Here is a 57,671-nt window from a genome sequence, read left to right as displayed (position 1 = left end):
GGGGCAATTACTAATCTAGATGGTGCAGGGACGGCTCGTGCATTGGCAAGTATCAAAGCAGAACTGAACAAAAGACAAAGAGAGTTTGCTAAATATGGAGTAAACAATATCAATGGATACATGAGTTTATATAAACAACGTCTAAACCCTAATCCAGCTATCACTTATCCTAGTAAACCATTACCACATTTGATTTTAGTTTCAGATGAATTTGCTGAATTAAAAGCAAATGTTCCTGAATTCTTAGAAGAATTGACCTCAGTAGCACGAATCGGCCGATCGCTAGGAGTCCATTTGATTCTAGCCACACAAAAGCCATCTGGTGTGGTAAATGACCAGATTGAAGCAAATAGTACAAGTAAAATCGCACTTAAAATGGCTAGTGTCCAAGATTCGAATGAATTACTAAAAACCCCAGATGCTGCTCAAATCATAAATCCTGGTCGTGGTTATCTTAAAGTTGGCGAAAATGAAGTATATGAATTATTCCAAAGCGGTTATGCCGGTGTTTCATATGATCCAGATAAAATAATCGAAGAGAATGTGGACGAACGGATTTTTATGATCAATGATTTAGGGCAATCAGAGGTGCTCTATGATCCTGGTGAGGAAGTGATTCAAGGAAAAGATACTAGCGAATTACCAACGCAACTAGAGGCAGTGATTGACAAGATCGATCAAATTTTTCAACAGTCGGATTATATCCTCCCCGAGAAGCCTTGGTTACCCAATCTGGAAGACCAGATCGTGACGCCGTCTGTGAAAGAAACGAAAGAAAGAAAAATGGATATCCCGCTTGGAGTAGTAGACATACCGTCCAAACAAACACAAGAAATCTATAATTATGATTTGGTAAAAGCTAGCCACACTGCTATATTTGCAAGTCCGGGGTACGGAAAATCAACAATATTGCAAACGATTACGATGAATCTTTCACGTCAGAACACGCCGGAACAGATTCACTTTCATTTATTGGACTTTGGGAATAATGGTCTATTGCCATTAAAAAATTTGCCTCACACAGCAGACATTGTCACTTTGGAGGAAGACGAAAAGCTGCAAAAAATGTTGGATAGGATTTCTCTTGTATTAACAGAAAGAAAACAGTTATTCAAAGAATGCGGCGTAGCAAATCTTGAACAATATGAAATGAAAAGGCAAATAACATTACCAATCGTTGTTACAGTCCTTGATAGTTATGATGGTCTAAGCACGGATGATACGCGTAAGGAAAAAATCGATGGACTACTCCTGCAGCTACTTCGTGATGGTGCGAGTTTAGGATGCTATCTTATTTTTACTGCTAATCGAGTAGGTAGCGTTCGTATGAATATGCTGAGTAATATTTCTACCAAAATAGCTCTATATTTGAATGATGAAACGGAAATCACCAGCTTAGTAGGTCGTGCAAGCCTTGTTCCTCAAGCAATTAATGGGCGTGGCCAAGTTGTACTCGATGAACCCGCAGCTATCCAAATTTATTTACCAGTGGCAGGAGAAAATAATGCAGCAATTCTTGAACATTTAGAAAAAGAAGTATCTTCGATGGAACAAGCATGGAATGGCGTAAGACCAGAAAAAATTCCGATGGTTCCAAGTGAATTGACGTATGAAACATTTAATGGATTTGTACCGAAAAAAGAAAGAGATGCGTTTTATTTAGGATTGAATAAGTTATCATCAATACCTGAGTCTTTCCATTTATTTCAAGGAAAAACATTGGGGATTTTCACAGAATCCAATAGACAATTCCAACTATTGACTCCTTGGTTTATCCAACAAGTCACAGGGTTTCAATCAGAAGCAGATATTGTCATCATTGATGTTTCAGGTACTTTAGAGAAAATAGCTGACAAGGTAGCAGTTTACATTGATCGAACACAAATCAGTCATCAAAATGTCGAATTGAAAGAAGCGATAGACGCTATGTTAGAAAGTAACGTGAAGAAGCGCTTGGTGGTTGTGAATGGGTTAGTGAATTTTACAGATAAATTATCTTTGGACGCTGAAGAAGTTGCGCAGGTATTAGCCAACGGGAAAGAGCAGTTACAAGTAATCGTTTTTGATAATTTAACAAAAATCGATGCAACTTATGGTAGTTTTGTCACCTTACTCAAAGAAAATATATCTCAAATACTTTTTGGAGGTATTTTGCAAAAGCAGTCTTTTGTGGGAAACATCCCGTATAACCAACAAAATTTACCTGTACCAATAAATGTTTTACATCGTTTAGAAGAAGATAGTTTAGCACAAATTGTGATTCCAACGGAGGTAAAAGATTGATGGAACAATTAAGTACAGCATTTTTACCATTAGGGAGTATGGTACGTTTAGACAACGAAGAAATATACGGCACAAGGCTTTATCTAGTTGTGGCACGAGCTATTGCTAAAAATGAACAGGGAAAGATCATCTCAAGATACAAAGTAGCACCACATCCTTTTGGAGATATACCCAGTGAGGAGATCTTTTCTATTGAATTTGGAGATATTTTAGACGTTGTTTTTGAAGGCTATTCAAATGAAACAGATTCTCAGTTTTTAGAAGAGTTGATTAGGCGAATGACTAACGCAATGGCAAATCAAGCTTCTTCTGTAGAGAAGATGACTCCAGAACCTCAAGAAACAGAAGAAATCCAAGATGAGTATGAAGATGAGAAGCTAAAAGAAGATCCGTTCTATAAATTTAGAAAGCAAGAGGGATAGTTTATGGTAAAAATCGCTTCAAACCAAGGAGCAGCTCAAGCAGCAGCTTCGGGGATAAATAAAGTATCTGTTAGCAGTGGGTACCAATGCACATTAGAAAAAAGTAATCTTTCTGGAATGAAAAAAGGAGCGCAAGTGAGCAACCAGATGCTAACGAATTTATCGAAACTTGTCGACTGTATCAATATACAAGCAAATAAATTTCCGAAATTAGCAGCTGCTATTGCATCACGAGATAGCCAGACAAAATTTAAATAAGAGGTTATTAATATGGAACAAACAAATAATTCTAAGTTAAGAACCGAATATAATCAAAAAATTATAGAAACAGAACAACAAATAGACGTATTGACCCATACAAAAAGACAATTACAAGATTTATCTGAGTTGCTAGAAGGTGACTTAGTGCGAGACTTGCGTAACTTACAAAACTTGAATCAAGAACTAGTTAGCGGTGGCAATAGAGAAGCTAGCTGGTTTCAAGAAGAGTTGACTGATAGGCAAAGGAAATTGAAACAATATTTACAACAAAAGAATCAAGAGTTCAACCAAGAATGCTTTAATATGATAGAACAGTTAAACGAAGAACGAATACAATTTCAAGAGGAAAGGAATAAGCTTCCATGGGATTAATCTACTCCAGCAAAGACGCTTCAACTTTAAAAAGTTCGCTGTCTGCCAATCTATCCATCGCCCGAACGACTATCAGTCAACTGAATGCAGGGAGCCAGCAACTGATCGCTGCCATTGATGGTCATATCTTGTCCGGGGCTGCTTACAATGCAGGAAAAGGGCTGTTTTCAGACTTGATCCTGCCAACCATCAAACGTGTGTCTAGCGCCATCGACACGATCCAACAAGAGCTGAACCAATTTTCAGCGGCCAACAGTTTTATTGCTAGTGAAGGCTATTTAGATGAAGAGAATCTGAAACAACAATTGACCATCTTACAACGCTCGAAAGCTTCATTGGAAAACGCAGCTCACACAGCAGGAGCCTTGGCCAATATCCCGCTCCCGACAATCGCGGAAATGTTAAGAAACCAGCAACAAGATTTCTTGAGAAGAGCCGAAAGCTATCAGCGAGATATCATACGGATACAAAAGAAATTGAACCAGTTAAAAGAATTCGATGCAAAAACGAAGCACTTGTTTACAAGCAGCTTAGAAGAATTTGAACTTGCGATGCAAGCGGTGATGGTGTTGAACAACACTACAGTCAATCGTGATGGTACGTATGTATTGCCGAAAGGGTTTGATAGAAGTTGGTTTGAGCAAATAAAACCAAATGCAAAAGAACAGATCGATGCATACAGCAGTAATGCTTTCCTGGAATTATATCAGCAAGTAGAAGAACTAATGAATCCATTGAAAAGTGGAAAAACAGAAAATATGAAACGATTAGATCAATTATTAGCACTATATCCAAAGGCATTGGTAGATAAGTTAATGAAAAATGACGAATTTTGGATGCTTGCGGATAAGTTGCCTTCGAAAGCACAAACCAAGTTAATCAATGGATTAGCTAAATATGAATCATTTGGACAAGCTATAACCCAAGGAAAATGGATTCCTAAAATAGATACCCTTGGTAAAGGGTATCAATGGTTCAACAAAATGACGAATCCTATAAAAACTTATGTCAATGAAAGTTTGAAAAATTCTCAATTTATACAAGGAGCTAAGAATTGGGGAGTGGCGAAAGGATTAGGTACAGCTGCGCAAGTGGCGACCTATGCACAACTTGGGGTGACATTTGTCTCGAGTGGTGTCAATGAATATGGAAAAACAGGTAGTATCGGCAAAGGAGTGATTGGCGGGGCGATTGATACCGTGAAAAGTATCGGACCGCTGGAGGGGATGACGATAGGAGCCCAGATAGGTGGAGTTATTGGTAGCGCTATACCTATTCCTTTAGTAGGTACAGTTTCAGGTGCTGTAGGAGGCGCTATAGTAGGTGGAGTTATAGGAGGTTCCAATAAACTTGTCCAATTTTTTAAACCATATTTATATGGCAATATAAAAGATGGGGCTTATAAGTTATATGATGAAACAACGGAAACTATAGGGAATATATCAAAAAAAATAGGAAAAGCTGTTGGACAAAACACTGATACGGTAAAAAATGTATATGAAAATGTGCAACAGACAGGTAAAGCAATTGGAAAGGCGCTATCTTTGGTAGAAATACTAAAGATTAATTTTGAATGGTAAAAATATGAAAAAATTATTTGCTGCATCATTTGAACAAAGTTTGAATTTATTAGATGATCCTTTTGTTACTTTTATGAATAAAGATGTCAATAGATTACCTGATCCTCAAGGCGGAAGAAAGATATTTGCTAGAGGGATAGGTACTCTACTCATTTTATTTTTAGTAGGAATTAATTTTTTAATCGCATTTATATCTACAAAAGGTAGCGAAGGAGAATTAGGGGAGAGTACAGTCCCAAAGCCAGATATTAATTTTTTACCAATAGAACTATTCTATGTATTATTTCTTCTATGGATTATTTTAGTAATAATTTTTAGAGATAAAGGAGAATATTATCTTTCAAGAATAAAAGGACAGTTTAATATAAACTTATATATAGTTTGGCTACTGTTAGAAGTGAACTTGTTATTCATAACATTCTTCTTAAAACCATTGACGTTAATAGGCATGAGCTTGTTAATAAGTATATTAGTATTAGTAGGTTATATAGTATTTAGGACTAAAAAAAGATCATTAGAAAATGTGCTATACGAAACAGAAAAAGAGAAAGATAAAATAGATAAATTGGTAGAAAAAGTATTAAAACTAGTGATGAAATATGGCTGGTTAGTTGTAATTATAGTTGCGCTATGGAAGCTGCTTTTCCCAAGCAGTAATGAAGTTCGAACAGATCTTGTAGGATTTATAGGTATTTTAGGAATGTGGCTAGCGATGGATATTGCAGTGATTATCGTAGAAGCTTATTTATTCTTCCCATATCTTTTACACGGTTATTACAAATATAAATATCCTGAAGAATATCGTGAATGGGAAGGCAAAACACAATTGGAATGGTACGGAGAGAAGTATTTTAATAAGCATATAAAAGGTACGGAGAAAGAAGTGAATGAAGAACAGTAAAATATTCAGTGCAACTTTTGAACAAAGTTTGAACTTACAAGATGATAAGTTAATCAAGTATATGAAAAAAGACGTAGAACAACCTGGAAAAAAAGAAAAGCCAATATTAGTAAAGATATTAGCAATCTTGCTAGTATCTTTACAGTACGGATTTGTAAAATTTACTGAATATGGAATAAAACATCCTGATAAAAATAGCTTCTTACCAACGCCTACATTTAATTTTTTACCAATATCTGTATTTATAATTATGTTGAGCATGTATTTAGTAATATGGACAGTTACTTTGTTAAAAAGGTATAAAGAACTCAAGCTATATTTTTCATATATAAACACGGTAAATATGCTCATTATGTTATTGATAACATTGAATCTTATGTTTATAACTTTTTTCTTAAAATCACTCACAGTAATAGGGATAGGGGTGTTGATAGGAATTTTAATGTTCACAGGGTATGTAGTATTTGGAACTAAAAAACGATCATTAGAAAACGTCTTATACGAAACAAAGACTAAGAAAGATAAAATAGATGAATTGGTAGAAAGAATACTAAAACTAGTGATGAAATATGGCTGGATAGTTGTAACTATAGTGATGTTATGGAAGCTGATTTTCCCAAACAGTAATGAGGTACGAACAGATATTATTGGATTTATAAGCTTATTAGGTATGTGGATAGTCGCAGATATAGGATTCATTGTAGCAGAAGCCTACTTATTCTTCCCATATCTTTTACACGGTTATTACAAATATAAATATCCTGAAGAATATCGCGAGTGGGAAGGCAAAACACAATTGGAATGGTATGGAGAGAAGTACTTTAACAAGCATATCAAAGGCACAGAAAAAGAGGAGAGAGAAGATGACTAAAAAACAAGAATTATTACCATTAGGAAGCATCGTGTTATTGGAAGAAGGATTACAGAAATTAGTAGTAGTAGGGCGAGGTGTGGTATACACAGATCAAGTGACTGGAAAAGATACGTTTGCAGATTATATGGCTGTCTTATATCCAACGGGCTTGAATCCAGAAACGACTATTTTCTTTAATCATGAAAACATCGATAAAGTAGTATTCAAAGGATATTCGGATGAAGAAGAGACTCGCTTCTTAGATGTTTACCAAGAATGGAAAAAGAAACTTGATTCTTCCGAAAAAAAAGAAAGCCAAGCGACTGAAACATTTGGCTTCTAATTGTTTTGCAAAATGTTTTAAAGAAAACAGTACTGCAATTCTTTCTAAAAAGAGGAAGATTTCCTCTTTTTAGAAGTACATAGTAGGACTTCAATCATTAGAACAAATTACTAGCTGTTCAAATGAAAAACGATTATACCGAGAGAACATCCATTATGATCATTTGGCACGTAAAGGAATTCCATTCGATGAGGAATTAGGAGATAGCTAATTGGTTAATAGAAAAATAACATTCAATCAAAAAAAGGTCAGTCCTCATTAAAGCAAGACTGCCCTTTTTTTGATTTTAGAAAAGTTATTTTTCTTTTCCCAACTTCAACTTCCGTATATTCAAGAAGTGCTGAGCAGTGACTGCCAAGGCACCGTATAAAATCGCATTGCCTTTCAAACGGGTGTTGCGTACCAAAATGTCTTTCGTAAACTGGCTTGTCAAGTTCGCATGGATTTGTTCGATCATTTGCGGATTTTTTTCGTAAAGCTTACTGTTGATGACGATCACATCTGGATCATACATCATGATGATATTATTGATCCCGATGCCTAACAGGGTAGCGTTTTTCTTGAGTAGAGCTGTGGCATCTGTGTCTCCCTTTTTGACATAATCAGTCAAGATATCTGAGTTGACATAGTCTAACCCTTTTAACTGGGCGAATTCTTCATAAACAGCTTTGCTGGAAGCATATTGTTCCAAGCATCCTGAATTCCCACAAGGACAAGGCCGACCATTAGGGTATAAAATCGAGTGACCAAGTTCCCCAGCCTTTCCATGTTTGCCGACTTGCAATTTCCCAGATACCACGATCCCGCAGCCAATACCACTGTGTATACTAATACTTACAAGGTTTTGATAATGGGAAGAGAAGGTGTATTCTCCCAAAGCAGCCAAGTTTGCTTCGTTATGTAAGTAAACAGGAAAGTCATAATGATCAGCTAATTCTTTTTGTAAATCGATTTTGTGCAGATCATAATAGGGCGTAAAAATTGGATGGTCTTCGAAAACTACGCCGTGGATACCGATCGTCATCCCGACAATTCCATGTGGCGTTTCTGGCAAGTCTCTTATCAATTGATGGATTGACTCTTGAATGTGATCAAACACGTTTGTAGCATCAATCGTGATCCGACGCTTAGAGATCGAAGAGAGGACAGTGCCGTCGATATAAGAAAGCATTCCTTCTAAATAATTATAGCCAATATCAAAAGAAAGAGCTGTGGCAGATTGGGGATTGAAAGTCAACATGATCGGCTTTCTTCCTCCTGCAGTGGAGGCATCTCCGACACGGGTTTCAACAATCAGCTGATCATCTAGAAGTTTTTTAGTGATATCTGACACAGAGGCTTTGTTCAACCCTGTTGCAGCAGCTAATTCTGCGCGAAATACTTCTTTTTTTTCAATAATCGTTTTTAAAAGCGTTGCTTGGTTCAATTCGCGAATCGTGTATTTACTTGAGATCATAGAAGTTCCTTTCTTGGTCCTCTGCTAGTAAAACCAACGTTATATGTTAAAGTATAGCGTGTCTTATTCCATTCGACAATGAAACATTTGTTATAAAAAAAGAATCAATTAAATGACAAATGAATTTTTTGAAAGCGCTTGACAAAGATGAAGAAAGTCGCTTATGATGCAATTATAAATTAGTTTAGTGTACTAATCAACTAAAAACAAGGAGGAACAAGATGAGTTATTTTCCGATGATCAAAGAAGTAAAGTATGAAGGGCCAAGAACAGAAAATCCATTTGCTTATCGTCATTATGATCCTGAACAAGAAATCTTGGGGAAACCAATGAAAGAACATTTACGATTTGCAGCTGCTTACTGGCACACGATGACGCAAGACGGATCTGATCCATTCGGCGACCCTGTGAATATTCGCTCTTGGGAAGGCAAAAATCCATTAGAAACAGCGAAGAACCGAGTAGAAGCATTTTTTGAACTTCTTGAAAAATTGCATATCGAATATTTTTGTTTCCATGATGTAGACATTGCTCCAGCTGGGGATTCTTTAGAAGAATTTTTCCAAAACATAGATACCATCACAGATTTGATCAAAGAAAAAATGGAACAGACTGGGATCAAGTTGCTTTGGAATACCGCCAATTTATTTTCACATCCGCGTTTTGTCCATGGAGCAGCTTCGTCAAGCAACGCAGAAGTTTTTGCTTATGCTGCAGCTCAAGTAAAGAAAGGATTAGATGTCAGTAAAAAGTTAAATGGAAAAAACTACGTCTTCTGGGGCGGACGAGAAGGTTATGAGTCTTTGCTGAACACAGATATGAAATTCGAACAGGACAATATTGCACGGTTATTCAAAATGGCGGTGGCATATGGTGAAAAAATCGAGCATAAACCGCAATTTTTGATCGAACCTAAGCCCAAAGAACCTTCGAAACATCAATATGACTTTGACGCTGCTACGACAATGGCATTTATCCAGAAATATGATTTATCAGGAGACTTCAAGCTCAATCTTGAAGCAAATCATGCGACTTTGGCAGGCCACACCTTTGAACATGAATTGACTGTTGCCCGATGCTATGATGCTTTGGGATCGATCGATGCCAATCAAGGGGATCTTCTTCTAGGGTGGGATACAGATGAATTTCCAACCAATATTTATGACACGACGCTAGCCATGTACGAAATTTTGAAAAATGGCGGGATCGCACCAGGAGGAATCAACTTCGATTCGAAAGTACGACGTTCTTCCTTTGAGATGGAAGATCTATTACTTGCGCATATTGCTGGAATGGATACCTTTGCACGAGGGTTGAAAGCTGCCGCACGATTGATAGAAGAGGAGTTTTTCGAAACAATCAAAGAAAAACGTTATGCAAGCTATAAATCAGGTGTGGGAGAACGGATCGTCATGGATCAGGAAGATCTTGAAACACTGACGGAGTATGCTTTAGCACATGACCAAATAAAGAATGAATCAAGTCACTTAGAATGGATCAAGTCGCGTTTGAACGATTACCTAGTATAGAAAGGAATTCTTTATGATAAATAACCCGATTTTAACTGGATTCCATCCAGATCCTAGTGTTTGTCGTGTTGGGAAAGATTATTATATCGCTGTTTCTACTTTTGAATGGTTCCCAGGTGTCATGATCTATCATTCAAAGGATTTAAAACATTGGCACTTGGTAAGTACGCCTGTCAACCGAACAAGTCAGCTGAATATGTTAGGGAACCCGGATTCTGGAGGTGTCTGGGCTCCTGCTTTGAGTTATCACGATGGGAAATTCTGGCTGATCTATTCCGATGTCAAGGAATTGAGTGGTAGTTGGAAAGACGTGAACAATTATTTGATTACATGTGATACCATCGACGGAAAATGGACAGATCCAATCTATTTGAATAGCTCAGGATTCGATCCTTCCTTGTTCCATGAGGAAGATGGGAAAAAGTACTTGGTCAATATGGTTTGGGATTATCGTCCTACTCGTCATTCTTTCTATGGAATCGCCCTTCAAGAATATTCACCAGAAGAAAGAAAATTGATTGGTCCATCAAAGATCATCTTTAAAGGGACAAATCGAAAATTGACAGAAGCACCTCATCTTTATAAAATCAACGGCTATTACTATTTGCTGACTGCAGAAGGTGGCACGAAGTATGAACATGCGGCAACCATTGCCCGATCAAAGAAAATCGAGGGTCCGTACGAAATCCATCCAGAGAATCCGTTGATTACTTCTTGGTCATATCCCGAACTGCCTTTGCAAAAAGCAGGTCATGGGTCGTTCGTTCAGACACATACAGATGAATGGTATTTTGTCCATTTGACAGCTAGACCACTAAAATACAAAGAAACACCGCTTTTAGAAAACAGAGGGTATTGCCCCTTAGGAAGGGAAACTGCGATCCAAAAAATAGAGTGGAAAGGGGGATGGCCGTATATAATTGAAGGGAATTTTCCAAAAAATACAGTGGAAAGCCCGTCCATACCAGAACAGATGTGGGAAAAAACACCTATCAAAGAATCATTCGATCAAGAACAGCTCCCTCTGCATTTTCAAACATTAAGGATTCCCTTTACCGAAGAAATCGGTAGTTTGACTGAGCGGAAAGGTTATTTGAGACTGTTTGGTCGAGAATCATTCCATTCGCTGTTCACCAAATCTTTAGTTGCTAGACGATGGCAGCATTTTTCATTTGAAGCCGTGACGAAAGTAGAATGTTCACCTGAGAATTTTATGCAACTAGCAGGAATGACGAATTATTACAATACTAAGAACTGGTCAAGCATCCATCTCACACATGATGAAGAGAAGGGACGGGTCATCGCTCTTTTAGATTGTGACAATGGACAATTATGTGAACCAGTCGGAATCATCCCCACACCCGATAATGTAAGCGCTGTATATTTAAAAACTATTGTTTCTTATGAGACATATCATTATTCTTATTCATTCGACGGGAAAGTATGGATAGACGTTGGTCATACTTTTGATAGCTTAAAACTTTCCGATGATTATACTGCTGAAACCCAAGAAGGATTTTTCACGGGAGCATTTGTTGGTATGTTTGCCATCGATACTTCCGGCGCAAGACTGGCTGCAGATTTTGATTTCTTTTCGTATGAAGAAAGAGGAGGGAAGCCATGAAACAATGGAAGAAGCTGAGTGTCGCTCTATTAGGAGTCAGTCTGATAGGCGTACTAACTGCTTGCGGAACGAGCTCTGAACGTTCTTCAGAAGACAATTTAGAATTGACTGTGTGGACGTTCACAGACGAACTTTCGACGATGATCAATGAATATTATTTGCCAGCTCATGAATCTTTGGATTACGAGATAAAGATCGTAGAGATCCCTTCTGATCAATTTGAGACAAAATTAGATCCAGTGTTAGGAACAAGAAATGCGCCTGATGTCATTGCCTTAGAATCTGCGTTCGTAAAGAAATATGTCGAATCGGGATTGATGGCTGATCTAGGAGAATACGGTCTGGAAGAAGCGGCAAGTGATACCTACTTATATGTCAAGGATGTCGGAACTAGCAGAGAAGGGACTTTACATGCTTTAGCTTGGCAAGCAGCGCCTGGCGGATTTTATTATCGTGCTTCTCTTGCAGAATCACTTTTAGGGATCACAGACGCAGACCAGATGCAAGCGCAAATAGGTGATTACGAGAAATTTTATGAAGTGGCAAAAGAAGTCAAAGAAAACAGTGGTGGGACTGTCCAGATGATCTCCAGTGTCCAAGACTTAGCAAAACCATTTTTTGGCATGCGGGAATCAGGATGGGTGGAAGATGAAAAGCTAATCATCGATGATAAACTTCATGAATTAATGGATATTTCACGGCGATTTGTTGAAGAAGATTTGACGAAAGATACAGAAGGTCAATCAGAAGCATGGTTTGCTGGAATGAATGGCGAGACAGACTTTGGATATAGTCTGCCTACATGGGGATTACATTATTGGTTGAAACAAAATGCTACTTCGGCAGACGGCTCTAGAACAACAGAAGGGGATTGGCGGATGATCCAAGGACCTTCTTCTTGGTTTTGGGGTGGTACATGGATCGGTGCCACGGACACCTCAGAAATGAAAGAAGAAGCGGCAGCGCTGATCCAATATCTAACTACTGACCCAGAATTTTTGGAACAATGGGCAAAAGATACGGGAGACTTTGTATCGAATGAACGGGTAGTAGAAGCAATCAAATCGTCTTACCAGGAAGACTTTCTGGGCGGGCAAAACCATTATGATGAATTTTCTGAAATGGTCCAATCAATCAATGCAAAAATTCTGACTGAATATGATCAAACAATCGAAACGTTGTTTATCGACCATTGCTTGACACCTTATTCTAAAGGAGAGACGGACAAAGAATCGGCTATCCAAAATTTCAAAGATGCCGTAGCAAATGCTTATCCTGATTTAGAAATCGATTAGCTGGGACAGTTGTTTAAAAGGTACAAGAAAGGAGATTCGAGTGAAAAAAGCTAGATTTGAGCGCTACAATCGTTATGGTTTATTATTCATTGCCCCATTTTTCTTAGCATTTCTAGTATTTCAGCTTTATCCAATCTTCTATACTATTTTTTTAAGCTTCACAGATTTGAAAGGATGGAATACAGAAGCCTCGATCGTCGGTTTCGAAAACTATGTCAATCTTTTGAACAATGCATTGTTCCTTCAATCAATCAGAAACACGTTGATTCTTTGGGGTGTGAATTTTGTCCCTCAGATTACGTTGGCGCTCCTTTTGGCTGCTTGGTTTACAAATCTCAAATTGAAGTTGAAGGGGACAGGTTTCTTTAAAATCATTTTCTATTTGCCAAACATTATTACAGCAGCGTCTGTAGCCGTTCTATTTTTTGCATTGTTCAGCTTTCCGATGGGGCCGATGAATTTGGTCCTGACTCATTTTGGTGTGTTGGAGCGACCGTTTGATTTTTTCCGAAGTGTGGCAAGTACACGCTTGATTGTCTCTTTTATTCAGTTTTGGATGTGGTATGGGCAGACAACGATTGTACTTGTTTCAGGGATATTAAGTATCGATCAGTCACTTTTCGAATCTGCCATGGTTGATGGCGCAAGTGATGCTCAGATTTTTCGAAAGATCACGTTGCCGTTATTGAAACCTATCATGCTGTATACTTTAGTGACGTCATTGATCGGGGGTCTGCAGATGTTCGATATCCCGTTTTTATTGACTAACGGAAATCCTGACAATAGTGTCAACACGATCACGATGTTCATCTACAAACAAGCATTTACTGGTAGTCGGAATTTTCAGATTGCTGCGACAGCCTCTGTCATTTTGTTAGGGATGTCGATTCTTTTGAGTACATTGCTTTTCCGGTTTTTCCAAGAAAAGAGCAAAGTGAGGGGAAGAAATGGATAAACACTATCGGTTGCAACGTCTGCTGATTTATGGATTCATGTTGTTACTTACGTTTTTGAGTATTTTTCCCTTTTGGGTCGTTCTGGTGAATTCCACACGTTCAGCAGAGCAAATACAACAAGGGCTATCCTTACTTCCGGGAACACAGTTAGCAGCGAATTGGCATGTTTTGAGGAATAAAGGATTCGATGTGTTCAACGGATTCCAAAATAGTTTGGTGATCTCAGCTGGTGCTACGTTATTGAATGTCTATTTCTCTGCCTTAACTGCGTATGGATTGATTGCTTACCGCTTCAAAGGAAAAAGGCTTGCTTTTGCCGTTATTCTTGGATTGATCATGATTCCTCAGCAGATCAGTATGATTGGTTTTTATCAATTTATGAATCGGTTGGATTTGCTGAATAGCTATATTCCATTGATCTTTCCAGCGATTGCATCGCCTACGACTGTATTCTTTTTGAAACAATATCTGGAGACTGTCTATCATTCCGATTTGGCAGATTCAGCGCGTTTAGATGGTGCAGGAGAGCTGAAGATTTTCCATAAAGTGATGCTTCCTTTGATGAAACCGGGATTAGCGACGATGGCTATATTTTCATTCGTGACTACTTGGAACAATTTTTTGATGCCGCTGATCTTGATCAACGATACTGACAAATTTACCTTGCCGATGTTGATCCAGCTGTTAAAAACCGATGTCTATCGTACAGAATTCGGCAGTATGTATCTAGGGATTTCTCTCAGTATCGCACCGCTTCTGCTGATTTATCTGTTTTTATCGAAGTACATTATAGGTGGCGTGACTGCAGGTGGGATCAAAGAATAGGAAAAACAGACATTGTCAGCAGTCGTTTTTGATAGGATAATAAAAACAAGGCAGGTGGTTAAATGTATATTTTAGGTATTGATCTAGGAACTAGTTCATTGAAGGGATTAGTAATGGATAGGAATGGGACGATCCAAGGTGCGGCGAGCGAAGACTATCCGTTGCTACAACCAGAAGCTGGATTTAGTGAACAAGATCCTAAAGACTGGATCCAAGCTTGTGGTCAAGTGATCGAAGAACTAGCTGAAAAAGTGCCTGATTTTACTCAAAAATTAGAAGGAATCAGTTTTTCTGGTCAAATGCACAGTTTAGTCGTACTAGATGAAGCGAACCAACCGTTAAGAAATGCGATTTTATGGAATGATGTGCGTACAACCAAAGAGTGTGAAGAAATAATGGAAAACTTTGGTGATCGATTACTTGAGATTACCAATAATCGTGCATTAGAAGGTTTTACGTTGCCTAAAATGCTATGGCTTCAAGAAAATGAGCCGGAATTATGGTCAAATGTTCGTCATGTTTTATTGCCGAAAGATTACCTTGGATTTTGGCTGACAGGAAACCAGCAGATGGATTATTCAGATGCTGCAGGTACGTTATTACTTGATATGGAAAGAAAAACATGGTCTGAGGAGCTCTTACAGACTTTCCATATCTCTCCTAAAATATTGCCTCCGCTTGTATCTTCTACTACTTGCATTGGATCGGTACGCAAAGAACTAGCAGAACAATTTGGTTTTCACAAAGAAGTAAAGGTATTTGCTGGCGGAGCAGACAATGCATGTGCTGCATTGGGTGCTGGGATCATCCAAGATGGCGCAGCTATGGTCAGTATTGGAACCTCAGGAGTATTTTTGTCTTATGAGAAAAATAACCAAAAGTCTTATGAAGGCAAACTTCATTTATTCCATCATGCAATAAATGATGCTTATTATTCTATGGGAGTGACATTAGCTGCGGGTCACAGTCTCAATTGGTTCAAAAAGACTTTTGCCAAAGGACTTTCTTTTGACGAACTGCTGCAAGGAATCGAAAAGATCGAGCCAGGTTCAAATGGATTATTGTTCACACCCTATCTCTCAGGGGAACGAACACCGTACGCCGATAGTCAGATACGGGGGAGTTTCATTGGTATGGATACTCGACATACACTTAGCCATTTTACCCGAGCAGTGTTGGAAGGAATCACCTTTTCATTGAAAGATTCGCAACAGTTGATGGAAGAACTAGTGGGTCGCAGATTTACACGTATTGTTTCGGTGGGAGGAGGCGCAAAAAATCTTGCATGGCTACAAATCCAAGCAGATATTTTTGATGCAACGATCTATTGTTTAAGTGTGGAGGAAGGACCTGCATTAGGCGCAACAATGATTGCTGCACTAGGATTAGGATGGTTCGATACGCCTGAAAGCTGTTGTCAGACTTTTATCCAATATACAGATGCAGTGGAACCTCTCTCACAAAATGTAGAAAAATATCGCAAAATCTATCAACAATACCGAAAAATCTACCCAGCAACGAAGGAAATCTGTCATAATCTATAAAACAGAAGGGCTGTGACAAAAGTTTTGTCACAGTCTCTTCTTCTTATTTCTTGAATCTGACCACTTCTGTCACAACCTCTTCCATCTTCTTTACTTCAACCTTGGTTCAATTCTTTTCATCTCAGCAATCAATGCTTTTCTGCGCGGATATTTTTCTCGAAGTTCTTTGGTCAACAATTTAGCTGTCACAAGTCCGTTTGGCAAGCTAGCCATTTTTTCTATTTGGTTGCCAAGTTTTTGGTATTCCAATTTTGTCGCAAAATTAGCTACGTTTTGACGTAATTCAAATTCATATTTTTGTAATAACTGTTTAGGACAATAGTTTTTCAAGATATCAAAGTACCGATCGACCATGATCAATCTGTCTGTACTTTTTACATAATCCCACAATAAATCATAACAACCTTCTGCTGCATAAAAACGATCCACATTTTTATGATATTTAAGAGCTGAAAACAGTTCATTACGTATGATCGGCCATGTTTCAGGTGGACATGCGTTTTTTAGTTTTTCCAATGTAGGGAAGTGGATACTGTCAGATGCTAATAAACGTTTTTTCAAATTGTCTATTTTACTTGTATCATCCGTATTTTTTAAAGTAGAGCCAGTTGTTTTTTTGATGGATTTAGTCTGCTTTTCCGCGTGTGTTTGTCCTTTTTTGTGGGGTTCGCCTTTTTTTACAGATTCTTTTCGTTTTTTGGCTATTTTTTTCTTTTGGCTAGAAAACTCTTTTTCCTGAAATTCTTCTTTCAGGATTTTTATGGAGTAGCTTTTTGAATAAGAGGCGTCAGTATGATCGACTTGGCAGACGAACCAAGAGAACATTTGTCTTTTTTCTGCACGGGGTGCTTCTGCTAATAATTCTTTCCATAAATAATAACAGTCCTCTATCAGAAGAAGTGATCGTTCGTCCGCAGGCTCCAAATAGCATGTTTCAAGAGTAGCAATCACTTCATTGATCAATTCGAATGCGGGAAGATAGGCATTTTGCTGTATAAGCGACTCAACAGCTTCTTGAATGAACGTTCGCATCTCCATGATGAACTTCGCTGTTTTCCTGTTTTTGTTTTTTCCGATAGGATGATCGTATTTGTGGATGATCGTTGCTAATTTATCTGTGTAGTTTACTGCATGGAGCGGGATCTTCTCTTTGAAGCGTTCGATAAATTGCGGATGTTCTATAAGAATCTCTGTTAAAAGTTCCCGTACAAGAGAGGAACTAGCGGAAGAAACAAGGGAAGAGAGTTCGGAAAGCGAGTAGTTGGATTTTTTTATTGGACGTTCTTCGTAAGCGAATAAGACAGCCGCCATGTGCTTGCAGTTTTTTCCTTCTATGGCATATAGACAATCGCAAGTCATATTCGTCTTTTCATCCCATGTGATCACTACCTTATAATCTTCCGTGCCAGAAACTATTGCGGTCAAGTATTTGCTCGTATAGTTCAAATGACTGACAAACCCGTGCAGATGATAGCTGTACCCGCGTTCCAAAATGTCTTCAGGAAAAAGCTCAAGCCAATTATTCATATAGTTCTCCTTTCATGAAACACTTGTTTATATTTAGTATAAAGAATCGTCAAAGAAAAAAGTAGCTGATTTTACCATATCTGTGAAGCAACTTTTTCTCGAATTGTCAAAAATTAATTCTGCGTTCCTTTTCTTAGATAATGGGAGAAAAAGTAAAAAAATAGCGTATTTTAAAGATGGAACTTTTTGTTTTTTTATTTATCTGGCAAAAATGAAGGAATTTTGTTGGAAATAAATAATGGTTTCAATCAATAAAAGAGGTATGATGTAACGCAAAGAAAGATTCAAGCAGCGTTCGTATCAACAGTCCGAATAGCTACTTGCTTTGTACAGTAGATAGTAAGCGGTTTAACGAAGGGGATAAAAGCTATTTTTCCTGCTTTGTTAACTTAGAATGTGTCTTCCCCAAAATTCATTTTTTCTAAAGGTAAAACATAAGTAGGCAGATACTACCAATTATCCGTTACAAAACGCTGCTTGAGAATTTTCTTTAAATCCATACAAATTTTTCTATACCCGACTAAATTGGTTCCTGATTCATCAAGTAATTGACTTTCTTTGATAATATGATGAAAAGGCAAGCAAGGAGGAAGATAAATATGCTTAAAGATCTGAACCAATTGATTGATTACATCGAAGAACATTTGACAGAAAGTCTTACCTATAAAAAAATAGCCGAAAATACAGGAATCTCTGAATATCAGTTAAAGCGCATCTTTACGTTTATTGCAGGGATGTCTCTGATGGACTATATCAAAAACCGTAGATTGGCTTTGGCTAATCGCGATCTTCTAGGTGGGGAAAAAGTAACAGAAACGGCGTTTAGATATGGATATGAAACAGTCGAGGGTTTTTCAAGAGCTTTTCGTGATTGGTCAGGTTATCTGCCTTCAGAAATCAGCAGATATGGCATACAAAAATCTTTTCCACGCTTGACATTTTTTATTGATGTCAGAGGAGGAAAATCGATGGAATTTCGTATCGAAAAGAAAGAACAGTTTTATGTGGCAGGTGTGGCGAAAAAAGTCCCTGTCCAATTTGAAGGAGTTAATCAAGAAATACAAAAGTTGGCGCAGACGATCACGGAGGCTCAAAGGGAAGAGATGCATAAGTTAGGAGATTTATATCCACATCAAGTAATCAACGTTTCTTATGGATTTGATGGAGACCGCTTGGAAGAAAAGGGTAGTTTGATGCACATGATCGGCTTTGCTACGACAAAAGAAAATCCGTACGCTGATTTAGAAATGTTTGCTATAGAAGAACACACTTGGGCCATTTTTCCTAATAAAGGACCATTTCCCCAAACTTTACAAGACACTTGGGGGAAAATCTATGCAGAATGGCTTCCTTCTTCAGATTATGAGTTAGTTGAAGCTCCCGAGATCTCTTTTACAAAATGGGGAGAGGACTTCAGTCATGTTTACAGTGAAATTTGGATTGCAGTGAAAGCAAAAAAATAGTTAAAAAATGAAAGTATCCCTACAAGAAGAGCGTAATCGTGTCATTTCTCTTTAATTTTATGTAAGATGAACTTAACATAATAGAAAGGGTGGGAGAAATGGCAAAGTATAAGATTGAAGAAAAACCAGAGTTTGCAGTGACAGGTATTGGTGTGGAATTGAAAAGTAGCAATACAGATTTTGTCGGTTTGGCAGCAGAGAAGCAAGCCTTTGAGCAAAAAGTCATCAGTGACGGAACAATAGACACCTTGAAACAAGCTGCTGAAAATCATTATTTCTTTACAGTCAACGAACCCTATGACGGGAAAATGATGTACTATGTCGGTGTTCAAACGAGTCAGGATATTCCTAACACTACGAGAATCATCCCATTTCCAAAAGGAACCTATCTCATTGTAAGCGCTTCTGCTGAGTCGTCTGAAGAGTTGAGAAATGATTTGACGAATACGGCCTTTGGACATGTTTTAAGAGAAGTAGAAGATTACGCCTATGTTGGGGGACCGAATGCTGTCGTTGAAATGGGTGTTGCCGATGGGAAATACATTGGAGAAATCTGGATACCGGTAGTCAACAAACCATGATAATATAGAGGTCGTGAAAGTAGCGCTTTGACCTGAGCATTAGAGAGGAAAAAGAGGCATGACAAGGATTTTGTTCCTCGGAGAATAAAAGAATTTATGTAGAAGATTCCGATCAGAAAAATGCAGGCCCAATAGAGAGAATTATAAAAATCTCTCTACGAGGCCTGTGTTTTCTGGTCTTTTTTCTTTTTCCAAAACGGCTATTTTATGTATCAGACTATCAAGTGTGATCTTAGCCATTTCTTCTTCTGCTTTTTTCTGCAGCCGAGCGTAGCTTTCTTCTAAAGCTTCTTGGATATTTGCACCAACGACGCAATTTGGGTTTGTTTTTGGATCGACTTGGATAAGCTGTGTATTACCTTCAATGCTACGATAGACATCTAGTAAAGAAATCTGATCTGGTCTTTTGGCAAGGGAAGGTTGCGGTTTTCCGGTTTTTGTAAGGATCAAGCCGGATTTTTTGAGCTGACTCATGATTTTACGTACATTTGCTGCATTTGTTTCGATACTGCTGGCAATCATCTCACTAGAAAGCAATCGGGTATCTTGAAACATTTCAATATAGGCAAGTACATGGATTGCATCACTAAATTGCAGAGAATACTTCATCAATTGTCATCCTTTCATTTTTTTTTGCTTGACTTATCTTACCACACTCTTTATGATAAAGGTGTAATTTATAAATGTACAGCTATGAATCTTAACAAATAAAAAGAATAAGGAGTGGGAAAGATGCATTATTTAGTAACAGGAGCAACTGGAGGTTTTGGTGGTTATGCGCTGGAATTCTTAAAAAAGATGGTTCCACAAAATGAAATCTATGCACTAGTACGTAGTGAAGAAAAAGGAGAAGCACTGAAAGAAGCTGGATTTAACATACGTATTGGTGATTATGATGAGTTAGATTCAATGAAAGAAGCGTTGAAAGGAATAGATCGATTGCTTTTTGTCTCTGGCGTTCCAGGAAATCGCCAAGCCGAACATGAGAATGTAGTGAAAGCAGCGCAAGCAGCTGGGGTATCTTATATCGCTTATACAAGTTTTGCAGATGCCGATCACTCAATCAGTGTATTAGCGCCAGATCACCAATTCACTGAAAAAACGATTAAGGATTCAGGTATTCCCCATACATTTTTACGGAACAATTGGTATGTAGAGAATGAATTACCTATCATTGGGCAAGCTTTAACAACTGGTCAATTCGTTTATGCTGCAGGAAATGGAAAAACAGGTTGGGCATTGAAACGTGAATATGCAGAAGCCGCAGCAAAAGTACTAGTAGAGAATGACTCCCCAGAAATCTTAGAATTATCCGGCCATCTAACTGACTATGAAGAATTAGCCAAGGCATTAGAACGTGCGACAGGTAAGGAGTTAGAAATTATTGAAGCAAGTGATGCAGCGTTTGTCGAAAATCTAAAAGAAGCCGGATTCCCACAAGAAGCAGCTGACATGTTTCTAGCGATCCAACATGATATCAAAAAGGATCAGTTAGCTATTTCCTCTGATGATTTAGAAAAAGTCTTGGAAAAACCATTAGTCTCTCTTGAAGCAGCATTGAAAGAAATACTGGATCAGGAATAATGTATGATATAAAGAGGTTGTGAAAAAGCCGCTTAGTTTTGAGTATGAAGAAAAATTTTGTGAAAATGGCTTTCCACATTTTTGCATAAATTTGACTTCATACCGATAAACTGGTTTTTGAACACCGTTTACCAGAGGTTGTAAAAAAGCTGTTCTGCATCAAGTAATAAGAAGAGTCAAATAAAAAATAGCTCTTCATATGTTTCGTTTGGCTGGACTTATTACCGCGGAGTTGGTAGGAGAACGCCATTTTTATTCAGAAAAAGAAGCTGAGACAAGATTTTTGTCTCAGCTTCTTTTGTTTATCGATAAAAAAGTCTGGGGAAGACGATGGCTCAGGCTTTGTTGGAAACAGAGCCGATTTTATCATTTGCTTTTACATCACGTGCGGGTTCGATTTCTAAGCTTTGGACTTTGTCGCCATTTGTGAATACAACGACCATATCCGTGTTTTTGCCTGCAGATTGAATAGCAGCAAGATCAACTAAAGCAATCAATTGACCTCTTGCGACTTTTTGACCTTCTTCTACATATAAAGTGAATGGTTCGCCTTTTAAGTCAACAGTGTTGATGCCCATATGAAGCAAGACTTCGATACCAGCATCTGTTTGGATTCCGACCGCATGTTTCGTTGGGAAAATGTTTGTGATCGTACCAGCGATTGGAGAGAAGATTTCTCCATTTTCTGGTAATACAGCATAGCCGTCACCCATCATTTTTTCCGCGAATACATCATCTGAAACTTCAGTGATTGGAATCAGTTTCCCATTTGCGATAGCGTAAATATCTTGTTCGATCGTTCCGCCGGCAAATGTTTCTGTTTTAACCACGGTGTTTGTTTGTGCAGGTCTTGCTGCAGCGCCACCATGTAATTTTGCCATCTCATCTGCAACGAATTGTACTTCTGTACCTACGATGACTTGCGCATTTTTCCCATCAATGATTTTCATTCCAGGTACGCCAGTGGCTTTGATTTTGTTTTGATCGATCAGGCCTGTATCTTTGACTTGCAAACGAAGACGTGTAGTACAGTTGTCGATTGAAGTTACATTGTCAGCTCCGCCTAATGCAGCGTAGATTTTGTTTGCTTGTGCAGCATATTTATTGTCTGAATTAGTCGCTGCAGTATCGTCATCTGAAAGATCTGCTTCCTCGCGGCCAGGAGTCATCAGATGGAATTTTTTGATAGCAAAGTTAAAACCAAAATAGTAAATCACTGCTGTTACTAACCCTTGGACAATCAACATCAAAGGCTGATTCGCAATCGGATTTTTCAAAGATAGGAAGTAATCGACAAATCCGGCACTAAAGGCAAATCCTGCTGTCCAATGGAAGAATGCACTCACTGCTAAAGAAATCCCAGTGAAAATGGCATGCAAGACATATAATGGCCAAGCAACGAACATAAATGAGAATTCAAGTGGTTCTGTTACACCAGTAAAGAATGAAGCAAAAGCTGCTGCTAACATCAATGAAGCTGTTTTTGCTTTGTTTTCTGGACGTGCATTTCTGTAAATAGCATATGCTCCTGCTGGAAGCCCGAACATCATGATTGGGAAAAATCCAGCTTGATACATTCCTGTTACGCCTTTTGTTCCTTCAGAAGCCAAGAATTTACCGATATCATTGATTCCAGCTACGTCAAACCAGAACACGGAGTTCATTGCTTGATGCAATCCTGTAGGGATCAGTAAACGGTTGAAGAAGCCATAAAGACCTGCACCAACCCAGCCTAAGCTCAAAATGAATTTAGCAAAAGAAACTAAAGCAGAGTAAACCGGAGGCCATACGAGCAGTAGCACTGCACTGATCAGCAGCATGACGAAGGCAGCCAAGATTGGCACTAAACGCTTGCCGCTAAAGAAAGATAAAGCCATCGGTAATTTTGCTTCGTGGAAACGATTATAAAGAGCTGCCGCAATCAATCCGGCAATAATACCAATAAATACGTTACTGATCTGAGCAAAAGATGGATCAACTGATTCTGGTTTGATATTCAATAAAGTGGCTACTGAATCAGTTTTTAAAACATTTACGGGAACTTCAAATGCAACCAAACCTGCCAAGGCAGCAGCACCTGATTTGTCCACTGACATCCCTAGTGCTAACCCAACAGCAAACAGCAAAGGCAATTGACCTAAAACTGCGTTACCGCCAGCTTGTAAAAAATGAGCGACAATGTCGTTACTATAAGATGCCCACCAGTTTCCGATCCCTACTAGCAAAGCAGCAGCAGGTAAGACCGCAACTGGGAGTTGAAGGGAACGTCCCATTCGTTGTAGATATGCTTTCAATTTTTTTCCTCCTCATGATTGTTAACATTTGTTTGTACAATTGCGCTTCTTAAACGCTCGATATGGATGGCCAAGTAACCCAGTTCTTCTTTCGTGATCGCGAGCTGGTATTCTTTGGTCAGCAACACACGGATTTTTTTAGAAATCTTATAGCTTTCTGGGTATTTTCGTTTGACCATTTCTACGATTTCCGTATCCAAGACAGCATATTGTTGCGCATGGGTTCGTTGTAGAAGCAGTCGTAAATGATTCACCAGTCTTGAATAATTCAGTGAAAATGGTTCTGAATGGATATCTGTTTCCAATTCTGATTCCACTAAATGGATGATATCAGATACAATCGTCACTTCACGGATACTGCGATGGTTATTATTTCGACCGCTTCGACCGCTGTGGATATGGATTGCGATATATCCTGCTTCGTCATAAGTGTATGGAATCCCAAGCTCTTTTGTCAGATATTCTACTGCCCATTGAGCAATACTGAATTCATCACTGTAAAGCACTTCGATTTCTCTCAAAAGCTTGTTGCGGATGACGATACCGTTATTGATATTCTCCGCAGAAAAAGCAATGTGGTCGGTCAAAGCGATCAACACATGTTCATTCAGTTTCTCCATCAAGACAGTTTCCGCATGATCGATGATTGTTTCTGCTGCAAACAAAAAGCGTTCATCGATCTGATTGAGTAGATTTTGCAATTTGATTTGTCCTTCTGGCTCCATGACGAATATCCGCTCAATATCACGATCAAAGATCAAATCATTTCTTTTTCTGTCAAATCCAATTCCTTTTCCAATAGCTACTTTTTCCTGCCCACCGTCATCTACCAATACTGCATTTTGATTAAAGATCTTTTTGATTTTCATGCGCGCACCCTTTTTGAAGATTTGGTTTTCATGTCTGCTAGACCAGTTGATTGCGGCCAAACAAAAATAGACACGAAAAACCTCCTAGGGAAACCATATTCCTCAGAGATTTTTCATGCCTAGTATGATCTAGTCACATGAAACGAATTATTGTTAACGTAATCATTTTATATAGACAGTTATGTTTTGTCAATTCTTTTTTTATAATTATAGTAATTTAATGGAATTATCAGAAATAAAATGAAGAAACAGATTAAGAAACCCGCGTTATTTAATTAATGGATCTTTTGCTTATCTTATTCGTTGTTAAAAAGCTGAAAGCGAAGGAAAGAAACTTTACTTAACTGTATTTCTCCATTAGGACATCTAAAAATTTACGAGCAGCAGGAGAAAGCGGCTGGTCTTTTTTCCAAATGAGATTCAGTGAAGCTTGTAATGGCGGATCGAGTGGGATAAATATTTTTTCTGTCCCATAAGTATTGATGATCCCATCTAGAGCTAATGCACCAAAAGTCCCATTATTGACCATCAAAGAAGCGTTGTACAATAAGTTATATGTTCCGACGATCGATAACTGATCTATGCTGAAACCTAGCCATTCAGATAGTTGATTGTCCACTGACGTTTGTCGGGAAATGATCAAAGGAACAGTTTTTAGTTCTTGTGGATGGATAACGGTTTGTTTTGCTAAAGGATGAGTCCGATGTATCAAAAGTCCCCAACAATCTTGGGCAGGTAGTCGAAATGCCTGATATTTTTGCTTATTTGTCGGTTCGATCACGACTCCAAAATCGAGTAGCCCGCTATCCAATTTCTCTATGATATCATCTGCATTCCCACTATATAAATGAAACTGGATATCAGGATGCGCTTTGATCAACGAATGAAGGCTATCAGAAATGAAAGAGATTGCTTGAGTTTCACCGCCACCAATGTAGATTTCTCCAGAGATGATTTCGTCATTTGTTAAGTTGTTCGTCGTTTTTTCCACCAATGACAAGATTTCTTTTCCTTTTGAATAAAGATATCGTCCAGAATCCGTCAACTGTATCTCTCGGGAGCCTCGAGTGAAAAGTGTCACACCAAGTTCTTCTTCTAAATCTTTCAGTTGTTTTGAGAGAGTAGGTTGCGTGATATGCAGAGATTTTGCTGCTCGGCTGATATTTTTTTCTCTAGCTACTGCTAAAAAATACGTCAGTATACGAATATCCATTTTTTCCCTCCTGTTTTTAAAAAGTATATCACTAAGTATAGGTAAAATGAATAGTTAAGTATATTTTATAAATATTAGACATAGTAAGCCATCCGTTATAAAGTAAGGATAAAAGGAGGGAGCAAAATGACAAGTGCCATCGAAAAACAAATCGTTAATAAAGAGATTCGAGTGACGGATCCACTTTTTGAAGTGATCCATCAGATCCAAGCGGAAAACGAAGAGCCTTTAGCAGCACTGAATACTGGGTACCATGAACCAGCAGATATCCGCAAACGGCTAGAAAAAATCATTAGTGACAAAGTAGATGATACGGTGACTGTTCTGCTGCCTTTTTATACAGATTTCGGCAAACATATTAGTATAGGGAAAAATGTCTTTATCAATCGTCAAGCGATGTTCGTCGACTTGGGTGGTATCTGTTTAGAAGATTCAGTATTGATTGGTCCTCGTGTCAATCTCATCACGGTAAACCATCTAACCGATCCAACAGAACGAAGAGGCTTGTCAGTAAAGCCAATCCACATCAAGAAAAATGCTTGGATCGGAGCAGGAGCAACTATTCTGCCAGGCGTAACGATTGGCGAGAATGCCATTGTTGCAGCGAATGCAACTGTTACGAAAGATGTCCCAGACAATACCATCGTTGCAGGAATCCCTGCCAAAATCGTCAAACCTGTCGAACGGATTATTTGAAGAGTAAGATGAAATAAGAGATAGTAAGTACAAGCAAAAGATTTTTCAAAACAGGAGGAGAATAGAATGAATGATTTATCAGAAAAAGTGATTGTCATCATGGGCGCTTCAAGCGGAATCGGTGAAGCAACAACGAAGCTGTTAGCAGAAAAAGGAGCTAAACTAGTCATTGCCGCACGCCGAGAAGATCGCCTAAAAGCAATAAAAGAATCTTTACCAGAAGCTGAACTATATATTCAAACAGCAGATGTAAGAGACTTTGCACAAGTCCAAGCAGTTATCGATTTAGCGATGGAAAAATTCGGTCGAATCGATGTATTGTACAATAATGCAGGGATCATGCCAACCGCACCATTAGTTGAAGGGCACCGAGATGAATGGCAAAATATGCTTGATATCAATATCATGGGTGTTTTAAACGGGATTTCTGCTGTACTTCCAATCATGGAAAAACAAAAATCTGGGCATATTATTTCAACTGATTCTGTGGCAGGTCATGTCGTTTATCCTGATTCCGCCGTTTATTGCGGAACAAAATTTGCTGTCCGTGCGATCATGGAAGGATTACGTCAAGAACAGCGACAAAATAACATCAAATCTACGATCATCTCTCCAGGAGCTGTTCAAACTGAATTATATCAAACGATCAGTGACAAAAAAGCCGCTCGTGAACTTCATGAAGCGCAAAAAGAATGGGGATTAACATCTGAAGATATAGCATCTGCTGTAGCATTTGCGATAGAAACGCCAGACCGGATGTCTGTCAGCAACATGATCATCCGTCCGACGACACAGGAAGTATAATTCATAACGGATAATATCCAGAGAGAATTACTTGTTATTGGTTATTCAAATGATCAACTAAATAAGGCGTGAATGAAGAAGGTTCTTCATTCACGTTTTTTTATGTAGAAAAAGCGATTTTATCAAAAAGGAACAAAAGTTATTTAAAAATGGACATTGACTTACTTTTACTTTTTTAGTTACACTGTTATTTAGGAAAAGTTTCATATCCAAAGGAGAAAAAAGATGAAAGCAAAGAATTTATTATTTAGCGTTATTCTTTTAGGAAATCTAGCAGTTGCCAACACAACCGTGCTAGCTGAAGAAACGACAGGAACAGTCACAACTCAGACAACGAGTTCTTCAGAAATAGGAATTGAAAACGATACAGAAAGTACGTTGCAGTCAGCTAATGTCTCCGAAAATACGGTTTCAACTGAAGAATCAACCACAGGGACAACAGAACAACCGCAAACGGAAGAAAGCACATCAGCAGAAGCTCAGAAAAATCCAGAGAATGCGGAAGAAATCACGAACCAATTGACAGATGGGCAAACATTGACACATACCCATCAAGCAGATTTGTCTGAATTCGAAAACTATACTGGCTACGCTTTTTCTGCCCGCTCATCTGCTAATTCTCAGCAAGCATTCATTGATAGTATTGCATCCACTGCACAAAGCTTGGCAAGTGCCAATGACTTATACGCATCAGTCATGATTGCACAAGCAATCGTTGAAAGCGGCTGGGGGAACAGTGCCTTGGCTTCTGCTCCTAATTACAATCTATTTGGAATCAAAGGAAGCTATAATGGCCAATCTGTTACGATGCCTACTTCGGAATATGTCAATGGACAATGGATCACGGTAAATGCTGCTTTTAGAAAATATCCTTCGTACAAAGAATCATTACAAGATAATGTGACGGTATTGAAGACGACTTCTTTCCAGCCGGGCGTGTATTACTATTCTGGTGCATGGAAAAGCAATACGAACTCTTACAAGGATGCTACAGCTTGGTTGACCGGTCGTTATGCCACTGCGCCTAATTATGGTGCTACACTAAACAATGTAATCGAGACTTACAATCTGACGCAGTATGATACAGCACCAACTTCAACTTCTCCAATGTATCGTTTATATAATCGTCATACAGGAGAGCATTTGTATACATTGAATGCCGGCGAAAAAAATTATCTGCCAACTGTAGGCTGGGAATATGAAGGAATTGCTTGGCAAGCACCAAACAGTGGACAGCCTGTCTACCGTTTATACAATCCTTACAGCGGAGACCATCATTACACAATGGCGCAATCTGAGATCAACTCCTTAACAAAAATCGGTTGGCGCTATGAAGGTCTAAGTTTTTATTCTGGTGGTTCCAAGCCAATCTATCGACTATTCAATCCAAATGAAAAAACTGGTACCCATCACTATACCTTAAGTGCGAAAGAAAGAGATTGGCTAACGCCAATGGGCTGGAGATATGAAGGAATAGGATTTTATGGTTATTAAAAAGAGGTTGTGACAGAAGTGGTCAGCTTCAAGAAATAAGAAGGAATTGACGACAATTGTTTCTCAAATTTTTGTGAGATTTCGGCTTATTCTCGAAGAAGGTACTTCTGGAACACCGTGTATCAGAGGTTGTGAAATCAGCGTCCTGACCTGAGTATTAGAGAAACAAACGGAAAAATAGTTCTTCATATTTTGCCGTTTTTTGAGCTAATACCGAGGGTCAGCTGATTGAACACCGTTTACCAAAAGGTTGTGAAAAAGCTGTCCTGCATCAAGTAATAAGAACAGCCAAACAAAAGCAGTTTCTCATGTTTTTCGTTTGGCTGGACTTATTACCGTAGATGCAAGTTTTTGAACACCGTTTACTCAAAAAAGGTTGTGACAACATTCTTGTCACAACCTCTTTTTATACCCGTTCAATCAAATTGATCCAGCTTCCAATATTCGATCAGATTATTCAATTTTTGACCGTAATCAGGATCTGTCGCGTATGTTCCTGTTAATGCACGGGTAGCATCTCTGTAAGAACGTGCATTGACTTTCCATGTCCCCGCATATCGGTTTGGGTCCCAAGAAATACCATATCTTAATTTTAAGGCGTTATCTAAGAAGGATTGGTCAGTGGACTGATAGACCCGAAATTTTGAATTGACAGGGACAACGACACCATTGATTACTTCGTTAGATATATGCCAGATATAGCCATACTTTCCTTCATCTTCGCCGTCTTTGAATTTCATCCCAAAGAAGTTATTCGCGTGCTGAGCTAGATAGCTTGTGCCATATCCTGTTTCTAGGATCGCTTGAGCCAACATGACAGAAGTATACAAGCCATGAGCAGGCGCGATACGATTCGCACTTTGGCTGACGGAATTGATGAATCTTCCCTGAGGTGTCTGATCATTCACTTGTCCTAGAATCGTCAGTTGGTTTGGCTGATAACCACTTGGCCGCCGGTCGTTTTCAACAATGGTCAGCTGGATACCTTCAACAGGTAAATTCATTCTGACAGAGCCTGCTTTTTGTCCATTTGATGCCCAGCCTAACCAGCCTCTGGAACGAACAAAGGCACGATAATAAATATCATAGTTTTCAGCAAGTTCTCCTGTTAACTGAAAGGAAAAGGCTTGAAGAGAGCGATTTTGTCCAGTCGTTCCTGAAATCGCTCCATTGGATACAGTTCTGGTCCAACCGCTGTCAGCTATGTGTGAATCATATTGGATACCGCCAGTATACCTGGATGTTCCTAAATTTGCGCGAATCGCTTCAAATTGTCTTCCTTGATTTGCGTAGCTGATCGAGTTGTTTAGGCTCGTTTGGATTACCCAGCCAATATTCGATACATGTCCTTGCAACGTGATTCTAGGTGGAGCTATACGAAAGGCGCGAGTAGTTGCACCAGGTGCGGCTCCTCCTTTCCTTACTAATACAATTTGAATCGCTTCTGCACGGTAAGCATAGCCTTGTGTGCCAGCTGATTCACCGTTCTTTGCCCAGTTCATCCAGCCGAATTCTTGTGCATGTACACGATAATAAACGTCATATCGGGTGCTGATTGTGCCAGTCAGATTGATGCGGATCGCCTCAATAGGCAGATTTTGTCCAGTCGTACCAGAAATCGTGCCATTTTGTGCCCAGTTGGTTTCCCAACCTTTGTTAGCGATATGGGATTGATAAGTGATACCGCCACCAATTGTATTTTCAGATAAACGCAGTTGCATTGCTTGAAGACTTAACCGTTGGCCAGTCGTACCAGCTTGATTAGCAGCATCTGTCTGGCCTAACCATCCTCTGTTGGTTACGTGAGTATTCGCCAATACGGATGGTTCCTTTTCGATATAAGAAATACCGTTAGTAGCAGGGCCGGAACTGTTTTTGTCCAATAATTGGATTTCAATTGCTTCGATTTGATGACCGTATCCAAGTGTTCCGGAAGGATTTCCGTTCATTGTCCAAGGAAGCCAGCCAAAATTTCGTACATGGACTCTATAATAAACATTGTAAGTTGCTGCTAATTGTCCAGTTAATCGAATATTGATTCCTTCAATCTGTTTGACTTGTCCAGTCGTGCCAGAAATAGCGCCGTTAGCTACCCAATTTTGCCATCCTGAACCTTGGACATAAGAGGTGTATTCAATAGCACCAGAGAGGGAGGATGAAAGATGGATACGAAAAGCTTCTACTTGTAAAGATTGACCTGTTGTTCCTGAAAGTTGACCGCTAGAAACATTTGGCAGCCAACCACGATTTTTGACATGTGTACTATAAGTAATAGATGGTGCAGTACGCAAGGTAGATTCATCTGTCTGTGGCACTTTGTTTTGCGGCTGGAAAGAAGAATCAGTTGTTTCTTTTGAATCAGATGCTGTACTTTCAGCTGTTCCTATCTGTTCATTTGAGGAATCAGTCTCTGCTGATACTGGATCCGCTGGTTGGAATTCTTTCTGTGGGACAAAAACGATTGAAGAATCCTTTGCTGTCAGCGCATAAAACACTTGATCGCTGATTTGGACTGCTCTTTGTACGTGATAACTTTCTGAATGTGAAATGGTTTCCTCTGATTGTTCTAGCCAAGCTTGATCAAGTGACAGAGAGGCAACGGCTGATTCAGAAAGCTGACCTTGTGAGGCTTCAACTGGAACTGTTTTTGGCTCATGAGCAGTTACAGAGTTTGCTGCTACCCATCCTTCATAGTTTGCTGTTTGGATATGTACCCAAGTCGTTTGATCCGATAACGCTACTTTATCTGTGATGAGGGCTGGTCCAGATATTTTTTGATGTTCTTCTTGGCGATAGAAGGTAGGATAAATATCTGTTTCATTCAGAATCGTATAGGTTTCTGTCATACTTATATGTGTTTGAATGATAGGATCAGCTGCAACTTCTGAGTAATACGCACGTACGGAAGAAAGAAAATGCTCCTTGTCTAGAGTGATCGAATCGTCAAACATCAAGAAATCTGCTGATTTTTCCAAGGGTAAAGAATAGGTTTTGATTTTTTTTGCTACATAATAGGCCAAATAATTGGTGACTTGTTCTGTTGGTTCTGTCGGTATGACTAGTTGGATCGTTCCTTTATCCACCCATTGTCCATCGTGTAGCTGGACATCAGTAGAGACAATCTCATACACACCTTGCGCATCAATGTAGCTATGAGCAGATTGCTGCTGAATGAACGATTCCTTTGTTTGTTTTGAAGCTGAAAGGTGGATTTTATCAGGTTTCATTTGTTCAAATCTACCATTTGCTCCTTGCAAAGAGGGATTTCCAGAGATTTTGGGCGGTGTAAAATTTTCTACTGCAGAAGAGCTATCTTCTAGATTTTGATAGGAATTCTCTCCAGATAAGCTTGATTGGGATGGTGCGCTTTCATCTTCTGATAGGGCAGATGTTTCTGTTGTTTGAACATTTGACAAAACGGTATCAGCAAATACGAGACTATTAGGTAACAATGTCGCATTCACTAAGAGAAATACTGCGGCTACTATTCTTTTTCTCACATCATTGTCCTCTCTTTCTTTTTTATTGTTCCTTCTTTTCATTCTACAAGAGATTTCTTTTATTTACACTCATTTCTATTGAAAGCCTTTGTTTTTTAATTTCACAGCTGATTCTTTGACTTTTTTCTTTTTTTATTTTATTATTGACAAGTCAATCGTTGACTAGTCAATTATTAGGGAGGAGGAAATTATGTCTTTAGAAGAGATTAGCCACCTTTTATATCAAATCAAATTAGCCGATCAAAAAATCGTCCAGATCTTTGAGGAAAATATCGGTATAAGTCTTACTAGATACGAGATCATGATGAGACTGAAAGAAGAAAATCCATTGCTGCAAAGCAGTTTGCAAGAAAAGTTGCAGATTGATCAAGGAGCAGTTACTCGTCATCTGAAGGTATTAGAAGCAAACGGTTATGTTTCGCGTCAGAGAAATCCTCAGAACAACCGAGAAGTGTACGTAGCGCTGACAGAAAAAGCCCAGCAGAAAATCGAGCATTGTGAAATGGACCATAAAGATACAGGTTCCGTGCTGTCCCCAGCTTTCAGCGATGCAGAAATGAAACAATTCCTAACACTTTTAGATAAATTGAATACCCAACTTTGCAATATAACAACAGAAACGAAAGAGGTTAATAATAATGGAACAAAAAAATGATTTTTCAACAATTATGACTGGTAGAAGATCCGTTCGCGTATATGATGAAACATACAAAATCCCACACGAAGAAATGCTGGAAATGATCAAAGAAGCGACGACTGCTCCTTCTTCTGTCAACATGCAACCATGGCGCTTTGTGGTCGCTGAAAGCGAGGAAGCAAAAGAAATCTTGCGTCCTTTGATCCGTTTCAATACGAGACAAAATGATACTTCTTCTGCAATGGTCATGATTTTTGGCGATATGCAATGTTACGAATATGGCGAAGAAATCTATAACCAAGCTTACGAATCAGGGAAGATGCCAAAAGAAGTCAGAGATCAACAATTAGCTGCGATCATTCCTTATTACAAGAGCTTTTCAAGAGAAGAAATGAACGATGTAGTCAAAGTCGATTCTAGCTTAGCGGCTATGCAATTCATGTTAGTTGCACGTGATCATGGCTATGAAACAAATCCAATTGGTGGATTCGAAGCAGATCAGTTGGCAGAGGCATTTGGTTTGGATAAAGACCGCTATGTTCCAGTTATTATTTTATCAATAGGAAAAGCGGTAGAAGAAGGTTATGAGTCTGTTCGTTTAGCACCAGAAAAGATCACTACGTTCAAATAAAAGGTTTTCAGTTACTATTCAGTAGCTATTGCTTTTTTTGAATCGTGTGTGGTAACCTAATAAAAAAGGAGGTCGGAAAAATGACTGCATCGATGAAATTACGTTTTGAACTTTTGAATAACAACTAAATAAATTCAAAAGACATGTATAAACAACAATTTCATGGGTGGAGTATGTCCATTTTTTCGAACGACAGTAGAATAGGTGAAAGCTATGACAGATTTGATGATTTAGTCATAGTTATTTCGTTCAGAGTAGGAAAAGATGTTATGCAGTTTTTTTGCAAACAGATTTTTCTGCTCTTTTTTAGTATCGATAATTGTTGTTTTACATGAAATAGGAGTGTAAAACATATGGAAAATTTAGCAATAAATATAACAAACCTGCAAGTTCGTTTTGGTAACCAGTTAGAATTATCTATTGATTCTCTTCGTGTCTATCAGCAAGATCGGATAGGGATCATAGGAGAAAATGGAGTCGGTAAATCAACGTTGCTGAAACTGATAGCCGGAGAACTTATCCCCAATCAAGGGAAAATCCAAACAGAGATCACTTTCAACTATCTGCCACAATTAACCTATCTTGCTGAAACAAAGGATCTGAATTTGGAATTAGCCAGTCATTTCCAGTTAAAACTGGAAGAAACTTCGGAACGGAAATGGAGTGGAGGGGAAGAACGAAAGATCGAGTTGATACGTCTTCTTTCTTCTTATGAACAAGGGATGCTTCTAGACGAGCCGACGACCCATCTAGATAGAAAAAGTGTGGATCGACTGATTGAAGAGCTTCGTTATTATTATGGCACGCTGATTTTTGTTAGTCATGACCGCTATTTTCTAGATGAGCTGGCAACGAAAATCTGGGAAGTAAAAGACGGAGAAATCCGAGAGTTTTCGGGGAATTATAGTGCCTATCTCACTCAAAAGGAATTGGAGAAAAAGACTCAGCTACGAGAAGCAGAGTCGATCATGAAAGAGAAAAAACGATTGGAAAAATCGATCCGAGAAAAGAAAAAACAAGCGGAAAAGTTGGAAAAAGTGTCTAGTAAAAAGAAAAAGCAACAAATCAGACCGGATCGGTTGTCTTCCTCTAAACAAAAAGACAGTGTACAAAAAGCCATCCAAAAGAATGCGAAAACATTAGAGAGAAGACTCCAAAAAATAGGAGAAACAACTAAGCCGCAACAGATGAAACAAATCCGTTTTCCAGTACCAAAATCTCTTGCACTCCACAATCGTTATCCAATCATGGGACAAAATATCCAATTGGAAAGAAACGGAAGAATATTACTGATAAATAGCGATTTTCAATTTTCTTTAGGTAAAAAAATCGCGATTGTCGGCGAAAATGGTTCAGGTAAGACAACCTTATTGGAACATATCCGCAAACAAGGAGAAGGAATCCTCCTTTCGCCGAAAGTAAGCTTTCAAGTCTATCAGCAAAAGGATTATCAAATGACATCTGAAGAATCCGTCATTCGTTTTGTCATGAGACAAACAGAGTTTTCGGAATCGCTTGTCCGTAGTTTGCTGAATCACTTAGGGTTTGCTCAGGAAACTCTGACGAAACCGTTGTGTACGTTAAGTGGGGGAGAAGCGACCCGTTTGACGATTGCTTTGCTTTTTACTAAGCCAAGTAATGTGTTGCTGTTAGATGAACCGACTAATTTCATTGATATGGCAACGATCGAAGCTTTAGAGCAGCTGATGCAAGTATATCCGGGAACGATTTTGTTTACTTCTCATGATTCCTACTTTGTCGAACGTACGGCTGATGAAGTTTATGAAATAAAAGGGCAGAAAATAAAAAAAGTACTTACGAGAAATTTTTAAATGTGCTACGATGATTTTCGTGACAAATTTAAAGGAGTGGTACAGATTGCCTACAAATAAAAAAGAAGGAATAATTTTTACAACAATGATGTGTTTTTTGATGGTCTTGGGGATGAGCGCGTATAATTTATGGTTGCATCAAGATCTTCATTTATCAAGTTTGTTGATTGGTCTAGTGCCTGGATTCGTGGTGGCTTTCATTTTGGATGTCTTCATCATCGGTGTGCTGGCGAAAAAAATTGCCTTTAAACTACCAGTAAATCCAGAAAGCAAGATCCAAATGATCTTAACTATTTCCTGCTTGATGGTTTTAGGAATGGTCACATGTATGTCTTTGTTTGGTGTGATCATGGAACAAGGAATACCTGATCAATTATTCTCTGCTTATATGAATGCTTGGAAAATGAATGTGATTGCCGCTTTACCGTTGCAGTTGATCATCGTTGGCCCACTTTCAAGAAGTGTGTTGAAAGCCATTCAAAGCAATGAATGATGGAACACTGTTTATTTGAAAAAAAGGTTGTGACCTGCTTTTTGTCACAGTCCCTTCAATGCAGTTCTAGAAAGAAAAATGATCCGAACGATAGGTTTTTGCCTGTCTTTCGGATCGTTTTTCTTTTTCAGCTGTATCGTTCTTTTAGTGAAGATGATTCGTTGCTTAATAGATAAATCTAGAAAGGTTCTGTTTATCCATTACTCAAAAAACGGCTGCATTTGTTCTCTTACTTGCTGACACCATTGGAGTTCCTGCTGACAAAGCATGATTCGGCGCTGGATCACAACATAACGCCCAAATTCTTGTCTCTTGTCTAGCGAGAGGTCATTCAATTTTTTTTGATTTTTTTGCATGATTTTGTTCAGCTGTTGTTCTCTAGTGAATAGCAGTCCAGTAGCTGTTGTTTTGTCGAGTGTTGAAAAAGCATAGATTTTTGCTAAAAATTCATCTTTTTGCGTAGGAGCTGGGGTCTCCTCTTTGATCCATTCCTCTACAAGGGCACGTCCTTCATCAGTTAAGTGGTAGATCTTTTTTTGAGAGTGCTCGTCTTTGTCCAAAACGGTCACATAACCCTGCTGGTCTAACTTGGCAAGCGTCGTATAAATCTGACTGTGATGAGCTTCCCAAAAAATCGTGATCAGCTGCTTCAATTCATACCCAGAACGCGGTTTGGATAAAAGCACGCATAATAATATATAGGCTAAAGTATTCATAAAAATCCTACCTCTCGTCTTATTTTCTTTATTATATCACAGTAAAGTTTCCATGTTTTACATGTGCATATTGACATGTAAAATAAATCATGTATGATGCTAATAGAGAGAAAGGGATGGAAATATTGGAGAATCAAATAGATATACAAGAACAAACAAATGAAGAAACAAAGGGGAAAAGTTCGGCGCTAGTTGTAGCAGCTACCTGTATGATCGCTTTTATGGGAGTGGGCCTAGTAGACCCGATCTTAAAAACGATTGCTGCACAGTTAAACGCTACGCCAGCTGAAACAACCCTGTTATTTACTAGTTACATGCTAGTCACTGGTGTGGTGATGCTATTTACAGGTTTCCTATCTAGTCGGATTGGCTTGAAAAAAACATTGATGACCGGATTGTTTATCATCGTTGTATTCGCTGGTCTTGGTGGATTATCTGGCAATATCGGTATGTTGATTGGGTTACGTGCTGGCTGGGGAGTCGGTAATGCTTTATTTGTCTCTACTGCTTTAGCAACGATCGTCAGTATTTTAGTCGGTAACACAGAAAAAGCAATCATGATGTATGAAGCAGCACTTGGCTGCGGAATGGCTGTTGGCCCGCTAGTCGGTGGGGTCTTGGGCAGCGGTTCATGGCGTTATCCATTTTTTGGGGTAGCCTTTTTGATGTTTTGCGGTTTTATAGCCCTAGCGGTACTTTTACCTGAAACTGAGAAACCAAAGAGAAAAGTAGGCCTTTGGGAAGGTGTCAAAGCGTTAAGCAATCATAAACTTCGTTCAGTTGGACTGATCGCATTGTTATATAATTTCGGATTCTTTACTTTACTTGCGTATGCGCCATTTTTATTGATTGGCTATTCTGAATTAGAAGTCGGTTTTGTATTTTTTGGCTGGGGTGTGCTTCTGGCTATTGCTTCGATTTTCGTTGCACCGGCTCTTGAGCGGAAGTTTACGACTTATCGGACGATTTTAGCTGCATTTGTCTTATTCATTATTTGTTTGCTGTTATTAGGAGCTGGAACTTCTATGCCAGTCCTTGTACCGATCAGCATTGTGTTAGCAGGATTTTTCCAAGGAATCATCAATACATTGTTGACGACGATTGCTATGGAAATACCCGGTCTGCAACGAAACGTTGCTTCTTCCAGCTATAGTTTTGTCCGCTTTTTCGGTGGAGCTTTAGCACCATTTATTGCAGGTGTGATCGGCGAACATATTGGTGAAAGCTATGCGTTTTATTTTGCAGGTGCCATTGTTCTTATCAGTGTATGTTGTATCATTTATCACCGTAATTATTTTGCTACAAATGAAGAAGAATAAGAAATCAGAGGTTGTGAAAAAGCTGTCCTGCATCAAGTCATAAGAACAGCCAAACAAAAATAGCTTCTCATATTTTTCGTTTGGTTGGGCTTATTACCGCAGATGCAAGCTTTTGAACACTGTTTAAGGAAGAGATTGTGAAATCAGCGCTTTGACCTGAGTATTAGAGAAGCAACGGAAAAATAGTTCTTCATATTTTGCCATTTGTTGAGCGAATACCGAAGGACAGCTGATTGAACACCGTTTACCAAGAGGTCGTGAACCTGCCGTTCAGCTCCGAGTCACAAGGAGCAATTTCAAAAAACAGCTTCTCATGTTGGTTGAATATTGTGACTTGTGACCGAGGAGTTGGCAGGAGAACACCGTTTAAGGAAGAGGTTGTGAAAAAGTCGTTTAGTTTCGAGTATTAAGAAAAATTTTGTGAAAATGGCTTTCTACATTTTTGCATAAATTTGGCTTAATACCGAGAAACTGGCTTTTGAACACCGTTTATTCGGAAAAAGGGAATGTGACACGATTTTTGTCACATTCCCTTTTTTTCTCAAAATAATGAAACTGGAAAATTTTCAGTAGGTAAGCTAAAATTCATTTAAGAAAAAGAATGGGGGGATAATAGATGCTGGAAGAATATTTTCAGGAAGTCGGGTTGACACTCGTTGAATTACCCATTGAATTTTCAGATGATCGGTTGATTTATCGTGGCTATATCAAAGAATTGCCAATGATCAACGCGGAAGGTGAAACTAGAAAAGCGATGCAGCAAAAAATAGCTGGTATGTATCAGATTTATCGGGAACAGCTATTGGCAGAATCAGCGGAAGAAGAAAAAGAAAAAACGATGAACTTGTCCATGGATGAGCTGCTTCGTTATTATGATGGCGAAACATTTGACGGATTTTCACTTCTTAACGAAGAGGAAACCGATTTACCAGGCAGCTGGTAGGAGAACACCGTTTATATGGAAAGAGGCTGGGACAGAAGCGTTTAACTCCAAGAAATAAGAAGAAATTCACGAAAATTGCTTTTCAAATTTTTTCGAATTTCAGCTTATTTCCGAAGGAGTTGCTTCTGCTCCCGCCGTTTATACGTGTTTAGAGCGTGGGACAAAAGTTTTTCTTTACTTTTGTCCCACGCTCTAAAAAGTTCGGCAGTTTTTTGCCGATGTTCAAAGCACCCTACTTATCGTACGGATATTTTTTAGCGGAAAGTCCGATTCAAGTGGTTTTTATTCAGCTGATATTTATAAGATAAGTGAAAGATCCCAGCAATCAGCAACGTAATCGTATAGGCAATTGAATGATCGAAAAAAGAATAGTAATTGACTGCCGCTAACAGGCATAATGCAACCATGTAGCTGATGTGTAAGCGAGCAACCAAACCTTTTGGCCCAATTTTGTCAAAATACTGCGCCCATTTTTCCCGTTGACTCCCTATGCTTCGTTTTTTGAACTGAAAAAAAAGGGATAAAATACCGACTCCTAGAAAAGCAGCGATATTCAGAGAAATAAGGTAAATAAAAAAAATCATTAAAATTTCAAACATATTGACACCTTTCTAGTTGGATAGAACCTTTACAGTAAAAGGCAAAAGGCGTGAATAATGTTTCACACGAAACATTATTCGCGGATTTGTCCATCGCCATAAATGATATATTTTGTGGAAGTTAATTCATTTAACCCCATTGGACCACGGGCATGTAGCTTTTGAGTGGAGATGCCGATCTCTGCACCAAAACCAAATACCGATCCGTCTGTAAAACGAGTGGAGGCATTGACATAGACAGCCGCCGCGTCCACTTCATTCAAGAAACGCTGACTAGCCGAATAGCTATCTGTCACGATTGTTTCTGAATGCTTGGTGTTATGTCGGTTGATATGCGCAATTGCTTCACTTAAAGAATCGACTACTTTGACGGCAAGGATATAATCTAGATATTCAGTATCCCAATCTGCCTCTTCTGCTAAAGCAGCTGTCTCTAGATATTCTAACGCACGAGCATCCGCACGTAAAGAGACGCCGTGTTCTACCAGTTCTTTTTCAATGGCTGGTAAGAAAAAGGGTGCGATCTCAGAATGGATCAGTAATGTTTCTGCCGCGTTGCAGACAGAAGGACGGGAAGCTTTTGCATTGACGATGATTTTCACTGCCATAGACAACTGTGCTTCTTTATCGATGTATACGTGATTATTTCCTGTACCTGTTTCAATGATAGGTACCGTTGCCTGTTCTTTGACTCGTTGGATTAATTTTGCTCCGCCTCGAGGGATCAGCACATCTAAGTATTCTGTCAATCGCATCAACTGTTCTGCAGTTTCATGAGAAGTATCATCGACAAACTGGATGGCATAAGGAGATTCGCCAGCACTGACCAGTACTTGCTGCAATAGCTGGACCAGTAATTGGTTCGAGAAGAATGCTTCTTTGCCACCGCGAAGGATAACGGCATTCCCTGATTTGAACGCTAGACTGGCTGCATCAGTCGTGACATTTGGACGAGATTCGTAAATGATACCGATCACGCCGAGGGGCACGCGTTTTTTGCCGATTCTCAATCCGTCGGTGTTCGTCCACATCTCATCTACTTTTCCAATAGGATCGTCTAACGAAGCAATCTTTTCGATCTCTGCAGCCATGGCATTGATTCGCTCAGGTGTCAGCTGCAAGCGGTCTTGCATCGTTTCACTGATATTGTTTTCGACTGCTTTTTCTAAGTCTTTATGATTTGCTTCGATGATCGCTTGTTGATTCTTTTTGATGGTTTTCGCCATCTGAACAAGTAGCTCATTTTTACGGTTTGTAGGCATAAGTGCTAGTTGTTGCGCACTATCTTTTGCCTGTTGCCCTAATTGCATCAAATCAGTCATTTCAAGTCCTCCTTAAATAAAGTACCTACTTCTTTTCCTGCAAGAATATCAAAAATGATTGCCGGATTTTTCCCATTTGCTAGAATCATTGCACTGTTTGCTTCAAATATCCTAGAAGCTGCTTTTAATTTACTTTGCATACCGCCTGTTCCAAAGGTGCTGCCTGCACCACCTGCTTGTGCCAGAATCTTTTCATCGATTTTATCGATATAGCGATACATCTGAGCCTCGGGATTTGTAGTCGGATTATCTGAATAAAAACCGTCGATATCAGAAAGAACGATCAAAAGGTCTGCCGCGACAAGTTTTGCCATGATTGCTGACAGCTGATCATTATCACCAAATTTTGTCAGATGATCTAATTCATCTACTGCGACAGTATCGTTTTCGTTCACGATAGGAATCGTATCCATGATCAAAAGCTGTTCCAATGTATTCCTCACATTTTTACGACTTTCAGGGTAATCTACCACGTCTCTTGTCACGAGGATTTGTGCTGTCTGCTGATTATATACACTGAATCTTTGATTATAGATATTCATCAATTCGGCTTGACCAACAGCCGCCGCAGCTTGCTGTTCAGGGATCAAAGTCGGACGTTCTGACAAATGTAATTTATGCATACCGACGCCTACAGCTCCCGATGAGACTAAGATCACTTCCTTTCCACGATTTCTAAGATCGGAAAGGACAAAAGCTAACTGATCGATCGCTGCAAGATTGATGTTTCCATTGGGATAGATCAATGTACTTGTTCCTACTTTGACAATAATTCGTTTTGCATTTTTTATTTCTTTACGCATGTGACACCTCAATCAAATATCCACTCATTAATTTCGTTCTATTCTACTTGTTTTGACGAGTAAAGTCATGTAAAAAATAGTTTTTTTGTACAACTTGCAGTTGTTCGGTAAAAGAACGCGTTAATGGTTGACTTTAGGATAGCAGAATTTCTTGAAGAATTTGTAAAGAGAGTCTTTTATAGCCTCGAATATGTTAGAATAGGAGTAGTTTATTTAGGGAGGAAAACCGGTGAGAAAAAGAGGATTTGAAGTTATTTCTAAATATAAAGAGCAAAATATCAATCTACCGCAGCGCGCTACACATCATGCTGCTGGCTATGATTTTGAAGCAGCAGAAGAGGTCGTGATTCCAAGTATCTGGAAAGCAGGCTGGAAAAAAGGATTGGAAACCGTCGCAGATACATTGAAAAAAGACGTATCAGAAAATGAAAAACAGTTGAAACCGATCCTCGTACCTACTGGGATCAAAGCCTACATGGGAGAAGATGAATTTTTGCAGCTTGCTAACCGTTCAAGCAATCCGTTGAAGCGGTTTTTAGTGTTGACGAACGGCGTGGGTGTGATTGACAGCGATTATTACAATAATGAGGCAAATGAAGGCCATATCATGTTCCAATTCACCAACTTTGGTTTCAAGGATGTAGTGATCAAAAAAGGTGAGCGTATCGGTCAAGGGATCTTCTTGCCATTTTTAAAAGCAGATCAAGATCAAACGACTGCTCAACGTCAAGGCGGATTTGGTTCTTCCAGTAAATAAAACGATAAAGAAATTTAAGCTTGATTTAATGTCTCATGGTTAGAATAAAAGGAGGCGGTACAATGGCAAAAAAATCAAAAGTACAATTTGTTTGCCAAAATTGCGGGTATGTGTCGCCTAAGTTCTTGGGACGCTGCCCAAATTGCGGAAAATGGAATACGATGGTCGAAGAAATCGAACAAGATACAACAGACCGCAGAACGCGAACAAGTTTGACAGGAGAAAAAGCGAAACCAACAAAAATCGCAGACGTCGTCCCTAAAAAAGAACCTCGGGTCAAAACGAAATTAGAAGAACTGAACCGTGTGCTAGGTGGAGGTGTGGTACCGGGATCCATGGTCTTGATCGGTGGTGATCCAGGTATTGGTAAATCCACTTTGCTATTACAAGTTTCTCAGCAATTAGCAGCCATAGGCGGGAAAGTCTTGTATGTATCCGGCGAAGAAAGCGCAGAACAGATAAAATTACGCGCGGAGCGCCTCGGAAGTATCAACACAGAATTTTATCTATACGCTGAAACAGATATGAATGAAATCAGTCGTGCCATCGAACATATCTCCCCTGATTATGTTATTATTGATTCCATCCAAACGATGACGCAGCCAGACATCACAAGTGTGGCAGGAAGCGTCAGCCAAGTAAGAGAAACCACTGCAGAATTACTCAAAATCGCTAAAACAAATGGGATTGCCATCTTTATCGTCGGTCATGTTACGAAAGAAGGTTCGATCGCCGGTCCAAGAATGTTAGAGCATATGGTGGATACAGTGTTATATTTTGAAGGTGAACAACATCATAGTTTCCGAATTTTACGAGCGGTAAAAAACCGATTTGGCTCAACGAACGAGATTGGGATTTTTGAAATGCATGAGCATGGATTGGAAGAAGTCGCTAACCCTTCACAGATTTTCTTAGAGGAACGCCTAGACGGTGCGACTGGCTCTGCTATCGTTGTAGCAATGGAAGGAACACGTCCAATTTTGGTAGAGATCCAAGCATTAGTCACACCTACTATGTTCGGAAATGCTAAGCGAACAACAACAGGTCTTGATTTCAATCGTGTATCTCTGATCATGGCAGTGCTGGAAAAAAGAGCTGGACTACTTCTTCAGAATCAAGATGCTTACTTAAAAGCTGCAGGTGGGGTAAAATTAAATGAACCAGCGATTGATTTAGCTATCGCTGTCAGTATTGCTTCAAGCTACAAAGAAAAAGGAACACAGCCGACGGAATGTTTCATCGGTGAAATCGGACTGACTGGAGAAATCAGACGTGTCAGTCATATTGAACAACGGGTCAAAGAAGTCCAAAAACTCGGCTTCACAAAAGTTTACCTGCCTAAAAACAACTTAGGCAACTGGGAAGCGCCAAAAGGAATCGAGATCGTTGGAGTAGCAACTTTGGCTGAAACGTTGAAGCGTGTGTTCCGCTAAATAATAAATGATTGTCGAAACGGAGGAAAAACGATGCAAAAACGTGTCATTACGTTGCTGATGATCATTGTCGGCGCAAGCTTGGGTATTTCATTTTTACCCTCAGCTTGGCAGGCAATCGGTCAACAGTCAAATGGGTGGCTGAATAATACATTTACCAACAGCTTGTTAGGCGCACTTATTTTCTTTTTATTATCTTTGCTGTTGGCCAAACATATCTCAGCTATTATCAAACAAGTAGAACAAAAACTAAGCGAGGTCAGTTTGACTTATCTTCTCTTCGGTGCGATCGGTGCGATCATCGGATTGACTTTAGGCGTTGTGATCTCAACCCCTCTTTACAATATGGAAATTCCATTCGTCAATAGTGTATTGCCGATTTTACTGATGATCATCTTAGGTTATTTGGGATTGAGAATGGGAACGACACGAATCGAAGAATGGAAGAAAGTCTTTGGTTCACGAAGTAAAAAAATCGAGCAAGAAACAGCTAGCCAAGTGGAGAGCCAACTGTTAGAACGAAAATCAGGAGAAAATTTCCATAAATATAAAATCTTGGATACAAGCGTGATCATTGATGGTCGGATTTATGATATTACAAAGACTGGATTCTTAGAAGGAACCTTGATGATCCCTAATTTTGTTCTTTACGAACTACAATACATCGCGGACTCAGGGGATAGTTTGAAACGTGTGCGTGGTCGTCGCGGATTAGATATCTTGAATGCTTTGCAAAAAGAAGAAGGTATATCTGTCGAAATGTACGATGGAGACTTTGAAGATATCAGCGAAGTAGACAGCAAGTTGATCAAATTAGCCAAGCTTTTAGACGGTGTCATCGTAACCAATGACTATAACTTGAATAAAGTCTCTGAATTCCAAAATGTACCTGTTCTTAATATCAATGCGTTGGCAAATGCCGTGAAACCAGTCGTCATTCCTGGCGAAACGATGAATGTTCTAGTAGTAAAAGCCGGAACAGAACGCCAGCAAGGGGTAGCCTACCTTGATGACGGCACGATGGTTGTCGTAGAAGATGGACAGCATTACATGAATGAACGTATCGAAGTCGTTGTGACAAGCGCCCTTCAAACAGCTGCTGGACGTATGATCTTTGCTAAACCTGCCCATGCAGGACGAGGGATCGACAATAAAAAAGAGACAGAGAAAAAGACAAAACAATCAAAATAAAAAAGAAATTCAGCCAACTGGTAAGGAAATTCAACCAGTTGGCTTTACTATTTACCTTAGAAAAGGTAAAATTTGTGCTGAGTGGCTTTAAATAAATGATATTTGAGAAGCCGTAACTGACGGAATTTTTACTGTTAGTCAAAGTCTAGTTTGAAAGAAGAGGAAGAAAATGACGAAAGTACGCGTACGCTATGCACCAAGTCCAACTGGGCACCTGCATATTGGAAATGCAAGAACTGCATTGTTCAATTATTTGTTTGCCCGCCACAATGATGGAGACTTTATTATTCGTATTGAGGATACTGACCAAAAACGTAATATCGAAGATGGCGAAAAAAGCCAGTTGGAAAACCTTGCTTGGTTGGGAATGGATTGGGATGAATCTCCTGAAAATCCTGGAGAATACGGCCCTTACCGTCAATCTGAACGTAAAGAAATCTATCAACCGCTGATTGATCAGTTACTTGCTAGCAATCGAGCATACAAATGCTATTGCACAGAAGAAGAATTAGAAGCAGAACGGGAAGCACAACGCGCAAGAGGAGAAATGCCTCATTACGCAGGAACATGTGCGAACTTGACACCTGAAGAACAAGCAGAAAAAGAAGCACAAGGTCTAGAATCTGTTGTACGTTTCCGTGTGCCTCGCAATACAGAATACGCATTTACAGATATGGTAAAAGGCGCTATTTCGTTCGAATCCGATAATATCGGCGGCGACTTTGTCATCCAAAAACGCGATGGTATGCCAACCTATAACTTTGCTGTTGCGGTCGATGATCATTTGATGAAAATCACTCACGTTTTACGTGGAGATGACCATATTGCCAATACACCAAAACAACTGATGATCTATGAAGCATTTGGCTGGACGCCACCAACATTCGGACATATGACGTTGATCATCAACAGTGAAACAGGCAAAAAATTAAGCAAACGTGACGAATCAATCTTACAATTTATCGAACAATATCGCGAATTAGGTTATCTACCAGATGCAATGTTCAACTTTATTGCATTATTGGGCTGGTCACCTGTGGGCGAAGACGAAATCTTCGATCACCAAGAATTGATCCAAATGTTCGATCCAAAACGCCTAAGTAAATCACCCGCAGCTTTCGATGCGAAAAAACTGCAATGGGTAAACAACCATTACATCAAAGCAATGGATCTAGATGCATTTACTGACATGTGTCTGCCTTATCTAATCGCTGATGGACGTGTAGCAGAAAAACCAGATGAAAAGACAATCGAATGGGTGAAGAAGATCGTTAGCCTGTATCAACCTCAAATGAGCTATGCTGCAGAAATCGTTGATCTGTCTACGCTATTTTTCAATGAACATCCTGTATTGAATGAAGCAGCAAAAGAAGTACTTGCTGGTGAAACAGTTCCTACTGTTCTCCATGCATTTAAAGCACAGCTAGAACAAATGGAAGTAGTAGATGCTCCAACTGTAAAAGCTGCCATCAAAGCTGTTCAAAAAGAAACTGGCGTAAAAGGGAAAAATCTTTTCATGCCGATCCGTGTAGCTGTATCAGGACAAATGCATGGCCCAGAATTGCCTGAAACGATCGAATTGCTTGGTCGTGAAAAATCATTAGCACATTTAAATCAAGTACTGAACTAAACACGATGAACAGAAAAAAGTAAGCAGCTGATCATTACAAGAGAGATACCGGGTGGTGCAAGGTATCAATGAATGGTTGCCGAAATGCCTCTGGGAGTGGTCTTGGCGAAAACACAGAAAACAGGAGAAACTGTTTTCAGGAAACGAAGTAGCCAAGAACGTATAACAGGCGTTACCTGTCAGAGATAATCGTTGATTATGAAGAAAAGTGGAACCACGCGGAAAGCGTCTTTTGATAAGGAAACTTATTTAAAAGGCGCTTCTTTTCTTTATAAGAAGCTGTTTTCCTACATAAAATACTTACGAAAGGAGTGGAAAGTCATGAGTTGGTTTGCCCGAGCGATTGATGCAGCAAAGAGAAACGATCCGGCTGCACGTTCGACAGCGGAGATCGTTTTGACCTATCCTGGTTTTCATGCCTTGTTTTGGCATCGTTTCTCTCATTTTTTATATCAGCATCGGCTCTTTTTATTGGCGAAGATCAATGCTCAATTTTGGCGATTCCTGACAGGTGTTGAAATCCATCCAGGAGCAACGATTGGAACAGGTGTGTTCATCGACCATGGAATGGGGATCGTCATTGGCGAAACTGCAGAAATCGAGGATGATGTGATTTTGTTCCATGGCGTAACATTAGGCGGTACGGGAAAAGAAACAGGTAAAAGACATCCAACGGTCAAACAAGGAGCCATGCTCTCTGCGAATGCGCAGATATTAGGACCGGTAACGATCGGAAAAAACGCAAAAATCGGTGCAGGTGCCGTTGTGTTGAAAGATGTTCCAGACGATGCTACAGCGGTAGGAGTACCAGCAAAAGTCGTTCGAATCAAAGGAGAAAAAGTGAGGAGATCAGAATGATAAAAATCTACAATACATTGACCAGAAAAAAAGAAGAATTCATCCCTATACAAAAGGGACATGTCGGTATGTATGTCTGCGGACCGACTGTGTATAATTATATCCATATCGGAAATGCTCGTAGTACCATTGCTTTCGATACGATTCGACGCTATTTTGAATATCGAGGCTATAAAGTCGATTTTGTATCGAATTTCACGGATGTAGACGATAAAATCATCCGTACAGCAAACGAATTAGGCATCACAGCACCAGAAGTCGCTGATCGTTTCATCCGAGCATTTGAAGAAGATACGAAAGCGTTGAATGTCGAGCCTGCTACACTGCATCCAAGAGTCATGGACCATATGCCAGATATTTTAGCATTTATTCAAGTGTTGGTTGAAAAAGGCTATGCTTATGAATCTTCAGGTGATGTGTATTACCGTACCCGTAAATTTGAAAACTATGGGAAATTAAGTGACCAATCCATCGATGAATTGGAAGTCGGCGCAAGTCAGCGTACTGGTGAAGAACAGCAGCAAAAAGAAGACCCATTAGATTTCGCTTTGTGGAAACAAGCAAAACCAGGCGAGATTTCTTGGGATTCGCCATGGGGCAAAGGACGTCCCGGTTGGCACATCGAATGTTCCGTCATGGCAACAAAACATTTAGGCGAAACGATCGATATCCATGGTGGCGGGCAAGATTTGGAATTTCCTCATCACGAAAATGAAATCGCACAAAGTGAAGCGAAAACAGGGAAAAAATTCGCTAATTACTGGATGCACAATGGCTATGTAACGATTGGCGAAGACGATGAAAAAATGAGTAAATCTCTAGGGAATTTCATCACTGTGCATGAAATGATCCAAAACGTCGATCCACAAGTCTTGCGCTTCTTCATGGCGACCACACAATACCGTCGTCCGATCCGTTACAGTGAAACGACGATGAAAGAAGCAGCCACCAATTTACAACGACTGAAGAATACGTTTGACAATTTGAAATTCCGCCAAGAAACTGCCTCAGAGAATTTGGCAGATGATGCGGATAAAATCGCTTTGTTAGAAAATTTGGAACAGCGATTCATCGAAGAAATGGACGATGATTTTAATGCAGCAAATGGGATCACAGTGGTCTATGAGCTTGCTAAATGGCTGAACACTTATCTAGACCAGCCGGAAGTTTCTGCCACTGTCTTGGCACAGGGAGAAGCTTTATTCTCGCAATGGCTTTCGATCTTCGGTATTTTATTTACAGCAGAAGAATTATTGGATGAAGAGATTGAACAATTGATCGAAGAACGAAATCAAGCAAGAAGCAATCGTGATTTTGCCCGAAGCGACGAAATCCGTGATTTGTTGAAAGAAAAAGGGATCTTATTAGAAGATACACCCCAAGGAACCCGATGGAGAAGAGAAGCATGAGAGATTACACACAATTGAACGGTTTAGCCTTGGCTTACGTGGGAGATGCGATTTACGAAATCTATGTTCGCGACCACCTGATCGATCAAGGAGAAACAAAACCCAATAAGCTGCATCGTGCGGCAACGAATTATGTTTCTGCGAATGCACAAGCTTTTTTGATTCAGCAAATGCTGGAGGAACATCTTTTGACAGAAGAAGAAGAGCTTTATTATCGCAGAGGAAGAAATGCCAAAAGCCATACGAGTGCAAAAAATGCTGACGTTACGACTTACCGGGTCGCAACAGGGTTCGAAGCACTGATGGGTTATCTGCATTTGACAAAACAAACCGAGCGGATGGAAGAATTGATCCGCTGGTGTATTCAGAAAGTTGGTGAAAAAAATGGGTAAAGAAAGAACAAACAAACATCAATCGAAACGTGGATTTGAAGACAAAAAACAAAATAGATATCCAAATAAAAAGCAAACTGGACGAAATCAGTCAGTTTCTGATCAAAATGAAGAAGCATTAGAAGATAATTTCGTCTTTGGACACCACGCCGCAGTAGAAGCGCTACAACAAGGGCGAGGGAATAAACTCTTTCTTCAAGAAGATTCACGAGGAGAAAAAGTAGAAGAACTGAAAGAAATCGCACGTGAGCAAGCTGTACCGGTCAAATGGGTCCCTAAACAAAAATTAGAAACTTTGAGCGATCATGGCGTGCATCAAGGAGTCGTTCTTGCGATTACACCTTATGAATATTTATCCCTTGACCAACTGATTGAACGAACAAAAGAGAAAAAAGAAGACCCCTTCTTTTTGATTTTGGATAGTATCGAAGATCCACACAATTTTGGGTCGATTTTACGGACAGCAGACGCAAGTGGCGTTGATGGTGTGATCATACCAAAACACCGAGCAGTTGGAATCACGCCTATCGTAACAAAGACTTCCACTGGTGCAGTGGAATATGTGCCTGTTGCACGTGTGACGAATTTGGTACAAGCTGTGCAACAGCTCAAAGAGACAGGATTTTGGGTATTTGGCACAGATATGACCGGCACAAACTTCCAAAAATGGAATGCCAAAGGATCCATTGCTTTAGTCATTGGTAATGAAGGCAAAGGAATGAGTACAGGATTGAAAAAAGAAATGGATGAATTACTGACGATTCCAATGACTGGGCACGTCCAAAGTTTAAATGCCAGTGTTGCTGCTGGATTGCTGATGTATCAGGCTTTTTCCCAACGTCAGGGGGAGTAGGTCATGAAAAAACAGCTGTTGATTGTAGATGGCTACAATATGATCGGTTCGTGGCCGGAACTGGTCCAGCTTAAAAAGCAGGACAAAATGGCAGATGCAAGAGAAGCTCTTTTGCATCGTTTATCAAATTATGCGAAATATGAAGGACTGGAAGTCATCGTTGTCTTCGATGCTCAATTAGTACCGGGCATCCAGCAAAGTTATAGGAAATATCAGTTGGATGTTGTTTTTACGAAAGAAGATGAAACGGCTGACAGTTATATCGAGAGAATCGCTGGGCAGCTGAATGATCGTTTGACACAAGTAACAGTGGCGACAAGCGATCTAGCAGAACAGTGGATGATTTTTTCTCAGGGGGCGTTGCGAACTTCTGCTTACGAGTTATATAAAACGATTAAAAAAACGGAAAAAACAATAGCCCAAGAAAATAAAGATATGCATTTTGTTGATTTCCGACGTAATTCTCCGTGGAATGAAGAGCAGTTAAAAAAATTGTCCCAAAAATTGGACGATTTAATGAGAAAAAATAAATAACATATCGTTCTAATCAGTTCGATGAATCATTGATGATAAGATTCCTCCATAAACGAATTTATGGAGGAATTATTTTATGTCTGAGGAGTTATTGCGCGCTGCACGTAATGGTGACGAAGAAGCATTTGCTGCCCTGTATCAAAAATATTTTCCACTCTTACTACGTTTGAAAAACACCTATTATTTAAGAAATTATGTTACTGAGGATTGGGAACAAGAAGCGAGGATCGCTTTATATCAGGCATTGAGAACTTACGAAAAAAGCAAAGGAGTCAGCTTTGGAAGTTATTATAAAAGTATCATAAGCAATCAAATTTATTCTTTATTGAGAAAACAGAACGCGCTGAAGCGCCGTGACCAAAAAGACGAAGTCTCGATCGACCAAAAAATAGAGACAGAAGGACCAGATTTTTTAGCAGAGATCACCTTGCAGGAACCTTTAGCAATTCAGCATCTTTTATTAAAAGAAGCAATCGAAAATTGCGAGATCCGATTTTCAAAAAAAGAAGCACAAATTTTTCATTATTACATGCAAGGGGTTGATTTTGCGGAGATGGCTGAATGTTTGTCAATGGATCACAAGCAAGTGATGAGTGCATATGGAAGGGTAAAACTCAAAATAAAAAAACACTTGAAATTTTATAATGAGGAATAATTTAGAAAAATCTTAATGAGCTTCTTATTTATTTTTATTGCATTTCTTTTTTTTTTATGGTAAACTTGAAAATTTTAAAAATATGTGGTATAGTTGGTAGTAGAGGTGAACTGTATGCCAACAACTTTAGCTTCAATCAAGAAAGATTTAGAAGGTCGTATCGGCAGCCCAATCATGTTGGTTGCTCAGACAGGAAGAAAGCGTCAAACAGAACGCCGCGGCGTTTTAACAGAAACCTATCCTTCAGTATTCGTTGTTGACTTGGATCCTGAAGAAAATTCTTTTGAACGAGTATCTTACAGCTATTCAGATGTACTTACTCGGACAGTTGAGATCGAATTTTTAACTGAAGCAGTTTAAAAAGCAAACGAGCCTGAGATTCGTAAGGTTCGTTTGCTTTTTTGTGTATGAATCGGTATGCTAATAATAAAAAAGTAGGAGGCGTTTACTTAGTGGAATACCAGGTAAAGAAATTTGAAGAATTGTCGACAGCAGAGTTTTATGCAATCGTCAAAGAACGGATTGCAGTCTTTGTTGTGGAGCAACAGTGCCCTTATCAAGAAGTTGATGATATCGATGGACAAGCTTGGCATACGTATTTCCAAGATACTGATGGGAAGATCCTTGCCTACACGCGGGTATATGAAGAAGCAGAGAGCATCCATTTTGGTCGCGTTCTTGTTCATCAAAATAACCGTAAAGACGGCTTAGGAAGAAAGATTGTCCAAGAAACGATCAACATGATCCAGAAAAAATTTCCAGAAAAACCAATTGTGATCGGTGCACAAGAATATCTACAGGCCTTTTATGAGTCTTTTGGATTCAAGGCAATCTCAGATGTGTATTTGGAAGATGATATTCCGCATATCGACATGAAAAAAGAACAGGTAACAAGTTAAGAATCTAAAAAAAGAAAGCCGACACTGAAAATCGGCTTTCTTTTTTTTTAGATTCTTCATTATTTAGAAGTATCTGAAAGATTTGTTTGCTCTACCGGATGCGTATTGTCTTCTGCCACTTGTTTGGCAAGAAGATCGCGTATGTCACTAAGATAATCTTCTGCGGTAGGTGTTTCTTCCACTTCTTCTTCTGCTTCTTTGGCGCGTAAATTCTTCGCACGGTTTGCCGCTTTGACAACTAAGAATAAGACAAAACCAGTAATCAGGAATGTAATGATAGCACTAATAACGTTACCAAACGCAAACGTGACACCTTTTGTCGGCGACCAGTCAAGAATTGAAAGTGCTCCTTCTAAATCAGAAGTTCCTGTGATCATAGCGACAATCCAACCAATTAGCGGAGTGATTAATCCTTGTACCACTTGGTTTACGATACTTGTAAACGCACTCCCGATAACAACACCGACAGCAAGATCCAAGACATCTCCACGCATGATGAACTCTCTGAATTCTTTGATCATGAATGACCCTCCCTTCTTTTGTATGTCTTTAGTATATCGAAAAATAAAAAATAAAAAAACGATATACGCTTTTAGCCGTCTGTCCCTTTTGATAAAAAACTTCTATGCTATACTATAAAGTGTAACATCATTTAGAAAAATCGGCGAATTGCCTGAACTTATATATTTCAAGCAGATGCATAAGTAAAAAAGGCCGATTGTCCTACTAAAAGAGTAAGAGGCAATCATCTATGAAAAGGAGCATATAAATATGGTGTATCAATTGGCAGAAGGCGTGAATCTTCATGTCTTACCAACAAAACAATACAAAACGATTCGGATTTTTATCCGTTTTACTGCACGTCTGCAACAAGAAGTCATTACAAAACGTTCACTACTCAGCAGTATGCTGGAAACAAATAGTTTGAATTATCCGGATCAGACAAAGTTAAGTGCGAAACTTGCTGAGCTTTATGGTGCAAGCTTCGGACTATCAGTAAGGAAAAAAGGGAACTTGCATTGGCTAAACGTAGGAATCAGCTTTGTGAACGGCGAATATGTCAATGATCCGAACCTTTTCTCTCAAGCGGTGGATTTTTTAAAAGAGGTTTTATTTTATCCAAATATCAAAAATCAACAGTTTGATCAGTTGACGTTTGACTTGGAAAAGAACAATCTGCGTCTCTATTTGGAAAGTTTGAAGGAAGATAAACAAACTTTTGCTTCCTATGCACTGCAAGAACTTTATTTTGAAAACAGCCCGGAACAAAAAATCCCAAGTTTAGGCGTAGTGGAAGAACTAGACAAGATCACTGCTCGTTCGCTAGCGGCTTACTATCAAGAAATGATGGCGAACGATCAAATTGACATTTTTGTTGTCGGCGATGTTGATCCGGACAAAGCAGCCGAAGCTGTGGGGCAATTACCATTTGAGCCGCGTGAAACAGCTCATCCAGAATTGTTTTATACCCAGCCTCAAGTGAATATCGTCAAGGAACGACAAGTCCGTGAGCCAATCGTTCAAGCAAAGCTGAATCTAGCTTATCAGACAAATGTGTATTATGATGAGCCAGAACGTTTTGCGCTAATGGTCTTCAACGGTTTATTTGGCGGGTTTCCTCACTCCAAACTGTTCATGAATGTGAGAGAGAAAGAAAGTCTAGCTTATTATGCCTCTAGCAGTGTGGATACATTCCGAGGGTTCATGAGTGTCCAGACCGGTATCGATGAAAAAAACCGAAATCAAGTACTTCGCCTGATTCACGAGCAATTAGAAAGCTTGCGAAACGGTAAAATAACAGATTTGGAACTAGCTCAGACAAAAGCGATGCTAAGAAACCAATACCTGCTTTCTCTAGACTCTCCGCAAGCGGCAATCGAAGCTTCTTTTTTAGACAGCTGGCTGCCGGAAACAAAATTATCTGATGAAGAATGGTTGAAACGTATGGAGAGTGTAACGATCAAAGAGATACAACAAGTAGCTGAGCAAATCGAATTGCAAGCAATCTTCTTTTTAGCAGGAGGAAATGCAAATGAATAAAACAGAATATGAGCAAATCAATGAAACGCTTTATCATGAAGTACTGCCCAACGGTTTGTCCGTGTATTTGTTACCTAAAAACGACTATCACAAGACATATGGTTTGTTCAGTACGAATTATGGTTCGATCGATAACGAATTTATTCCCTATGGTGAAAAAGAAAAAGTGAAAGTCCCAGATGGCATCGCTCATTTCTTAGAACACAAGCTGTTTGAAAAAGAAGATGGTGATGTCTTTCAATTATTTGGACAGCAAGGTGCTTCCGCTAATGCTTTCACGAGTTTCACGAAAACTAGTTACCTGTTCTCTACGACTGATCAGGTAGAAAAGAATCTGACGACCCTGATCGACTTCGTACAAGCACCTTACTTTACAGAAGAAACTGTAAACAAGGAAAAAGGAATCATCGGTCAGGAAATCCAAATGTATGAAGATGACCCTAACTGGCGGATGTTTTTTGGTATACTAAATAACTTGTATCCTACACATCCGTTGCATATTGATATTGCGGGCACGGTTGAAAGTATCGACAAAATCACAGCTCAAGACTTGTATACGTGCTATCGGACGTTTTATCAGCCAAGCAATATGGTTTTATTTGTAGTTGGTAAGATGGAGCCTGAGAAATTGATGAAACTTATTCGGGAAAACCAAGAAGCAAAAAATTTCCCGCCAAAGCAAGAAATTGTACGGTATTTCCCAGAAAACACAAAAGAAATCATCAAACAAAGTGCATTGGAAGCAGCCATCACACGAGATAAATTTGTACTGGGTATTAAAGGATTAGACACATTGCCGCAAGAAGGAACAGAACTACTACGTTATAAAACAGCTATCAATCTGTTGTTTCAAATGATTTTAGGTAATACTTCTCGAAACTATCTAGCTATGTACAATCAAGGAATTATCGATGACAGCTTTGGTTTTGAATTCAGCTTGGATCGTGAATTTCACTTTGCGGACTTCAGCGGAGATACGGATGAACCAGAGAAAGCAGCAGAAAAAGTCAAAGAAATCATTCTTGGATTCGCTGATGATCCTGAAGTGTCAGAAATGAATCTCGATTTGCTGAAGAAGAAAATGCTTGGACAATATTTCCAATCATTGAATTCAATCGAATATATTGCTAATCAATTTACGCAAAGTTTATTTGGTGATCGAACATTATTTGATCTTCCTGAAATCATCGATTCGATCCAAATGAAAGACGTACTGGCAGCTGGAGAAGCATTTATAAGTGAAGAGGCCTTCAGTGAGTTTTATATGAGACCAAAATAAACCAGTATTTTATGGAGAAAAGTCTTAAATTTCGTTTTAGACTTGTAGCAGGAACCTCCTCCAAAACCAGCTTTTATGGTATTCTTAGATGTGTTGGAAATATTAATGAGAAAATAAAACAAATCATGCTCTCTTTTAATCAACTTATATTAAAATAAAATCAAACGAAGTAATCAAAGAGGTTGTGACAGAAGTGGTCAGCTTCAAGAAATAAGAAGGAATTTACGAAAATTGCTTCTCAAATTTTTGTGAAATTTCGGCTTATTGCCGAAGAAGCTACTTCTGGAACGCCGTTTATACGGAAAAAGGAGCTGTGACACGACTTTTGTCACAGCCACCAAACATAACGTCTTTCGTTGCAACAGCAGATGCTTCGGAGAATCAAACAGACTGGAGAAGATGAACGAGTGGCTTTTGAAACCATCGGAGAAAAATTACGGCAAGCACGCCTGAATAAAAAGATATCTTTAGATGAATTACAGCAGATTACAAAAATTCAAAAACGTTATTTGGAAGCAATCGACAATGATGATTTTGATCAATTGCCTGGTAAGTTTTACGTACGGGCGTTTATTAGGCAATACGCTGAAGCTGTAGGAGAAGATGGAGACCATTTAGTCGATGTTTTTGATGGAAAAAGCAAATTGACAGGATCGGTCCCTGAACGTCCGCAGCCTGAAACAGTAAGTACTTCCAGAAAAGCAATACATCAAGAAGAATCGCATCCAAGTCGTTTTTGGACAAGTCTTCCTGTCATTTTATTAGGATTGGTTGCTTTGGCGATCGTCGTTGTCGTAGGCTATATGACTTGGCAAGATCGTCAAGCTGATCCAATAATCGGCGATACAGCTTCTTCGCTCAAAGTAGAAGGATCAGTCGAGGAGTCCTCTTCCTCAGAGAAAAGCACGCAGACCCAAGAGTCTTCTACAGTAGAGTCAACAACAGAATCAAGTGAAGAAAAGAAAATGGCAATAGCTGCAGGAGAGGATTCCGGTAGTGCCATCGCAGTAAATATTACAGATGCTACCAAGCCTGTCACTCTTGAGTTTACCGCTGTCAATCGTGTGTGGATCGGTGTGCTAGTAGACAATGCTTATGTTTATCAAGGCACACTGGCAGCAAATGAAACACAAAGTACCGTGTTACCGGAAACAGCGGCCAATGCGACCATTACGATCGGTGCAGCAAGCAATGCGACGATCAAAGCGAATGGAGAATCCGTACCAGTTAATCCAGGGGAAAACAATCAGAGTCCTAAAAATGTGAACCTGACTCTCCAATACGTAGAGTGATCGTATAAATGAGTTTATTCATCTATTTACTTGTAGGCATAAAAAAGAAGGATCGTGACAAACCTGTGTCGCGGTCCTTCTTCGTTATTTCCAAAAGATCAATTTCAATAAAAATGCTCCGTTGAATAAATTCGTTCGGAAAAGTAAATAATATCGGTGGAAACTTCGCGGATAGTCACGTAGAATAGGGAAGAAAGGAGTCGATAATGTGAATTTACCAAATAAATTAACTGTACTTAGAATTTGTATGATCCCGATTTTCATTTTGGTTGTAGGATTACCGTTAGATTGGGGACAACTTAACGTAGGGGACACCACACTGGCTGTTACGCAGCTAGTAGGCGCAGTTATTTTTGCATTAGCCAGCATCACAGACTGGTTAGACGGAAAAATTGCCCGTGCACGAGGTCTTGTCACTAACTTTGGCAAGTTTGCGGACCCACTGGCAGATAAAATGCTAGTTATGACCGCTTTTATCATGTTGGTTGACCAGGGAAAGGCCCCAGGTTGGGTAGTCGCGATTATTGTCTGCCGCGAATTAGCCGTCACAGGCTTACGTTTACTACTTGTCGAACATGGAGAAGTCATGGCTGCTGCTTGGCCGGGAAAAGTCAAGACGGCTACACAAATGGTTGCTATTATCTTGCTGTTTATCAATAATATCCCATTCAATCTGATCGGTATTCCAGTAGACCAAATCATGCTTTATGCTTGTCTGATCTTTACTATCTATTCAGGTGCGGATTACTTCATCAAAAATAGCGGCGTGTTCAAAGGATCAATGTAGGTATTGTTTTGTGGATGGTCAGATTCGTCGGTTCTTGATAAAGCGAAAATAATTTGATCATATAATGAAAAAAGAACTGGGGAGAGGCTGGTCCATGG

Annotated in this window: 52 protein-coding genes, 2 pseudogenes and 1 other annotated feature (1 of these 55 only partly in view); of the genes and pseudogenes, 42 read left to right on the top strand and 12 right to left on the bottom strand. The window is 39.3% G+C overall.

What is annotated here, in order from left to right:
* The 8 genes and pseudogenes from essC to RWU19_RS02440 form a co-directional block, all read left to right on the top strand.
* Positions 1-2,283 (top strand): annotated as a pseudogene (gene essC / locus RWU19_RS02475) (type VII secretion protein EssC) (it extends 2,148 nt beyond the left edge of the window).
* Entirely contained in the window at positions 2,283-2,705 is a 423-nt protein-coding gene (locus RWU19_RS02470) for a DUF4176 domain-containing protein (RefSeq protein ID WP_083314633.1), read from the top strand. Before essC ends, RWU19_RS02470 begins: the two are co-directional and overlap by 1 nt.
* A gap of 3 nt (positions 2,706-2,708) precedes the next feature.
* Entirely contained in the window at positions 2,709-2,963 is a 255-nt protein-coding gene (locus RWU19_RS02465; RefSeq protein ID WP_002310505.1) for a hypothetical protein, read from the top strand.
* Positions 2,964-2,975: 12 nt separating this feature from the next.
* A complete protein-coding gene (locus RWU19_RS02460; RefSeq protein WP_086286403.1) occupies positions 2,976-3,338 on the top strand; it encodes a hypothetical protein in 363 nt (120 codons plus the stop codon).
* Entirely contained in the window at positions 3,329-4,918 is a 1,590-nt protein-coding gene (locus RWU19_RS02455; RefSeq protein WP_123837773.1) for a T7SS effector LXG polymorphic toxin, read from the top strand. The genes RWU19_RS02460 and RWU19_RS02455 overlap by 10 nt, the downstream gene beginning before the upstream one ends.
* Positions 4,919-4,922: 4 nt before the next feature.
* Positions 4,923-5,819: a hypothetical protein gene (locus tag RWU19_RS02450; RefSeq protein WP_123837774.1), complete on the top strand. Its 897-nt coding sequence runs from the start codon at positions 4,923-4,925 to the stop codon at positions 5,817-5,819.
* Entirely contained in the window at positions 5,806-6,690 is an 885-nt protein-coding gene (locus RWU19_RS02445; protein ID WP_123837775.1) for a DUF4176 domain-containing protein, read from the top strand. Before RWU19_RS02450 ends, RWU19_RS02445 begins: the two co-directional genes overlap by 14 nt.
* Positions 6,683-7,015: a DUF4176 domain-containing protein gene (locus RWU19_RS02440; RefSeq protein ID WP_123837776.1), complete on the top strand. Its 333-nt coding sequence runs from the start codon at positions 6,683-6,685 to the stop codon at positions 7,013-7,015. Before RWU19_RS02445 ends, RWU19_RS02440 begins: the two co-directional genes overlap by 8 nt.
* A 295-nt stretch (positions 7,016-7,310) precedes the next feature.
* Here the strand turns inward: RWU19_RS02440 and RWU19_RS02435 are convergent, their stop codons facing one another.
* On the bottom strand, positions 7,311-8,471 hold the full coding sequence (locus RWU19_RS02435) for an ROK family transcriptional regulator (RefSeq protein WP_123837777.1): 1,161 nt from the start codon (positions 8,469-8,471) through the stop codon (positions 7,311-7,313).
* Between the two features lie 221 nt (positions 8,472-8,692).
* Here RWU19_RS02435 and xylA point away from each other — a divergent pair, with 221 nt between their 5' ends.
* The 6 genes from xylA (at position 8,693) to xylB (ending at position 16,244) form a co-directional block, all read left to right on the top strand.
* Positions 8,693-10,000 (top strand): xylose isomerase, encoded by a 1,308-nt coding sequence (xylA, locus tag RWU19_RS02430; protein ID WP_123837778.1) that lies wholly within the window; start codon positions 8,693-8,695, stop codon positions 9,998-10,000.
* 13 nt (positions 10,001-10,013) lie between these two features.
* Positions 10,014-11,624, top strand: coding sequence for a glycoside hydrolase family 43 protein (locus RWU19_RS02425; protein ID WP_123837779.1), 1,611 nt, complete (start codon positions 10,014-10,016; stop codon positions 11,622-11,624).
* Positions 11,621-12,919 (top strand): ABC transporter substrate-binding protein, encoded by a 1,299-nt coding sequence (locus RWU19_RS02420; RefSeq protein ID WP_123837780.1) that lies wholly within the window; start codon positions 11,621-11,623, stop codon positions 12,917-12,919. Before RWU19_RS02425 ends, RWU19_RS02420 begins: the two co-directional genes overlap by 4 nt.
* A 40-nt stretch (positions 12,920-12,959) precedes the next feature.
* Positions 12,960-13,874 carry a carbohydrate ABC transporter permease gene (locus RWU19_RS02415; RefSeq protein ID WP_104764677.1) on the top strand — a complete coding sequence of 305 codons (915 nt, stop codon included), beginning with the start codon at positions 12,960-12,962 and terminating at the stop codon, positions 13,872-13,874.
* Entirely contained in the window at positions 13,867-14,700 is an 834-nt protein-coding gene (locus RWU19_RS02410) for a carbohydrate ABC transporter permease (RefSeq protein WP_002315855.1), read from the top strand. Before RWU19_RS02415 ends, RWU19_RS02410 begins: the two co-directional genes overlap by 8 nt.
* A 62-nt stretch (positions 14,701-14,762) precedes the next feature.
* Positions 14,763-16,244 carry a xylulokinase gene (gene xylB, locus RWU19_RS02405; protein WP_316002735.1) on the top strand — a complete coding sequence of 494 codons (1,482 nt, stop codon included), beginning with the start codon at positions 14,763-14,765 and terminating at the stop codon, positions 16,242-16,244.
* A 684-nt stretch (positions 16,245-16,928) separates the two neighbouring features.
* Here xylB and RWU19_RS02400 read toward each other — a convergent pair.
* A pseudogene (locus RWU19_RS02400) lies at positions 16,929-17,771 on the bottom strand (SWIM zinc finger domain-containing protein); the annotation flags it as partial.
* Between the two features lie 599 nt (positions 17,772-18,370).
* Here RWU19_RS02400 and RWU19_RS02395 point away from each other — a divergent pair.
* On the top strand, positions 18,371-19,234 hold the full coding sequence (locus RWU19_RS02395; protein WP_104764674.1) for an AraC family transcriptional regulator: 864 nt from the start codon (positions 18,371-18,373) through the stop codon (positions 19,232-19,234).
* Positions 19,235-19,332: 98 nt separating this feature from the next.
* Positions 19,333-19,815: a GyrI-like domain-containing protein gene (locus tag RWU19_RS02390; RefSeq protein WP_002315859.1), complete on the top strand. Its 483-nt coding sequence runs from the start codon at positions 19,333-19,335 to the stop codon at positions 19,813-19,815.
* A 141-nt stretch (positions 19,816-19,956) separates the two neighbouring features.
* Here the strand turns inward: RWU19_RS02390 and RWU19_RS02385 are convergent, their stop codons facing one another.
* Positions 19,957-20,424, bottom strand: coding sequence for an Rrf2 family transcriptional regulator (locus tag RWU19_RS02385; protein WP_002314309.1), 468 nt, complete (start codon positions 20,422-20,424; stop codon positions 19,957-19,959).
* A gap of 123 nt (positions 20,425-20,547) precedes the next feature.
* Here RWU19_RS02385 and RWU19_RS02380 point away from each other — a divergent pair, with 123 nt between their 5' ends.
* Positions 20,548-21,399, top strand: coding sequence for an SDR family oxidoreductase (locus RWU19_RS02380; protein ID WP_123837783.1), 852 nt, complete (start codon positions 20,548-20,550; stop codon positions 21,397-21,399).
* Positions 21,400-21,734: 335 nt separating this feature from the next.
* Here RWU19_RS02380 and nagE read toward each other — a convergent pair whose 3' ends face one another.
* The 3 genes from nagE to RWU19_RS02365 all read right to left on the bottom strand — a co-directional run bounded on the left by nagE (position 21,735) and on the right by RWU19_RS02365 (position 25,775).
* The gene (gene nagE, locus RWU19_RS02375) at positions 21,735-23,693 is read right to left on the bottom strand and encodes an N-acetylglucosamine-specific PTS transporter subunit IIBC (RefSeq protein WP_070770482.1); all 1,959 of its coding nucleotides are present in this window, start codon (positions 23,691-23,693) and stop codon (positions 21,735-21,737) included.
* Positions 23,690-24,562 carry a PRD domain-containing protein gene (locus RWU19_RS02370; protein WP_002310480.1) on the bottom strand — a complete coding sequence of 291 codons (873 nt, stop codon included), beginning with the start codon at positions 24,560-24,562 and terminating at the stop codon, positions 23,690-23,692. Before RWU19_RS02370 ends, nagE begins: the two co-directional genes overlap by 4 nt.
* Before the next feature lie 340 nt (positions 24,563-24,902).
* Complete coding sequence (locus RWU19_RS02365) at positions 24,903-25,775, bottom strand: LysR family transcriptional regulator (RefSeq protein WP_123837784.1); 873 nt, start codon at positions 25,773-25,775, stop codon at positions 24,903-24,905.
* 126 nt (positions 25,776-25,901) lie between these two features.
* Between RWU19_RS02365 and RWU19_RS02360 the strand changes: the two genes are divergently transcribed.
* The 3 genes from RWU19_RS02360 to RWU19_RS02350 all read left to right on the top strand — a co-directional run bounded on the left by RWU19_RS02360 (position 25,902) and on the right by RWU19_RS02350 (position 28,769).
* Entirely contained in the window at positions 25,902-26,471 is a 570-nt protein-coding gene (locus RWU19_RS02360) for a DapH/DapD/GlmU-related protein (protein WP_002372464.1), read from the top strand.
* A gap of 66 nt (positions 26,472-26,537) precedes the next feature.
* A complete protein-coding gene (locus RWU19_RS02355) occupies positions 26,538-27,275 on the top strand; it encodes an SDR family oxidoreductase (protein ID WP_010733116.1) in 738 nt (245 codons plus the stop codon).
* A gap of 225 nt (positions 27,276-27,500) precedes the next feature.
* A complete protein-coding gene (locus RWU19_RS02350) occupies positions 27,501-28,769 on the top strand; it encodes a glycoside hydrolase family 73 protein (RefSeq protein ID WP_123837785.1) in 1,269 nt (422 codons plus the stop codon).
* 416 nt (positions 28,770-29,185) lie between these two features.
* On the opposite strand, the gene RWU19_RS02345 is transcribed toward RWU19_RS02350, so the two are convergent.
* Complete coding sequence (locus tag RWU19_RS02345) at positions 29,186-32,311, bottom strand: glucosaminidase domain-containing protein (RefSeq protein WP_123837786.1); 3,126 nt, start codon at positions 32,309-32,311, stop codon at positions 29,186-29,188.
* A 148-nt stretch (positions 32,312-32,459) separates the two neighbouring features.
* Here RWU19_RS02345 and RWU19_RS02340 point away from each other — a divergent pair, with 148 nt between their 5' ends.
* From RWU19_RS02340 to RWU19_RS02325, 4 genes are all read left to right on the top strand, one after another.
* A complete protein-coding gene (locus tag RWU19_RS02340) occupies positions 32,460-32,924 on the top strand; it encodes a MarR family winged helix-turn-helix transcriptional regulator (protein WP_002315865.1) in 465 nt (154 codons plus the stop codon).
* Positions 32,908-33,537 carry a nitroreductase family protein gene (locus tag RWU19_RS02335; protein ID WP_002310475.1) on the top strand — a complete coding sequence of 210 codons (630 nt, stop codon included), beginning with the start codon at positions 32,908-32,910 and terminating at the stop codon, positions 33,535-33,537. The genes RWU19_RS02340 and RWU19_RS02335 overlap by 17 nt, the downstream gene beginning before the upstream one ends.
* 353 nt (positions 33,538-33,890) lie before the next feature.
* Positions 33,891-35,369: an ABC-F type ribosomal protection protein Msr(C) gene (msr(C), locus tag RWU19_RS02330; protein ID WP_123837787.1), complete on the top strand. Its 1,479-nt coding sequence runs from the start codon at positions 33,891-33,893 to the stop codon at positions 35,367-35,369.
* Between the two features lie 46 nt (positions 35,370-35,415).
* A complete protein-coding gene (locus RWU19_RS02325) occupies positions 35,416-35,862 on the top strand; it encodes a DUF2798 domain-containing protein (RefSeq protein WP_002310470.1) in 447 nt (148 codons plus the stop codon).
* Between the two features lie 200 nt (positions 35,863-36,062).
* Here RWU19_RS02325 and RWU19_RS02320 read toward each other — a convergent pair whose 3' ends face one another.
* Positions 36,063-36,578 (bottom strand): PadR family transcriptional regulator, encoded by a 516-nt coding sequence (locus RWU19_RS02320; protein ID WP_002310468.1) that lies wholly within the window; start codon positions 36,576-36,578, stop codon positions 36,063-36,065.
* 116 nt (positions 36,579-36,694) lie between these two features.
* Between RWU19_RS02320 and RWU19_RS02315 the strand changes: the two genes are divergently transcribed.
* Complete coding sequence (locus RWU19_RS02315; RefSeq protein WP_002296013.1) at positions 36,695-37,897, top strand: MFS transporter; 1,203 nt, start codon at positions 36,695-36,697, stop codon at positions 37,895-37,897.
* A gap of 616 nt (positions 37,898-38,513) precedes the next feature.
* Positions 38,514-38,840 carry a hypothetical protein gene (locus tag RWU19_RS02310; protein WP_123837788.1) on the top strand — a complete coding sequence of 109 codons (327 nt, stop codon included), beginning with the start codon at positions 38,514-38,516 and terminating at the stop codon, positions 38,838-38,840.
* A 254-nt stretch (positions 38,841-39,094) separates the two neighbouring features.
* On the opposite strand, the gene RWU19_RS02305 is transcribed toward RWU19_RS02310, so the two are convergent.
* The 3 genes from RWU19_RS02305 to proB form a co-directional block, all read right to left on the bottom strand.
* Entirely contained in the window at positions 39,095-39,439 is a 345-nt protein-coding gene (locus RWU19_RS02305; protein ID WP_024635023.1) for a hypothetical protein, read from the bottom strand.
* A 74-nt stretch (positions 39,440-39,513) separates the two neighbouring features.
* Entirely contained in the window at positions 39,514-40,761 is a 1,248-nt protein-coding gene (locus tag RWU19_RS02300; RefSeq protein ID WP_123837789.1) for a glutamate-5-semialdehyde dehydrogenase, read from the bottom strand.
* Positions 40,758-41,564, bottom strand: coding sequence for a glutamate 5-kinase (gene proB / locus RWU19_RS02295; protein ID WP_002287451.1), 807 nt, complete (start codon positions 41,562-41,564; stop codon positions 40,758-40,760). The genes RWU19_RS02300 and proB overlap by 4 nt, the downstream gene beginning before the upstream one ends.
* A 229-nt stretch (positions 41,565-41,793) precedes the next feature.
* Between proB and RWU19_RS02290 the strand changes: the two genes are divergently transcribed.
* The 12 genes from RWU19_RS02290 to RWU19_RS02235 all read left to right on the top strand — a co-directional run bounded on the left by RWU19_RS02290 (position 41,794) and on the right by RWU19_RS02235 (position 52,175).
* Positions 41,794-42,321 carry a dUTP diphosphatase gene (locus RWU19_RS02290; RefSeq protein WP_002315871.1) on the top strand — a complete coding sequence of 176 codons (528 nt, stop codon included), beginning with the start codon at positions 41,794-41,796 and terminating at the stop codon, positions 42,319-42,321.
* Positions 42,322-42,383: 62 nt separating this feature from the next.
* Positions 42,384-43,754, top strand: coding sequence for a DNA repair protein RadA (radA, locus tag RWU19_RS02285; protein WP_002293096.1), 1,371 nt, complete (start codon positions 42,384-42,386; stop codon positions 43,752-43,754).
* 33 nt (positions 43,755-43,787) lie between these two features.
* Positions 43,788-44,945, top strand: coding sequence for a PIN/TRAM domain-containing protein (locus RWU19_RS02280; RefSeq protein ID WP_002287448.1), 1,158 nt, complete (start codon positions 43,788-43,790; stop codon positions 44,943-44,945).
* A 169-nt stretch (positions 44,946-45,114) separates the two neighbouring features.
* Positions 45,115-46,575 (top strand): glutamate--tRNA ligase, encoded by a 1,461-nt coding sequence (gene gltX, locus RWU19_RS02275; protein ID WP_123837790.1) that lies wholly within the window; start codon positions 45,115-45,117, stop codon positions 46,573-46,575.
* Positions 46,572-46,811 (top strand) — a binding site (T-box leader). Its footprint overlaps the gene before it by 4 nt.
* Positions 46,812-46,896: 85 nt before the next feature.
* Positions 46,897-47,433, top strand: coding sequence for a serine O-acetyltransferase EpsC (gene epsC, locus RWU19_RS02270; protein ID WP_002293094.1), 537 nt, complete (start codon positions 46,897-46,899; stop codon positions 47,431-47,433).
* Positions 47,430-48,842, top strand: coding sequence for a cysteine--tRNA ligase (gene cysS, locus RWU19_RS02265; protein WP_002315873.1), 1,413 nt, complete (start codon positions 47,430-47,432; stop codon positions 48,840-48,842). The genes epsC and cysS overlap by 4 nt, the downstream gene beginning before the upstream one ends.
* Complete coding sequence (locus tag RWU19_RS02260) at positions 48,839-49,234, top strand: Mini-ribonuclease 3 (protein WP_002293091.1); 396 nt, start codon at positions 48,839-48,841, stop codon at positions 49,232-49,234. The genes cysS and RWU19_RS02260 overlap by 4 nt, the downstream gene beginning before the upstream one ends.
* Entirely contained in the window at positions 49,227-50,087 is an 861-nt protein-coding gene (gene rlmB, locus RWU19_RS02255) for a 23S rRNA (guanosine(2251)-2'-O)-methyltransferase RlmB (RefSeq protein ID WP_123837804.1), read from the top strand. Before RWU19_RS02260 ends, rlmB begins: the two co-directional genes overlap by 8 nt.
* A gap of 3 nt (positions 50,088-50,090) precedes the next feature.
* Positions 50,091-50,621 (top strand): NYN domain-containing protein, encoded by a 531-nt coding sequence (locus RWU19_RS02250; protein ID WP_123837791.1) that lies wholly within the window; start codon positions 50,091-50,093, stop codon positions 50,619-50,621.
* 76 nt (positions 50,622-50,697) lie between these two features.
* Complete coding sequence (locus RWU19_RS02245) at positions 50,698-51,276, top strand: sigma-70 family RNA polymerase sigma factor (protein ID WP_002293088.1); 579 nt, start codon at positions 50,698-50,700, stop codon at positions 51,274-51,276.
* Positions 51,277-51,390: 114 nt separating this feature from the next.
* A complete protein-coding gene (locus RWU19_RS02240) occupies positions 51,391-51,636 on the top strand; it encodes a Veg family protein (protein WP_002287434.1) in 246 nt (81 codons plus the stop codon).
* Between the two features lie 92 nt (positions 51,637-51,728).
* Positions 51,729-52,175 carry a GNAT family N-acetyltransferase gene (locus RWU19_RS02235; RefSeq protein WP_002315876.1) on the top strand — a complete coding sequence of 149 codons (447 nt, stop codon included), beginning with the start codon at positions 51,729-51,731 and terminating at the stop codon, positions 52,173-52,175.
* 59 nt (positions 52,176-52,234) lie between these two features.
* Here the strand turns inward: RWU19_RS02235 and mscL are convergent, their stop codons facing one another.
* Positions 52,235-52,696 carry a large conductance mechanosensitive channel protein MscL gene (gene mscL, locus RWU19_RS02230; RefSeq protein ID WP_010733126.1) on the bottom strand — a complete coding sequence of 154 codons (462 nt, stop codon included), beginning with the start codon at positions 52,694-52,696 and terminating at the stop codon, positions 52,235-52,237.
* Between the two features lie 250 nt (positions 52,697-52,946).
* On the opposite strand from mscL, the gene yfmF reads away from it, so the two are divergent.
* The 4 genes from yfmF (at position 52,947) to pgsA (ending at position 57,573) form a co-directional block, all read left to right on the top strand.
* Positions 52,947-54,215 (top strand): EF-P 5-aminopentanol modification-associated protein YfmF, encoded by a 1,269-nt coding sequence (gene yfmF / locus RWU19_RS02225; RefSeq protein ID WP_316002734.1) that lies wholly within the window; start codon positions 52,947-52,949, stop codon positions 54,213-54,215.
* Positions 54,208-55,494, top strand: coding sequence for an EF-P 5-aminopentanol modification-associated protein YfmH (gene yfmH, locus RWU19_RS02220; protein WP_123837793.1), 1,287 nt, complete (start codon positions 54,208-54,210; stop codon positions 55,492-55,494). The genes yfmF and yfmH overlap by 8 nt, the downstream gene beginning before the upstream one ends.
* A 368-nt stretch (positions 55,495-55,862) precedes the next feature.
* Positions 55,863-56,786 carry a RodZ domain-containing protein gene (locus tag RWU19_RS02215; RefSeq protein WP_174123999.1) on the top strand — a complete coding sequence of 308 codons (924 nt, stop codon included), beginning with the start codon at positions 55,863-55,865 and terminating at the stop codon, positions 56,784-56,786.
* A 208-nt stretch (positions 56,787-56,994) separates the two neighbouring features.
* The gene (gene pgsA / locus RWU19_RS02210; protein ID WP_002293081.1) at positions 56,995-57,573 is read left to right on the top strand and encodes a CDP-diacylglycerol--glycerol-3-phosphate 3-phosphatidyltransferase; all 579 of its coding nucleotides are present in this window, start codon (positions 56,995-56,997) and stop codon (positions 57,571-57,573) included.
* Positions 57,574-57,671: the final 98 nt, after the last annotated feature.

This window comes from Enterococcus sp. 2STP (genome assembly GCF_032465635.1).
Taxonomy (GTDB): Bacteria; Bacillota; Bacilli; order Lactobacillales; family Enterococcaceae; genus Enterococcus_B; species Enterococcus_B lactis.
The sequence above is the reverse complement of the archived record's forward strand: the minus strand, read 5'-3'. Positions and strand labels throughout refer to the sequence as shown.

Excerpts from the sequence above, each read along its gene's own strand:
- xylA (WP_123837778.1), top strand. The coding sequence starts at position 8,693 with ATGAGTTATTTTCCGATGATCAAAGAAGTAAAGTATGAAGGGCCAAGA.
- RWU19_RS02380 (WP_123837783.1), top strand. The coding sequence starts at position 20,548 with ATGCATTATTTAGTAACAGGAGCAACTGGAGGTTTTGGTGGTTATGCG.
- RWU19_RS02340 (WP_002315865.1), top strand. The coding sequence starts at position 32,460 with ATGTCTTTAGAAGAGATTAGCCACCTTTTATATCAAATCAAATTAGCC.
- mscL (WP_010733126.1), bottom strand. The coding sequence starts at position 52,696 with ATGATCAAAGAATTCAGAGAGTTCATCATGCGTGGAGATGTCTTGGAT.
- yfmH (WP_123837793.1), top strand. The coding sequence starts at position 54,208 with ATGAATAAAACAGAATATGAGCAAATCAATGAAACGCTTTATCATGAA.
- RWU19_RS02370 (WP_002310480.1), bottom strand. The coding sequence starts at position 24,562 with ATGAAAATCAAAAAGATCTTTAATCAAAATGCAGTATTGGTAGATGAC.
- RWU19_RS02300 (WP_123837789.1), bottom strand. The coding sequence starts at position 40,761 with ATGACTGATTTGATGCAATTAGGGCAACAGGCAAAAGATAGTGCGCAA.
- RWU19_RS02280 (WP_002287448.1), top strand. The coding sequence starts at position 43,788 with ATGCAAAAACGTGTCATTACGTTGCTGATGATCATTGTCGGCGCAAGC.
- yfmF (WP_316002734.1), top strand. The coding sequence starts at position 52,947 with ATGGTGTATCAATTGGCAGAAGGCGTGAATCTTCATGTCTTACCAACA.
- RWU19_RS02335 (WP_002310475.1), top strand. The coding sequence starts at position 32,908 with ATGGAACAAAAAAATGATTTTTCAACAATTATGACTGGTAGAAGATCC.
- RWU19_RS02320 (WP_002310468.1), bottom strand. The coding sequence starts at position 36,578 with ATGAATACTTTAGCCTATATATTATTATGCGTGCTTTTATCCAAACCG.
- RWU19_RS02460 (WP_086286403.1), top strand. The coding sequence starts at position 2,976 with ATGGAACAAACAAATAATTCTAAGTTAAGAACCGAATATAATCAAAAA.
- RWU19_RS02215 (WP_174123999.1), top strand. The coding sequence starts at position 55,863 with ATGCTTCGGAGAATCAAACAGACTGGAGAAGATGAACGAGTGGCTTTT.
- cysS (WP_002315873.1), top strand. The coding sequence starts at position 47,430 with ATGATAAAAATCTACAATACATTGACCAGAAAAAAAGAAGAATTCATC.
- RWU19_RS02240 (WP_002287434.1), top strand. The coding sequence starts at position 51,391 with ATGCCAACAACTTTAGCTTCAATCAAGAAAGATTTAGAAGGTCGTATC.
- RWU19_RS02440 (WP_123837776.1), top strand. The coding sequence starts at position 6,683 with ATGACTAAAAAACAAGAATTATTACCATTAGGAAGCATCGTGTTATTG.
- RWU19_RS02470 (WP_083314633.1), top strand. The coding sequence starts at position 2,283 with ATGGAACAATTAAGTACAGCATTTTTACCATTAGGGAGTATGGTACGT.
- RWU19_RS02455 (WP_123837773.1), top strand. The coding sequence starts at position 3,329 with ATGGGATTAATCTACTCCAGCAAAGACGCTTCAACTTTAAAAAGTTCG.
- RWU19_RS02250 (WP_123837791.1), top strand. The coding sequence starts at position 50,091 with ATGAAAAAACAGCTGTTGATTGTAGATGGCTACAATATGATCGGTTCG.
- RWU19_RS02445 (WP_123837775.1), top strand. The coding sequence starts at position 5,806 with ATGAAGAACAGTAAAATATTCAGTGCAACTTTTGAACAAAGTTTGAAC.
- gltX (WP_123837790.1), top strand. The coding sequence starts at position 45,115 with ATGACGAAAGTACGCGTACGCTATGCACCAAGTCCAACTGGGCACCTG.
- RWU19_RS02260 (WP_002293091.1), top strand. The coding sequence starts at position 48,839 with ATGAGAGATTACACACAATTGAACGGTTTAGCCTTGGCTTACGTGGGA.
- RWU19_RS02425 (WP_123837779.1), top strand. The coding sequence starts at position 10,014 with ATGATAAATAACCCGATTTTAACTGGATTCCATCCAGATCCTAGTGTT.
- RWU19_RS02435 (WP_123837777.1), bottom strand. The coding sequence starts at position 8,471 with ATGATCTCAAGTAAATACACGATTCGCGAATTGAACCAAGCAACGCTT.
- RWU19_RS02360 (WP_002372464.1), top strand. The coding sequence starts at position 25,902 with ATGACAAGTGCCATCGAAAAACAAATCGTTAATAAAGAGATTCGAGTG.
- RWU19_RS02450 (WP_123837774.1), top strand. The coding sequence starts at position 4,923 with ATGAAAAAATTATTTGCTGCATCATTTGAACAAAGTTTGAATTTATTA.
- RWU19_RS02310 (WP_123837788.1), top strand. The coding sequence starts at position 38,514 with ATGCTGGAAGAATATTTTCAGGAAGTCGGGTTGACACTCGTTGAATTA.
- RWU19_RS02385 (WP_002314309.1), bottom strand. The coding sequence starts at position 20,424 with ATGAAGTATTCTCTGCAATTTAGTGATGCAATCCATGTACTTGCCTAT.
- RWU19_RS02245 (WP_002293088.1), top strand. The coding sequence starts at position 50,698 with ATGTCTGAGGAGTTATTGCGCGCTGCACGTAATGGTGACGAAGAAGCA.
- RWU19_RS02410 (WP_002315855.1), top strand. The coding sequence starts at position 13,867 with ATGGATAAACACTATCGGTTGCAACGTCTGCTGATTTATGGATTCATG.
- RWU19_RS02315 (WP_002296013.1), top strand. The coding sequence starts at position 36,695 with ATGGAAATATTGGAGAATCAAATAGATATACAAGAACAAACAAATGAA.
- RWU19_RS02395 (WP_104764674.1), top strand. The coding sequence starts at position 18,371 with ATGCTTAAAGATCTGAACCAATTGATTGATTACATCGAAGAACATTTG.
- epsC (WP_002293094.1), top strand. The coding sequence starts at position 46,897 with ATGAGTTGGTTTGCCCGAGCGATTGATGCAGCAAAGAGAAACGATCCG.
- RWU19_RS02420 (WP_123837780.1), top strand. The coding sequence starts at position 11,621 with ATGAAACAATGGAAGAAGCTGAGTGTCGCTCTATTAGGAGTCAGTCTG.
- rlmB (WP_123837804.1), top strand. The coding sequence starts at position 49,227 with ATGGGTAAAGAAAGAACAAACAAACATCAATCGAAACGTGGATTTGAA.
- proB (WP_002287451.1), bottom strand. The coding sequence starts at position 41,564 with ATGCGTAAAGAAATAAAAAATGCAAAACGAATTATTGTCAAAGTAGGA.
- RWU19_RS02355 (WP_010733116.1), top strand. The coding sequence starts at position 26,538 with ATGAATGATTTATCAGAAAAAGTGATTGTCATCATGGGCGCTTCAAGC.
- RWU19_RS02350 (WP_123837785.1), top strand. The coding sequence starts at position 27,501 with ATGAAAGCAAAGAATTTATTATTTAGCGTTATTCTTTTAGGAAATCTA.
- radA (WP_002293096.1), top strand. The coding sequence starts at position 42,384 with ATGGCAAAAAAATCAAAAGTACAATTTGTTTGCCAAAATTGCGGGTAT.
- RWU19_RS02365 (WP_123837784.1), bottom strand. The coding sequence starts at position 25,775 with ATGGATATTCGTATACTGACGTATTTTTTAGCAGTAGCTAGAGAAAAA.
- RWU19_RS02345 (WP_123837786.1), bottom strand. The coding sequence starts at position 32,311 with ATGAAAAGAAGGAACAATAAAAAAGAAAGAGAGGACAATGATGTGAGA.
- RWU19_RS02465 (WP_002310505.1), top strand. The coding sequence starts at position 2,709 with ATGGTAAAAATCGCTTCAAACCAAGGAGCAGCTCAAGCAGCAGCTTCG.
- RWU19_RS02390 (WP_002315859.1), top strand. The coding sequence starts at position 19,333 with ATGGCAAAGTATAAGATTGAAGAAAAACCAGAGTTTGCAGTGACAGGT.
- RWU19_RS02305 (WP_024635023.1), bottom strand. The coding sequence starts at position 39,439 with ATGTTTGAAATTTTAATGATTTTTTTTATTTACCTTATTTCTCTGAAT.
- xylB (WP_316002735.1), top strand. The coding sequence starts at position 14,763 with ATGTATATTTTAGGTATTGATCTAGGAACTAGTTCATTGAAGGGATTA.